This is a genomic window from Streptomyces mirabilis (assembly GCF_039503195.1).
Lineage (GTDB): Bacteria > Actinomycetota > Actinomycetes > Streptomycetales > Streptomycetaceae > Streptomyces > Streptomyces mirabilis_D.
This window is the reverse complement of the sequence record NZ_JBCJKP010000001.1, coordinates 3,710,223-3,767,606: the sequence shown is the minus strand read 5'-3', so window position 1 is coordinate 3,767,606 and position 57,384 is coordinate 3,710,223. Positions and strand designations below refer to the sequence as shown.

Below are 57,384 nucleotides of genomic sequence, written 5' to 3'. Positions count from 1 at the left end.
GGGGATCGGCGGATCCGTTTCGGGAGCGGCTCCTTCGGGTCCCGTCTCCCTCAACACGGCCACCGTGGACCAGCTCGACACCCTGCCGGGCGTCGGCCCCGTTCTCGCGCGACACATCATCGACTACCGCACCCAGCATGGCGGCTTCCGTTCGGTCGACGAGCTCCGCGAGGTCAATGGCATCGGCGACCGCCGGTTCTCCGATCTGCAGAAACTCGTACGGCCGTGAGCGGGCCGGCCGGGCCCTCGGCGGCGTCCGCGACCTCGTCGCCCCCTGTGCCCCCTCCGCTCCCTTCACCTCCTTCACCTCCTCCACCCCACACGACCTCACCACCGGCGGATGCGCCGGGGAGCACCCGGCACTCCCGCAGCCGCCGAGCCGTGCACGCCGCCTCGGGAAAGCGGCTCGGTACCGCCCACCCGCGCGAGGAAGGGCCGACGGATCTGCGGCTCGTGCCGCCCGCGCTCGCGGTCTGGGTGACGGCGGCGTTGACGGTGGACGCACCGCCCGGACGGGTCACGGCCGTGGTGGTGGGCTGTCTGGGCCTGGCCGGTGCGTTGTTGGCGTGGGGGCGGGCCAAGGCGCGCAGGGTGAGGGAGTACGGCGCACGACCATCCCGTGCGTGGCCGCGGGTCTCCGTCGCTGCCTCGCTGCTCTGTGTCGCGGCGGCCGCCGCCTCCGCGGGGCTGCACGGGGCGGATGCGCGCCGCGGCCCGATCCCGGCCCTGGCACGGCAGTACGCCCATGTGACCGCCGAGGTGGAGATCACCTCCGATCCACGGCTCACCCGGCCTCGGATCAAGGGGGATCACGCGGCTCCCACGGCTGTGCTGCTCGACGCGGAGGTCCGGCGAGTGACGCGGGCGGGCGGAGACGGGGCCGTGGTGGTGACGCGTACGCCGGTGCTGGTGATCGTCGACGCGAGGTCGCCGAGAGGCTCGCCGCGGCTGCCCGGCGGGCGCTCGCCCTGGCTGTCACTGCTGCCGTCCACACGGTTGCGGGTGGCCGCGCGGCTCGCCCCCGCGCTGTCGGGCGGGGACCGGATCGCGGCCGTGCTGCGCGTGCGGGGAAGCGGGCAGCCGGAGGTGGTGGGGCAGCCGTCCGGGCCGCAGCGGTTCGCCGGCCGGTTGCGCGAGGGCCTGCGGCAGGCGACCGACGGGCTGGAGGCGGACGCGCGGGCGCTGCTGCCGGGGCTGGTCGTGGGGGACACCTCACGGGTCACACCGGAGCTGGACGAGGCGTTCAAGGCGACGGATCTCACACATTTGTTGGCGGTCAGCGGCGGCAACTTCACGATCTTGCTCGCCCTGTTCGTCGGACCACCGGGTCTCGCCCCGCGCGCCGAGCGGCGTGGCCTCGCACCGAGGCTCGGTATCCCGCTGAGGGCCACCGCCCTGCTCGGTGGCGCGGTCACGCTCGGCTTCGTGATCGTGTGCCGGCCGGACCCGAGCGTGCTGCGGGCCGCGGCCTGCGGATCGATCGCGCTGCTCGCCCTCGCGACCGGCCGCCGCAGATCGTTGATCCCCGCCCTGGCCACGGCGGTACTGCTGCTGGTGCTGTACGACCCGTGGCTGTCACGGAGTTACGGCTTCCTGCTCTCCGTGCTGGCGACCGGCGCCCTGCTCACGCTCGCCCCGCGGTGGAGCGCGGCGCTCCAGAGACGCCGGATGCCGCCGCGCCTGGCCGAGGCACTGGCCGCCGCGGGCGCCGCACAGGCCCTGTGCGCGCCGGTCGTCGCGGTTCTGTCGGCCCGGGTGAGCCTGGTGGCGGTGCCGTGCAACCTGCTCGCGGAGTTCGCTGTGGCGCCGGCCACGGTGCTGGGGTTCGCGACGCTGGCGACGGCACCGGTGGTGCTGCCCGTGGCCAAGGGGCTCGCATGGTGCGCGAGTTGGCCGGCCCGGTGGATCGCCGACATCGCGCGGACCGGAGTCGCGCTGCCCGGCGGGGGAGTGGACTGGCCCGCGAGCTGGCCGGGGGCGCTGCTGCTCGCCCTGGTCACGGCGGTCGTCGTGTTCGCCGGGCGACGGCTCCTGAAGCACCCTTGGCTGAGCGGTGCCTGTGTCGTGGTGTTCCTGCTGGTCGTGGTGCAGCCGGCGCCGCTCACCAGGGTGATCACGGGATGGCCGCCGCCCGGCTGGCGGTTCGCGATGTGCGACGTGGGGCAGGGCGACGCGACGGTGCTCGCGGCGGGCGACGGCACCGCGGTGGTGGTGGACGCGGGCCCCGAGCCAGCGCTGGTCGACCACTGTCTGACCACGCTCGGCATCACCCGGATCCCGCTCGTCGTGCTGACGCATTTCCACGCCGACCATGTGGCGGGGCTGCCGGGGGTGCTGCGCGGGCGTGCGGTGGGGGCGATCGAGACGACGGGCTTCGCGGAGCCGCCCGATCAGGCCGAGTTCGTACGGAGGGAGGCGGCCGCTCGCCATATCTCGGTGACGTCGGCCGTGGCGGGTGAACGGCGGCGCATCGGCAGTCTCGACTGGCAGGTGCTGTGGCCGCCACCGAGCCCGGCGCCCACCCCGGACGGGCCGAACGACGCCAGCGTCGCCCTCGTCGTACGGTCGGCGGGGCTGCGGCTGCTGTTGCTCGGCGACCTCGAACCGCCGGCGCAGCAGGCGCTGCTGCGATCACCGGCGGCCGGGGAGCTGACGGCCGTGGACGTGCTCAAGGTCGCCCATCACGGCTCGGCCTACCAGAACCCGGAGCTCATACGGAGGGTGGCCCCGCGACTGGCCCTGATCTCGTGCGGCAGGGACAACCCGTACGGGCATCCCGCGCCCAGCACGGTCGCGGCGCTGCGTGCCGGGGGTGCCGTGGTGCTGCGGACGGACAAGGACGGGGCGCTGGCCGTCGTCGGTGCGGGCGGAGGGCTGAGCGTGGCGAGAGACTGAGGGCATGAATTCCGCACAGGCCGATGCCTACCTCCGCCGGATCGGCGCCCATCACCCCGCGTGGCCCACTTCAGGTGTGCTGCGCGACCTGCACCTGCGTCATCTGAAGGCGGTGCCGTTCGAGAACCTGTCGATCCATCTGGGTGAGGAGATCGTGCTGGAGGAGAAGCGACTGCTGGACAAGGTGGTGGGCGGGCGCAGGGGTGGCTTCTGCTACGAACTGAACGGGGCGTTCGGGGCGTTGCTCGGGGCGCTGGGCTTCGACGTCACGCTGCTCGCGGGGCGGGCGTACGGGGAGGAGGGGCGGCTCGGTATCCCGTACGACCATCTCGCGCTGCGGGTGCGGACGGTGGACGGGGGCGACTGGCTGGCGGACGTCGGGTTCGGGGCGCACAGTCACTATCCGCTGGCCTTCGGGGCGCGGACCGAACAGGTGGACCCGGGCGGCACGTTCAGGGTGCTCGAGGCGGGACCGGACGCGGCGGGAGTGCGGGGCGTCGGCGGACGGCGGGAGGCCGAGGACCTGGACGTCATCCGGGACGGCAACCCGCAGTACCGCCTGGAGGTGCGACCGCGGGTGCTGGGGGACTTCGCCGCCGGGGCCTGGTGGCACAGCACTTCGCCGAAGTCGCATTTCACGCGGTCGCTGGTCTGTTCGCGGGTGACGGAGGACGGAGGGCGGATCACGCTCAGCGGTCGGAACCTGACGGCGACGGCGCCGGACGGGACGAAGGAGGTGTCGGAACTGGCAACGGACGAGGAGGTGCTGGCGCTCTACCGGGAGCGCTTCGGGATCGAGCTGGACCGGGTGCCGGAAGTGCGGCAGGTCTGATTCCAGCGTTCAGAAGCGACGACCCCGGCGTCGGTCGTGTCCGGCCTGGCGGAAAATGTTCTCGTGAGCGATGTGAGACATGTGCTGGTGCTGCCCGACCGCGATGCCGCGGAAGAGGCGGCGGAGGTGATCGGTGACCGGTTCGGGCTCGACGAGGAGCCGCAGCTCGTCAGGGACGCGCTGGCCGGTGAGGACGATGCCGAGGACGCGCAGTGGCTACTGGTCCTGACGGATCCCGGGGAGCGGCTCGATGCGAAGGAGCTGGACGAGTTCGCGGGGGAGTGGGACGGCTGGCGCGAGGAGCCGTAGGGCTCCGCCGGGGCTGCGCGTGCGGGTTCCCGTGCGGGGCGCGTTGTCAGTGGCGCGTGGGATGCTTTCGGTGATGGCCAAGAAGACCGCTCAAGACGACCCTCTCGCCCCCGTCACACTTGCCGTGGGCCAGGAGGACCTCCTGCTCGACCGTGCGGTGCAGGAGGTGGTGGCCGCCGCCAGGGCCGCCGACGCCGACACGGACGTACGGGACCTCACTCCGGACCAGCTGCAGCCCGGCACGCTGGCCGAGCTGACGAGTCCCTCGCTCTTCTCCGAGCGCAAGGTCGTGGTCGTGCGCAATGCGCAGGATCTGTCGGCCGACACGGTCAAGGACGTGAAGGCGTACCTGGACGCGCCGGCCGAGGAGATCACCCTCGTGCTGCTGCACGCCGGTGGGGCCAAGGGCAAGGGGCTCCTCGACGCCGCGCGCAAGGTGGGGGCGCGGGAGGTGGCGTGCCCCAAGATGACGAAGCCCGCGGACCGGCTGGCGTTCGTGCGGAGCGAGTTCCGGGCGCTCGGGAGATCGGCCACGCCCGAGGCGTGCCAGGCGCTGGTCGATTCGATCGGGAGTGATCTGCGGGAGCTGGCGTCCGCGGTGTCGCAGCTGACCGCGGATGTCGAGGGGACGATCGACGAGGCCATTGTCGGGCGGTACTACACAGGGCGGGCCGAGGCGTCGAGCTTCACCGTGGCCGACCGGGCCGTGGAGGGGCGGGCCGCGGAGGCGTTGGAGGCGTTGCGGTGGTCTTTGTCGACCGGGGTCGCGCCCGTCTTGATCACCAGTGCGTTGGCTCAGGGGGTGCGGGCGATCGGGAAGCTGTCCTCCGCGCGGGGCGGCCGGCCGGCCGATCTTGCCCGTGAGCTGGGGATGCCGCCGTGGAAGATCGATCGGGTGCGGCAGCAGATGCGGGGGTGGACGCCGGACGGGGTGGCGGTTGCCCTGCGGGCGGTCGCCGATGCCGATGCCGGGGTCAAGGGCGGGGGAGATGATCCCGAGTACGCGCTGGAGAAGGCGGTCGTGGCGATTGCTCGGGCGGCTCGGTCTCGGCGGGGTTAGCGTCCGGCTGGGCTGAGCCTGGGGTCTTCGCCCCCGCCGCCCCTACCCTCCCCCAAGCTCTCGGCTTCGCTCGAGCAGGGGGACCCCCATCACCCCGTACCTGAGGGCTTCGCTCTGGACCCCGGGTGGGGTTCGTCGGCTGCGGGTGGGTGGGGGTTGCTCGCGCAGTTCCCCGCGTCCCTCGGGCAGGGCTTCGCCCGGATTGCCTGTCTGCCCCTGGTGGGACCTATGCCAAAGGCCCCGTCCGTCTCCTGGGGAAGGAGGGGAACGGGGCCTTCGGATCACGATGGTGGATCCACGCCCGCGTGGCGAACGCAGGCCGCGCGTGGGTCCGGGGGTGCCGGTCAGGAGCGGAAGAGAGGGCCCGCTGGGTCCTTTCCGGCGGTCAAGTCAGGGGTTGAGCCCGATAGGGCTCAGCCGACTCAGCCCTTGAGGGAAGCGACCTTCGAAGCAAGCGCCGACTTCTTGTTGGCGGCCTGGTTCTTGTGGATGACGCCCTTCGAGACGGCCTTGTCGAGCTGGCGCGACGCAGCGCGCGTGTACTCGGTGGCCTTCTCGACGTCACCCGCGGCAGCAGCCTCGCGGGCCTTGCGGATCGCGGTCTTCAGGGAGGACTTGACCGACTTGTTGCGCAGTCGAGCCTTCTCGTTGGTCTTGATCCGCTTGATCTGGGACTTGATGTTCGCCACGAATGAGCCTTTACAGGTTCAGGCGCGCGAGACAGCACGTCTCACTCGCCGTTTGATTTCCTTGGGGTGTGCCTCCTGCAGAGAGGGCACGAGACACAGCCACCCAGGCTACCAGTAGCCGCACGACCGGCCCAAACCGGTCGCAGCTCCCCACCCGTGGGACCATGGAGCCTACGTATCGATCCGACCCGAGGCGACAGGCGCCTCAAGAGACAGGACCCTGCGTGCCCGCGACCCCTAACAATGTGCCCGAGCCGAGCCGTACCGCCCCGGCTCTGATCCGCAATTTCTGCATCATCGCGCACATCGACCACGGCAAGTCCACGCTCGCCGACCGCATGCTCCAGCTGACCGGGGTGGTCGAGCAGCGGCAGATGCGTGCTCAGTACCTCGACCGCATGGACATCGAGCGCGAGCGCGGCATCACGATCAAGTCCCAGGCGGTCCGGCTGCCCTGGGCCCCGACGGAGGATCCGGGCAACACCCACATCCTCAACATGATCGACACCCCCGGGCACGTGGACTTCACGTACGAGGTGTCCCGGTCGCTGGCCGCCTGCGAGGGGACCGTTCTCCTCGTCGACGCCGCCCAGGGCATCGAGGCGCAGACCCTCGCCAACCTCTACCTGGCGATGGAGAACGACCTCAAGATCATCCCCGTACTCAACAAGATCGACCTGCCGGCCGCCCAGCCGGAGAAGTTCTCGGAGGAGCTCGCCAACCTCATCGGCTGTGACCCCGATGACGTGCTGAAGGTCTCCGCCAAGACGGGGCTGGGTGTCGAGGCCCTGCTCGACAAGGTGGTCGCCGAGATCCCCGCCCCGATCGGCGTCCAGGATGCCCCCGCTCGCGCGATGATCTTCGACTCCGTCTACGACTCCTACCGCGGTGTCGTGACGTATGTGCGTGTCATCGACGGGCAGCTCAACAAGCGTGAGCGGATCCGGATGATGTCCACCGGAGCGACCCATGAGCTGTTGGAGATCGGCGTCTCGTCCCCCGAGATGACGCCGGCCGACGGGCTGGGCGTCGGTGAGGTGGGCTACATCATCACCGGTGTGAAGGACGTCCGGCAGTCCAAGGTCGGTGACACCATCACCACCCTCAACAAGGGGGCGACCGAGGCGCTCGGCGGGTACAAGGACCCCAAGCCCATGGTCTTCTCCGGGCTCTATCCGCTGGACGGGTCCGACTACCCCGAGCTGCGCGACGCGCTCGACAAGCTGCAGCTCAACGATGCCGCGCTCGTCTACGAGCCGGAGACCTCCGCCGCGCTCGGCTTCGGTTTCCGCGTCGGTTTCCTCGGGTTGCTGCACCTCGACGTGATCCGTGAGCGGCTCGAGCGCGAGTTCGGGCTCGACCTGATCGCGACCGCGCCGAACGTGGTCTACCGGGTCGTCATGGAGGACCGCAGCGAGCACATCGTCACCAACCCTAGCGAGTTCCCCGAGGGCAAGATCGACGAGGTGTACGAGCCCGTCGTGCGCGCCACGATCCTCGCGCCCTCCGAGTTCATCGGCTCGATCATGGAGCTGTGCCAGACCCGGCGCGGCACCCTGCTCGGCATGGACTACCTGTCCGAGGACCGGGTCGAGATCCGGTACACGCTGCCGCTCGCCGAGATCGTCTTCGACTTCTTCGACCAGTTGAAGTCGAAGACCCGGGGTTACGCCTCGCTCGACTACGAGCCCACCGGTGAGCAGACCTCCAGCCTGGTCAAGGTCGACATCCTGCTGCACGGCGACAAGGTGGACGCCTTCTCGGCGATCACCCACAAGGACGCGGCGTACGCGTACGGGGTGCGGCTCGTCGCGAAGCTGCGTGAGCTGATTCCGAGGCAGGCCTTCGAGGTGCCCATCCAGGCCGCCATCGGGTCGCGCGTCATCGCGCGCGAGACCATCCGTGCCATCCGCAAGGACGTCCTCGCCAAGTGCTACGGCGGTGACATCTCCCGTAAGCGGAAGCTGCTGGAGAAGCAGAAGGAAGGCAAGAAGCGGATGAAGATGGTGGGCTCTGTGGAGGTTCCGCAAGAGGCCTTCATCGCCGTGCTGTCCAGCGACGACAGCGGCGGTTCAGCGAAGGGCAAGAAGTAGCCACCTGTTACCCCCGGAAACTCGGGCACAATGCGGGCTCGTCGCGCCTCGGCGCGGCGAGCCCGTACGCGTGCGTAGGGTCGCTCTCTGTAGGAAGTGACAGGCCGCCGCCCCTTACGCACTGGCCGGACGCGCCTTACTCTGATCTCTGCTCGATGGTTACTCGCGAGTTAAACAACAGCCGAACCAGCCAGCCGCACAGCAACAGTCAGCAGTCGGTCGAGCCAGACGCACGCACTGTCGCGGGCCCCGGAGGATGTCGTGAGCGACACACAGACCCTGATCGAGAACCGTCCGCCGTCCGTGGCGGCCCTCTTCCTGGAGCGCGTGGCAGCCACGCCCAACGCCGAGGCCTACCGCTACCCGGTCCCCCCTGCCTCAGGTGAGGGCCCGGACGAGTGGAAGTCGCTGAGCTGGGCGCAGGCCGCCGAGCGGGTCTACGCCATCGCGGCCGGACTGATCGAACTGGGCGTACGGCCGGAGCAGCGCGTCGCGCTCGCCTCCTCCACCCGGGTCGAGTGGATCCTCGCCGACCTCGGCATCCTGTGCGCGGGCGCGGCCACGACGACGATCTACCCGCAGACGAACGCCGAGGAGTCGGCGTTCATCCTCTCCGACTCCGACAGCAAGGTCCTGATCGCGGAGAACGCGGCCCAGCTCGCCAAGGCCCGGGAGAAGCGCGCCGAGCTGCCCGAACTCGGCCACATCGTCGTCATCGACGCGGCGGGCGTCGAGACCGGCGACGGGGTGCTCACCCTCGCCGAACTGGAGACGCGCGGTGCCGCGTACCTGGAGAAGAACCCCGAGCTGATCAAGGAGCGCGTCGGCGTGATCACCGCCGACCAGCTCGCCACCCTCATCTACACCTCCGGTACCACCGGCCGTCCCAAGGGCGTGCGCCTCCCGCACGACAACTGGTCGTACATGGCGAAGGCCATCGCCTCGACCGGGCTGCTCGGCCCCGACGACGTGCAGTACCTGTGGCTGCCGCTCGCCCACGTCTTCGGCAAGGTGCTCACCTCCGGCCAGATCGAGGTCGGGCACGTCACCGCCGTCGACGGCCGCGTCGACAAGATCATCGAGAATCTGCCGATCGTGCAGCCGACGTACATGGCGGCCGTCCCGCGCATCTTCGAGAAGGTCTACAACGGGGTCGCGGCCAAGGCACGGGCCGGCGGCGGCGCCAAGTACAAGATCTTCCAGTGGGCCGCCGAGGTCTCCCGCGAGTACGCGAAGGCCAGCCAGGACAACTTCCGCCGCACCGGCACCGCCGCCGTGCCCTTCGGGCTGGGCGCCAAGCACAAGGTCGCGGACGCGCTCGTCTTCGCCAAGATCCGCGAGGCCTTCGGCGGCCGGCTGCGCGCCTGCGTCTCCGGCTCCGCCGCGCTCGCCCCCGAGATCGGCTACTTCTTCGCGGGCGCCGGCATCCACATCCTCGAGGGGTACGGCCTCACGGAGTCCTCCGCCGCCTCCTTCGTGAACCCCGGCGAGGCGTACCGCACCGGCACGGTAGGCAAGCCGCTTCCCGGCACGGAGGTGCGCATCGCGGACGACGGCGAGATCCTGCTGCGCAGCCCCGGCATCATGGAGGGCTACCACGGGCTGCCCGAGAAGACCGCCGAGGTCCTCGAGTCCGACGGCTGGTTCCACACCGGCGACATCGGCGAGCTGTCGCCCGACGGGTACCTCCGGATCACCGACCGCAAGAAGGACCTCATCAAGACCTCGGGCGGCAAGTACATCGCGCCCGCCGAGGTCGAGGGCCAGTTCAAGGCCGTCTGTCCGTACGTCTCCAACATCCTGGTGCACGGCGCCGACCGGAACTTCTGCACCGCCCTCATCGCCCTGGACGAACCGTCCATCCTGGAGTGGGCGAAGGAGAACGGGCTGGAGGGCAAGTCGTACGCCGAGGTCGTCGCGGCTCCTGCCACGGTCGCCCTCGTCGAGGGGTACGTCAAGGAACTCAACGAGGGGCTCCAGCGGTGGCAGACCATCAAGAAGTTCCGGTTGCTGCCGCGGGATCTTGACGTGGAGCACGGGGAGATCACGCCGAGTCTGAAGTTGAAGCGGCCGGTGGTGGAGCGGGAGTACAAGGGGCTGATCGAGGAGATGTACGCCGGTTCCAGGGAAGCGTGAGCCTCCGGCGGTCGGGCGGGTGTTCGGCTGCGGGTTCGTTGTGGCTGATCGCGCCCACGCGGCGGAGCCGCATATGTCAGGGCCCCGCGCCCCTACGGGGCGCGGGTGCCGGCCGCCCTGGCTATCAGGTGCTGTAGCTCTGCGACCTGCCTGCGGAGGTCCGGCACATTCGGAGGATCCTCTGTCGCCAACTGCTTCTCCAGAGCCGCCAGCCGTGTGCTGATCTGGGCCGCGTGGGTGTGTTCCTGGGTCAGTAGGCGTTCCAGCTGCTGGTTCTTGCGGTGGAGGTCCAGGAAGACCGTGACCTTGGCGCGCAGGACCCAGGGGTCGAAAGGCTTGGTCAGGTAGTCGGCGGCGCCGGTGGCGTAGCCGCGGAAGGCGTAGCCGGCGTCGGCGTCGGTGCCGGTCAGGAAGATGATCGGGACGTCCTTGGTCTGGTCGAGCCGTTTGATGTTGGCGGCTGTCTCGAAGCCGTCCATGCCGGGCATGCGGATGTCGAGGAGGACGACGGCGAAGCGTTGCCTGAGCAGCGCCTTCATCGCCTCCTCGCCCGAACGCGCACGTACGAGCGGCTCGTTGAGGGACCCCAGGACGGCCTCCAGCGCGATCAGGTTGTCCTCCATGTCGTCGACCAGGAGGATGCTGGCGCGCTCGTAGGTCGGTTCCTCAGCGCTCATGGTGACTGTCCTCATTCGGTCGTCGGCGGGGCCGCGGCCTCCTCGGACGATGCGCTCGGCCCCGGAACAACGGATTCTTCGGAGTCGTCCTGCTCCGCGTCGTGCGCGCTCTCCGGGTCGAGGAGGGCGCAGACGACCGTGAGCAGCTGATCGACGTCCACCGGTTTGGGTACGTAGTCGTGGGCACCGCGCGCGATGGACTTCTCGCGGTCTCCCGGCATCGCCTTCGCGGTGAGCGCGACGATCGGCAGGCCCGTCCAGCGGGGGGTGCGGCGGATGGCGGAGATCGTCTCGTAGCCGTCCATCTCCGGCATCATGATGTCCATCAGGACGAGTTCCACGTCGGGGTTGCGCTCCAGGGTCTCGATGCCCTCGCGGCCGTTCTCCGCGTACAGGACGGGCATGCCGACGCGGCCCAGGACATGGGTGAGCGCGAAGACGTTGCGGATGTCGTCGTCCACGATCAGCACCCGTCGTCCCGGCAGGACCTGACCCGCCCGGCCGGCCTTCCACGCCTCCAGTTTGGTGGGGGTGGGCCAGGAGTCGTCGGTGTCGTGGGAGGTGTACGGCTCGGTGGACAGCTGCTCGGGCACGAGCGGCCGGAGGTCCTCCGGGGCGGCGCCGGTCGCCGTGTGGCCGGGGCTGATGACAGGGACGTACAGCGTGAAGGTGGAGCCCTTGCCGGGGGCGCTCTCCGCGATGATGCGACCGCCGAGCAGTCCGGCGATCTCCCGGCTGATGGACAGGCCGAGGCCGGTGCCGCCGTACTTGCGGTTGGTGGTGCCGTCGGCCTGCTGGAACGCCTCGAAGATCACCGGGAGCTTCTCCGCGGCGATCCCGATGCCGGTGTCGGAGACGGCGAAGGCGATCACGTCGTCGCTGTTCTCCCGGGTGAAGGCGTGGTCGGGGTCCTGGAGGCGGTTGACGCGCAGTTCGACCCGGCCGGTCGCGGTGAACTTGATCGCGTTGGAGAGCAGGTTGCGCAGGATCTGCTGGAGCCGCTGCTCGTCCGAGTACATCTCCCGCGGTACGTCCTCCCCGACCGTCACCTCGAAGGCGAGACCCCGGTCGAGGGTGAGCGGACGGAACGTGGCGTGGACGTAGTCGAGGAGTTTGATCAGTGGGAGCTTCTTCGGGCGTACGTCCATACGGCCCGCCTCGATCTTCGACAGGTCGAGGATGTCGTTGATGAGCTGGAGGAGGTCCGATCCCGAGCGGTGGATCGTCGTCGCGAACTGCACCTCCTGGTCGGAGAGATGGCCGTCCGGGTTGTCCGACAGCAGCCGGGCCAGGATGAGCAGCGAGTTCAGCGGGGTGCGCAGCTCGTGCGACATGTTCGCCAGGAACTCCGACTTGTACTGCGAGCTCGTCGCCAAGAGCGCCGCCTTTTCCTCCAGTTCGGCGTTCGAGCGCTGCAGCTCCGCCTGCTGCGACTGGAGTTCGTCCGAGCGGTCCTGGAGCTGGATGGCGAGGCGCTGGGACTCGCCGAGCAGGGACTCCGTACGGGAGTTGGCGATGATCGTGTTGATGGCCACGCCGATGGTGTTCACGAACTGGTCGAAGAAGGCCAGATGGACGTCGGAGAAGCGGGAGAAGGAGGCGAGCTCGATCACACCGAGGAGCTTGTCCTCGAAGAGGATCGGGATGATGACGACGCTGGCGGGGGCGGCTTCCCCAGACCGCTGTTGATCTTGATGTAGTCCGGCGGGGCCTCCTCGACGAGGATCCGCTTCTTCTCGCGGGCCGCCTGCCGGACCAGGCCGTGCACCGGCATGCCGCCCGTGTCGACCGTGGCGCCCTGCGCCGAGCCGTATCCGGCGATGAAGGCGAGTCCCTTGGCGGGGACGGCGGTGTGGAGGGAGGCCCCGTCCTCCTCCGGGTCGGCCAGGAAGAAGGCGCCGTACTGCGCGTTCACCAGCGGGGTGAGCTCGCGCAGGATCAGGTCGGCGACCTCCATCAGGTCGCGGTGGCCCTGCATCAGCGCGGCGAGGCGGGCGAGGTTCGACTCCAGCCAGTCCTTCGCGCGGGTCGTCTCGCGGAGGTTGGCCACCATCAGGTTGATGTTGTCCTTCAGCTCGGCGACCTCGCCCTGCGTTTCCACGGTGATGGAGCGGGACATGTCGCCCTGTGCCACCGCGGAGGCCACCTCGGCGATCGCGCGGACCTGGGTGGTGAGGTTGGAGGCGAGTTCGTTGACGTTGGTCGTGAGGCGCTTCCAGGTGCCGTACACGCCCTCGACCCGTGCTTGACCGCCGAGTTGGCCCTCCGAACCCACCTCGCGGGCCACCCGGGTCACCTCGGAGGAGAAGGAGGAGAGCGTGTCGACCATCGTGTTGATGGTCGTCTTCAGCTCGAGGATCTCGCCGCGGGCGTCCACGTCGATCTTCTTCGACAGGTCGCCCTGCGCCACGGCCGTCGCGACCTGCGCGATGTTCCGCACCTGCGAAGTGAGGTTGTCGGCCATGTAGTTGACGTTGTCGGTCAGATCCCGCCAGACGCCGGAGACGCCGAGAACCTGGGCCCGTCCGCCGAGTCGCCCGTCGGTGCCGACCTCGCGGGCCACCCGGGTCACCTCGTCGGCGAAGGCGCGCAGCTGCTCCACCATCGTGTTGACGGTGTCCTTCAGCTCCAGGATCTCGCCACGGGCGTCGACGGTGATCTTCTTCGACAGGTCGCCGTTCGCGACGGCCGTCGTCACCTGGGCGATGTTGCGGACCTGGGAGGTCAGGTTCAGGGCCATGAAGTTGACGTTGTCGGTGAGGTCCTTCCAGACGCCCGAGACGCCCCTGACCTGGGCCTGGCCGCCGAGGTTGCCTTCGGTGCCGACCTCGCGGGCGACGCGCGTGACCTCGTCGGCGAAGGCGGAGAGCTGGTCGACCATGGTGTTGATGGTCGACTTGAGTTCGAGGATCTCGCCCTTCGCCTCGACCGTGATCTTCTTGCCGAGGTCGCCCTGCGCGACGGCCGTGGAGACGAGGGCGATGTTGCGGACCTGGGACGTCAGGTTGTCCGCCATGAAGTTGACGTTGTCGGTGAGGTCCTTCCAGACGCCGGAGACGCCTCTGACCTGGGCCCGCCCGCCGAGGTTGCCTTCGGTGCCGACCTCGCGGGCGACGCGGGTGACCTCGTCGGCGAAGGCGGAGAGCTGGTCGACCATCGTGTTGATGGTCGACTTGAGTTCGAGGATCTCGCCCTTCGCGTCCACCGTGATCTTCTGGCTGAGGTCGCCGTTGGCCACGGCCGTCGTGACCTGGGCGATGTTGCGGACCTGGGACGTCAGGTTCGAGGCCATGAAGTTGACGTTGTCGGTGAGGTCCTTCCAGACCCCCGAGACGCCTCTGACCTGGGCGCGGCCACCCAGTTGCCCTTCGGTGCCGACCTCGCGGGCCACGCGCGTGACCTCGTCGGCGAAGGCGGACAGCTGGTCGACCATCGTGTTCACGGTGAGCTTCAGTTCGAGCAGTTCACCGGTCGCCTCGACCGTCACCGTACGGGTCAGGTCGCCGCGCGCCACCGCCGTGGTCACCAGGGCGATGTCACGGACCTGGGCCGTCAGCCGGGACGCCATCGTGTTGACCGCCTCGGTCACATCGCGCCAACTGCCCGACAGACCCTGCACCTTGGCCCGCCCGCCGAGACGGCCTTCGGTGCCGACCTCGCGCGCGACCCGGGTCACCTCGCCCGTGAAGAGGGAGAGCTGATCGACCATCTTGTTGACGGCCCGCCCCAACCTCCGGAGATCACCCCTGAGTTGACGGTTGCCGTCGTGCAGGTCGACCCGCTGCGTGAGGTCGCCGCCGGCCACCGCGTCCAGGACGCGCGTCGCGTTCGCGGCGGGCGCCACCAGGGCGTCGAGCAACTGGTTCACGTCATTGACGCGGGTCGTCCAACTGCCCTGGCCCGGGCTCGCCGACAGCCGCTCGTCGAGCCGTCCGTGCCGGACCAGCTCCCGTCGTACCCGCTGCACTTCCGTGTTGAAGTGGGTGCTGCGGTCGATGATCTGGTTGAACGCCGCGCTCAGGTCGGCCACCAGGCCGTACCCCGTCTCCGGCACCTTGGAGAAGTCACCGTCCCGCGCGGCGGTCATCGCGGCGAGCAGCGGACGCAGATCGGAGGCCGGGATCCGGCCGTCGTCGAATGCCCGAATCTGTCCGTCTTCGAGCACACGCGTAGCACTGTTCTCACTCATGGCGGCCCACTTCGGTAACTCGGTGCTTATGGGCGTGGCCAGTCTGTCACTCTGTCCGTGTCGCCTGAGGCGTATTCGTCCGAACTGCTCAGGGAGCCGCACAGTGGGGGCCATTCCGACGCAACGGGAGTCGCAACCGGACTCCATGGCGCTCGCCCCTGGTACGCCCGCGCACTACCGCGTGGGTCAGGAAGCCATGGCGCGCGCCGCGCTGCCGGGCACCCCGCTCGCGCCCGGCGCCGCCCGCCGCATGGTGCGCGAGACGCTCGCCGACTGGGGGAACTGGCCCTGCCCGGCGCCGAGATCGTCCGCGAGCGCCTCGCCGAGGACGCCGTCCTGGTCGTCAGCGAACTCGTCACCAACGCCGTCGTGCACGCGGGCACCGACGTCGACCTGCTGTGCCGGCTGGAGATCACCGACGGCGGTGCGGTGGGTGCGGTGGTCGTCGAGGTCTCCGACCACCATCCCTCGCGGGCGGTACGCGAGGAGTCGGCCGAACGGGCTTACGGCACACCGGAGTACGGGCGGGGGCTGCGGTTGGTCGCCTCCCTGTCGGAGGCGTGGGGGATCACGTATCGGACCGGGGTCAAGACCGTGTGGGCGCGGCTGCCCGTGGACGGGGGGCTGGGTGTCGAGGAGGGGCTGGGCGCTCAGGGTGGGTTGGGTGTCGAGGGTGAGTTGGGTGTTGAAGGTGGGCTGAGTGTTGAAGGTGGGTTGGGCGTTGAGCGCGGGCTGAGCGTGGGTGGCGGGTTGGGCGTTGAGCGCGGGCTGAGCGTGGGTGGTGGGTTCGGTGCCGATGGGGGGTCGGGTGTCGGGCCGGGAATGACGGACGCCATGGGACTGTCCGCCGGTTCGGGGTTGGTCGACGGAGTCGGACTGCCGGGCGGAATGGGACTGCCGGGGGGAATCGGACTGCCGGGCGGGACGGGAGTGGCCGGAGAGACGGGACCGGTCGGAGAGGCGGGGCCGGTCGGCGGGACGTTCGCTGCCGGACCGCGGCAACGGCCGCGACAGGACGGCGACTGGCTCAACCGCGGCGCTCTCTCCTTTCTCGCCGAGGCCTCCGACCTGCTCGCCGGGCAGCTCGACGAGGACCTCGTCGCAGCGCTCGCCGGGCAGCTCCTCGTGCCGCGGCTCGCCGACTGGTGTGCCGTATGGCTGGAGGACGAGGCCACCGACCGGGCGGGTGGGCTCGGGCTGGCCCTGGGACCCCGGCTCGCCCGCGTCTGGCACGGCAGTGAGAACCGGATCGAGGAGCTGCGGCGGGCCCTGGAGAAGGATCCGCCGCGGTTGCCGGACGCGGTGCGGTCCCGGGCGGTGCCGGTGCCCTGGCCGGGGGAGGCGTTAGAGCCGGGGGAGGCGTTAGGTACGGGGCAGGGGCAGGGGCAGGGGCAGGGGCAGGCGAGTGGCGTGGGCGGGGTGAGCGGGGCGGCGCTCGCGTACCGGCTGATCGCCGGCGGCCGGCCGCTCGGCACCCTCGTCATCGGCCGGGCCGGACTGACCGCCTTCCCCGACGAGATCACCGGGCTCGTCGAGGACCTCAGCCGGCGGATCGCCCTCGCCATCGGCGCGGCCCGCCAGTACGCGCGCCAGGCGACCATCAGCCGGGTCCTCCAGCGTGGCCTGCTGCCCGGCGCGGTCGCCGAGATCCCCGGGGTGCGCAGCGCCCTCGTGTACGAGCCGCTCGACAAGGGCGGACCCAGCGGTGACTTCTACGACCTGTTCCCCGCGGGCGACGGACGCTGGTGCTTCGTCCTCGGCGACGTCCAGGGCAAGGGCCCCGAGGCCGCCGTCGTGATCGGCCTCGCCCGGCCCTGGGTGCGACTGCTGGCCCGCGAGGGCTACCACGTCGCGGACGTCCTCGACCGCCTCAACCAGCTCCTCCTCGACGACGCGACGGAGGCGGCGGACGCGGCGGCCCGTGCGCTGGTGGCGGCGGGCGGGCCGGGTCTCGGCCCCGACGAGGGTCCGCAGACCCGTTTCCTCTCCATGCTGTACGGCGAGCTGGTGCCCTTCGAGGGCGGCGTACGCTGCACCCTCGCCTCCGCCGGGCATCCGCTGCCGCTGATCCTCGGCCCGGACGGCGACGTACGCGAAGTGGCCGAGCCGCAGACCCTCCTCGGGGTCTTCGAGGACGCGACCTACGTCTCCGAGACCTTCGACCTGTACCCCGGTGACACCGTCCTGTGTGTCACCGACGGGGTGACGGAGCGCCGCAGCGGGCCCCGCCAGTTCGATGACGACGAAGGGCTCGCGGAGGCCCTCGCGGGCTGTACGGGGCTGAGCGCGGAGCTCGTCGCGGAACGGATCCGGCGGCTCGTGCACGAGTTCGGCAGCAAGCCGCCGGAGGACGACCTGGCGTTGTTGGTGCTGCAGGCGGAGTGGACGGAGTAGGGCGGAGTCGGGAGAGCGGGAGGAGCGGGGAGAGAGAAACTGCAGGTGAGTGGCTGGAACGGGGTAGGCGGCCGGGTACGGGACAATGGAAGGCATGCCTTCCGCACTTCCCGACGGTGAGCCCGTCCCCGACGACGGGGCGCTGCCCGCGCACGCGCTGGCCGGAGCCGCCGAGCGACCCCTCGGTTTCTACCTTCACGTGCCGTACTGCGCGACCCGCTGCGGCTACTGCGACTTCAACACCTACACGGCGACCGAGCTGCGGGGCACCGGGGGCGTGCTCGCCTCCCGCGACAACTACGCGGACACGCTGATCGACGAGGTCCGGCTCGCCCGCAAGGTCCTCGGCGACGACCCGCGACCCGTCCGTACCGTGTTCGTCGGCGGCGGTACGCCCACGCTGCTGGCCGCCGACGACCTGGTACGGATGCTGGGGGCGATCCGGGACGAGTTCGGGCTCGCGGACGACGCGGAGATCACGACCGAGGCGAACCCGGAGTCGGTTGATCCGCGGTATCTGGAGACGCTCAGGGCCGGAGGGTTCAACCGGATCTCCTTCGGCATGCAGAGCGCCCGGCAGCACGTCCTCAAGGTGCTCGACCGTACGCACACCCCCGGCCGGCCCGAGGCGTGTGTCGCCGAGGCGCGAGCGGTCGGGTTCGAGCATGTGAACCTCGACCTGATCTACGGCACGCCCGGTGAGTCCGACGACGACTGGCGGGCCTCGCTCGACGCCGCGCTCGGTGCCGGGCCCGACCATGTCTCCGCGTACGCGCTGATCGTCGAGGAGGGGACGCAGCTCGCCCGCCGTATCCGGCGGGGCGAGGTGCCGATGACGGACGACGATGTGCATGCGGACCGGTATCTGATCGCCGACGAGGTGCTCTCCGGGGCGGGGTTCGACTGGTACGAGGTGTCCAACTGGGCCACTTCCGCCGCCGGGCGGTGCCTTCACAACGAGCTGTACTGGCGGGGTGCCGACTGGTGGGGAGCCGGGCCCGGGGCCCACAGCCATGTGGGCGGGGTGCGGTGGTGGAACGTGAAGCATCCCGGGGCGTATGCGGGGGCGTTGGCCGCGGGGCGGTCTCCTGGGGCGGGGCGTGAGCTGCTCTCGGAGGAGGACCGGCGGGTGGAGCGGATTCTGCTGGAGCTGCGGCTTCGGGAGGGGTGTCCGTTGTCGCTGCTGCGGGCGGAGGGGCTTGCGGCGGCGGGGCGCGCGTGGTCGGAGGGGTTGCTCGAATCAGGGCCGTACGGCGAGGGGCGGGCGGTTCTTACGTTGCGGGGGCGGTTGCTGGCGGACGCGGTCGTACGCGACCTGGTGGACTGAGGGGGCTGCGCCCCCACGCCCCGGCCGTGTTCTTCGGCCGCGGGTGGGTGGGGGCCGCCCGCGCAGTTCCCCGTGCCCCTGGAGGGTCGGGGCTGCGCCCCGGACCCCGGCCGCCCGTTGTTCTTCGGCCGTGGGCCGGTGGGGGTTGTTCGCGCAGTTCCCCGCGCCCCTGAAAGCCTTCAGCCCGTCCGGCGTTTGAGGACGAGGCCGTTCAGGGCGATGCGCGGGGCCAGGGGGCGTAGCGCCCCTGGAGGGGGGCTGGGGAGCCTGTTGTCAGTGTGGGGCTGTGACGAAGTCGATGAGTTCTTCCACTCGGCCCAGGAGTTCCGGCTGCAGGTCCTTGTAGGAGTGGACGCGGGACAGGATGTGCTGCCAGGCGGCGCCGGTGTTCTCGGGCCAGCCGAGGGCGCGGCAGACGCCGGTTTTCCAGTCCTGGCCGTGGGGGACCCGGGGCCAGGACGGGATGCCTACGGACGACGGCTTCACGGCTTCCCAGATGTCGATGTAGGGGTGGCCGAGGACCAGGGCGTGATCGCTCGTGACCGACGCCGCGATACGGGACTCCTTGCTGCCGGGCACCAGGTGGTCGACGAGGACCCCGAGGCGGGCGTCGGGGCCGGGTGAGAAGTCCGCCACGATCGCGGGCAGGTCGTCGACGCCCTCCAGGTACTCGACCACGACGCCCTCGATGCGCAGATCGTCGCCCCAGACCCGTTCGACCAGCTCGGCGTCGTGGCGGCCCTCCACGTAGATCCGGCCGGCACGGGCGACCCGGGCCCGCGCGCCGGGGACGGCCACCGAACCGGAGGCCGTGCGGGTGGGACGGGTGGTGGCGGAGGAGGGGCGGGTGAGGGTGACCACCTGGCCCTCCAGGAGGAAACCGCGCGGTTCCAGAGGGAACACGCGGTGCTTGCCGAAGCGGTCCTCCAGCGTCACCGTGCCCGCCTCGCAGCGGATCACCGCACCGCAGAAACCGGTACCCGGCTCCTCGACCACCAGGCCCGGCTCCGCCGGAACCTCCGGCACGGGCTTGGGCTTCTTCCACGGCGGAGTCAGGTCCGGAGAGTACTGGCGCATTCGGATGACGATAGGAGAAGCTCGGCGGCGCTCAACGCGACACGCCGAAATCCGATCCGTCGAAACCCGGCGTGGCGAGACCCGGCTCGCCGAAACCCGACACGCCGAAACGCGCGGCCAGCGCGTCCCGCTGGGACCGTACGAACCCGGCGTCCACGACCGCCCCGTGACCGGGCACGTACAACGCGTCCTCGCCCCCGAGTTCGAGCAACCTGTCGAGGGCCCCGGGCCAGCGTGACGGTACGGCATCGGGGCCCGCCTGGGGTTCGCCGGACTCCTCGACCAGGTCGCCGCAGAACACCACCGTCGGGTCGCCCGGCACCACGACCACGAGGTCGTGGGCGGTGTGGCCCTCGCCCGTCCGCACCAGCAGGACCTCGACGCCGCCGGTCAGCTCGAGACGCCGGGTGCCCCACACGTAGTGCCGGGGTCGCACCAGGGTGTCCGCCGCGTCCTCCGCCGCCCGCGCGTCCAGCCCGCCCCGTACCGCGTCCGTGTACAGCTCCTCGCGCCCGTGCTCGTACACCTCGGCCGAGCCGCCCGCGACGAGGACCTCCGCGCCCGCGAACGCCGCCGCGCCGAGGACATGGTCGAAGTGGGGGTGGGTGAGCGCGAGGAAGTTCACACGGCGGCCGGCGAGCGCCTGCGCCTCCCCGCGCAACCGCGCGCCCTCCGCGAGGCTCGACCCCGCGTCGACGATCAGCGCCCCACCCTCGCCCACGACCAGTCCGACCGTGCAGTCCCAGACCGGAAGCCGCCGCCGCCCCACCCGCGGTGTCAGCTGCTCCCACCCCGCCTCTTCCCAAGTCACCTTCATACGCCGACGCTAGCGGGAGGGCGTGGACGCGACGGCATTCGGGGGCAGGGACGGTGTGACATCGCGCGACACGTCGGTGTACGTCCGTGCACCTTGCACAAGATCGCGGGACCGCCCTTGCCGGGGCCGTACCCACCGGCCGTACACTGGGCCGGGGAATGCTGGCACTCGCACGCGCTGAGTGCCAAGCGAGGCGCCGAGGGTCGACAGCTGGAGGTGTGCGCGATGCTCAGTGAACGCAGGCTCGAGGTGCTGCGCGCCATCGTCCAGGACTATGTCGGCACCGACGAGCCGGTCGCGGTCGGGTCCAAGGCGCTGACCGAGCGGCACCGGCTGGGGGTCTCCCCGGCCACCGTCCGCAACGACATGGCGGCCCTGGAGGACGAGGGGTACATCGCCCAGCCGCACACCAGCGCCGGGCGGATCCCCACCGACAAGGGCTACCGGCTCTTCGTCGACAAGCTCGCCGGCGTCAAGCCGATGACCGCGCCCGAGCGGCGGGCCATTCAGAACTTCCTGGACGGCGCGGTCGACCTGGACGACGTCGTCGGGCGGACGGTGCGGCTGCTCGCGCAGCTCACCCGGCAGGTCGCCGTCGTGCAGTATCCGTCGCTGACGAGATCGACCGTGCGGCACGTGGAGCTGCTGTCGCTCGCGCCTGCCCGTGTGATGCTCGTGCTGATCACGGACACCGGGCGGGTCGAGCAGCGCATGATCGACTGCCCGGTCCCGTTCGGAGAAACGTCGCTCGCGGATCTGCGGGCCCGGCTCAACAGCAGGGTCGCGGGCCGTCGCTTCGCGGACGTCCCGCAGCTCGTGCAGGACCTCCCGGACGCGTTCGAGGCGGAGGACCGGGGTACGGTCGCGACGGTGCTCTCCACTCTTCTGGAGACGCTCGTCGAGGAGACCGAGGAGCGGCTGATGATCGGCGGGACCGCCAATCTGACGCGCTTCGGACATGACTTCCCTCTCACCATCCGGCCGGTGCTCGAAGCGCTGGAGGAGCAGGTCGTGCTTCTCAAGTTGCTTGGTGAGGCCGGGGATTCGAGCATGACCGTGCGAATCGGGCACGAGAACGCGTATGAGGGACTCAACTCCACGTCCGTCGTCTCGGTCGGCTACGGTTCGGGCGACGAGGCAGTAGCGAAACTCGGCGTGGTCGGACCGACCCGCATGGATTACCCCGGCACGATGGGAGCGGTACGAGCGGTGGCACGGTACGTCGGACAGATCCTGGCGGAGTCTTAAGTGGCCACGGACTACTACGCCGTACTCGGCGTGCGCCGCGACGCGTCCCAGGACGAGATCAAGAAGGCCTTCCGGCGGCTCGCACGCGAGCTGCACCCGGACGTCAATCCCGATCCGAAGACGCAGGAGCGGTTCAAGGAGATCAACGCCGCGTACGAGGTGTTGTCGGACCCGCAGAAGAAGCAGGTCTACGACCTCGGCGGCGACCCGCTGTCCCAGTCGGGCGGCGGCGGTGCGGGCGGCTTCGGCGCCGGCGGGTTCGGGAACTTCTCGGACATCATGGACGCCTTCTTCGGTACGGCGTCGCAGCGCGGTCCGCGATCGCGTACGCGGCGTGGCCAGGACGCCATGATCCGGCTCGAGATCGAGCTGGACGAGGCGGCCTTCGGCACCACGAAGGACATCCAGGTCGACACGGCCGTCGTCTGCGCCACCTGCAACGGTGAGGGCGCGGCGCCGGGTACCTCGGCCCAGACCTGTGACATGTGTCGCGGGCGGGGTGAGGTGTCCCAGGTCACGCGGTCCTTCCTCGGGCAGGTCATGACCTCCCGGCCGTGTCCGCAGTGCCAGGGCTTCGGGACCGTCGTCCCGACTCCCTGCCCCGAGTGCGCCGGTGACGGGCGCGTCCGGTCGCGTCGCACGCTGACCGTCAAGATCCCCGCCGGTGTCGACAACGGCACGCGGATCCAGCTCGCGGGCGAGGGCGAGGTCGGGCCCGGTGGCGGTCCCGCCGGTGACCTCTACGTCGAGATCCACGAGCTGCCGCACTCCACGTTCCAGCGGCGCGGGGACGATCTGCACTGCACGGTGACCATTCCGATGACCGCGGCCTCGCTCGGCACCAAGGTGCCGCTGGAGACCCTTGACGGTCTCGAGGAGGTCGACATCCGTCCGGGCACGCAGTCCGGGCAGTCGATTCCGCTGCACGGGCGGGGTGTCACGCATCTGCGGGGCGGTGGCCGCGGTGACCTCATCGTGCACGTCGAGGTGACCACGCCCACGAAGCTCGATCCCGAGCAGGAGCGGTTGCTGCGGGAGCTGGCGCTGCTGCGCGGGGAGGAGCGGCCCACCGGGCAGTTCCAGCCCGGGCAGCAGGGGCTGTTCTCGCGCCTGAAGGACGCGTTCAACGGTCGCTGACGGGGGTTCCTGGGGGCTCCGCCCCCAGGTGCTCGAGCGTCCATCCCGGTGGCCTATGCCAGGCGGAAGGCCCGATTCGGACTTGTTCGGAGGACGTGACAACATGCCGTCATGTCCACCGCACTGACCGATCTCCTCCCCCACCCGATCGTGCAGGCCCCCATGGCGGGCGGCGTCTCCGTCCCGCATCTCGCGGCCGCCGTGTCCGAGGCCGGCGGGCTCGGGTTCCTTGCCGCCGGGTACAAGACCGCCGACGGCATGTACCAGGAGATCAAGCAATTGCGCGGGCTCACGGGCTGCCCCTTCGGGGTCAATCTGTTCATGCCGCAGCCCGAGTACGCGGACCCCGCGGCGGTCGAGGTCTACGCCCACCAGCTCGCGGGCGAGTCCTCCTGGTACGAGACCGAACTCGGTGAACCCGACAGCGGCCGTGACGACGGCTACGACGCCAAGCTCGCCGTCCTCCTCGACAACCCGGTGCCGGTGGTCTCGTTCCACTTCGGCGTCCCGAGCACCGACGTCCTGGAGTCCCTGCGCCGCGCCGGCACCCTCACCGTGATCACCGCGACCACGGCCGAGGAGGCCCTCGCCGTCCAGCGGGCCGGCGCCGACGCGGTCATCGCGCAGGGCGTGGAGGCGGGCGGCCACCAGGGCACCCACCGCGACAACCCGGAGACGGACGGCACGGGTATCGGGCTGCTGTCGCTGATCGCGCAGGTCCGCGAGGCCGTGGACATCCCGATCATCGCCGCCGGCGGCATCATGCGCGGCAGCCAGATCGCCGCGGTGCTGGCCGCGGGCGCGAACGCCGCGCAGCTCGGCACCGCGTTCCTCGCCACCCCGGAGTCCGGCGCCAACGCCGTGCACAAGCAGGCGCTGACCAACCCGCTGTTCGTACGGACGGAGCTGACGCGCGCGTTCTCCGGGCGGCCGGCGCGCGGCCTGGTGAACCGGTTCATGCGCGAGCACGGCCCGTACGCGCCCGCCGCGTACCCCGAGGTCCACCACCTCACCTCCCCGCTGCGCAAGGCGGCGGCCAAGGCGGGCGACGCACAGGGCATGGCGCTGTGGGCCGGGCAGGGGCACCGCATGGCGCGCGAGCTGCCCGCCGGGCAGCTGGTGGAGGTGCTGAGCGCGGAGCTCGAGGAGGCCAGGACAGCGTTGTCGGCCGCCGGGGAAGCGGGGGGTGAGGTCCGATGACGGCACCGGTGTTCGTCGTCGAGCACTTCGAGGCGGGCAGCGGCGGACGGTACGTGCTCGACGGCCCGGAGGGGCGCCACGCCGTCTCCGTGAAGCGGCTGAACCCTGGTGAGGACGTCGTCCTCACGGACGGGGCCGGGCGGTGGGCCGAGTGCGTGGTCGTCGCCACCGAGGGCAAGGACCGGCTGATCGTCCAGATGGACTCGTACAGCGAGGAGCCCCCGGAGGAGCCCCGCATCACCGTCGTCCAGGCGCTCCCCAAGGGCGACCGGGGCGAGGTGGCCGTGGAGACGATGACCGAGACCGGCGTCGACGCGATCGTTCCCTGGGCCGCGTCCCGCTGCATCACGCAGTGGAAGGGCGAGCGGGGTCTGAAGGCGCTCGCCAAGTGGCGGGCCACGGCCAGGGAGGCCGGCAAGCAGTCGCGCCGGGTGCGCTTCCCGGAGGTCGCGGACGCGGCGACGACCAAGCAGGTTGCCGCACTTTTGGCCAGTGCCGACTTCGCGGCGGTGCTGCACGAGGACACGGAGGTCGGCACCGAGCCGTTCGTGACGGCCGAACTCCCCACCTCGGGCGAGATCGTGCTGGTGGTCGGCCCCGAGGGCGGGATCTCCCCCGAGGAGATCGAGCTGTTCACCGGGGCGGGCGCGAAGACGTGCCACCTGGGGCGTACCGTGCTGCGTACATCGACCGCCGGGACGGTGGCGACCGCGCTGCTGATGGCGCGCACCGGCCGCTGGTCCTGACCTCGCGCACGCACGGGGGACACCTTGGAACTCGCCCAAGTACGGCTGCTCGTCTCGGACTTCCCGGTCTGCTACCACTTCTACGCCGAGGTCCTCGGCCTCAAGCCCCAGTCGGGCGCGACCGAAGGACCGTACGAGAAGTTCAGCCCCACCGTCGGTTCGGCGGGCATCGCGCTCCAGGACCGCGCGATGATGGCCCGGATACTCGGTGAACTGGGCGACTCGGCGACCGGCCACCGCTCCCTGGTGGTCCTGCGCGTCGACGACCTCGACTCCTACTGCGCGGCCATCACCTCGCGCGGCGCCGTCCTCGTGCACGGCCCGGACTTCATGACGGACCGGATGCGGGTCGCCCACCTCAAGGACCCCGAGGGCAACCTGGTGGAACTTCAGGAGTGGCTCCTCCTGCGGACCTGACAGAGTTTCACGCATATGCGTTCGACGGGGGCGCACGCGGGTGTGTAGTGGCCGTATGGGGTCTACCGCGACGCCCGGGACAGTGGCACTCTGCCGTCTATGGGGGCATTGATGCGTTTTCGACGAGTGGTGAAGCGACTGGTGACGGGTCGTCGGGGACCGATGGTCGCCGGGCTCGCCGTGGTGAGCGCCTTCGGGGTGGCCGCGTGCGAACCGGTCGGCGGGCTGAGCGCCTCCGCGGTGGCGTACACGACCGACCGGGCCGGGACCGCGGAGCTGCAGCGGCAGCACGTCGACGTGCAGTACCTGAGCTGCACCGGGTCCTACGGCGGCGGGAACAAGGCCTACACCCCGGGGCACACACCGTCGGCCTCGAGTTCCACGCCCTCCGTGGTGGAGGTGGACTGCCGGGGGCAGACCAAGGACCGGCGGCAGATCACCATCACCGGGAAGGTCACCCGCGAGGTCGAGGGCAAGTGCGTCCGCGGGGACCTGACGGCCAAGGTCGGCGGCAAGCAGTGGTTCCACGTGAACGTACTGGGCAACTGCAACGCCCCGAGCACGCCCTCGTACACACCCCCCACCTACGGTGCGCCCACCTACCACCGTCCGGGCCCCACCACCACCGTCACCGTGACGAAGACCATGTGGTGCAAGGGCGATCCCACCTGCTGGCCCTCCCAGGGCAAGTGATCCGAACCCCTGTCGGGCCGAGCTGTCCCTGCATAGGGTGATCGGGTGACTCAGTCTGCATCGTCCGCGTCGTCGGTATCGCCCGCGTATCTCCGGTTTCCGCATCTGCACGGCGAGCTGGTCGCCTTCACCGCCGAGGACGACGTCTGGGTCGCCCCCCTCGACGGCGGCGGTCGCGCCTGGCGGGTCAGCGCCGACAACATGCCGGTGAACCACCCCCGCATCTCCCCGGACGGTACGACCGTCGCCTGGACGTCGACCCGCGACGGAGCGCCCGAGGTGCACGCCGCGCCCCTGGAGGGCGGACCGTCCACGCGGCTGACGTACTGGGGGAGTTCGAAGACCCAGGTGCGCGGCTGGACCCCGGACGGGCGCGTGCTCGCGCTCAGCACCCAGGGCCAGGCCAGCCTGCGCCGCAGCTGGGCCCGGGCCGTCCCGCTCGACGGGGGCCCCGCGACCACCCTCCCGTACGGGCCGGTCGGCGACGTGGTCCACGGCGATCCGGGGGTGCTGCTGCTGTCGGCTCCCATGGGGCGCGAGGCCGCCTGGTGGAAGCGGTACCGGGGCGGCACGGCGGGCAAGCTGTGGATCGACAGGGCCGGCGGCGACGGGGCGGGGGCCGGCGAGTTCGTACGGCTGCACGAGGACCTGGACGGGAACCTCGAATACCCCCTGTGGGTGGGGGAGCGCGTCGCCTTCCTGTCCGACCACGAGGGTGTCGGAGCGCTCTACTCCTCCCTCGCCGACGGATCCGATCTGCGCCGCCACACGCCGATCGACGGCTTCTACGCCCGGCACGCGGCGACCGACGGCGCCCGGGTCGTGTACGCGTCCGCCGGTGAACTGTGGCTCCTCGACGACCTGGACGGCGCCGAGCCGCGCCGGCTCGACCTGCGGCTCGGCGGACAGCGCGTCGACCAGCAGCCGCACCTCGTGAGCGCCTCCCGCTGGTTCTCGGCCGCCGCCCCCGACCACACCGGACGCGGCAGCGCGGTCTCCGTGCGCGGCGCCGTCCACTGGGTCACCCACCGCTCCGGACCGGCCCGCGCGCTCGCCGCCCGGCCCGGTGTGCGCGCCCGGCTGCCCCGCGCCTTCCGGGTGGAGGGCGAGGAGTACGTGGTGTGGGTCACGGACGCGGCCGGTGACGACGCGCTGGAGTTCGCCCCGGCGACCGGTCTCGCGCCCGGGGCCACCCCGCGCCGGCTCGCCGCCGGACAGCTGGGGCGGGTCCTCGGGCTCGCCATGGCACCCGACGGCAGCCGCGCCGCCGTCGCCTCGCACGACGGACGGGTGCTGCTCGTCGAGCGGGAGACCGGCGAGGTACGGGAGGTCGACCGGGGCGAGGACGGCGAGGTCTCCGGGCTCGTCTTCTCGCCGGACTCCACCTGGCTCGCCTGGTCGCACCCCGGCCCGCGCCCGCTGCGCCAGCTCAAGCTGGCCAACACCGCCGACCTGTCGGTGACCGAGGCGACCCCGCTGCGCTTCCGCGACTACGCACCCGCGTTCACCCTCGACGGCAAGCACCTCGCCTTCCTCTCGGCCCGCTCCTTCGACCCCGTCTACGACGAACACGTCTTCGACCTCGCGTTCGTCGGGGGCTCCCGGCCGCATCTGATCACCCTGGCCGCGACCACCCCGTCCCCCTTCGGACCGCAGCGCCACGGCCGCCCCTTCGAGGCATCCGACAAGGACGAGACGCCCGACAGCGAGGGCGCCCCCACCACCCGTATCGACCTCGACGGACTCGCCGACCGGATCGTCCCGTTCCCCGTGGAGGCGGCCCGCTACTCGACCCTGCGCGCCGCCAAGGACGGGTTGCTGTGGCTGCGCCACCCGGTCGTCGGAGTCCTCGGCGCCTCCCGCGCCACCCCGGACGACCCGGACCCGAAGACCGAACTGGAGCGGTACGACCTCGCCCAGCAGCGCGTCGAGCACCTCGCCGCGGACGCCGACCACTTCGCCGTCAGCGGCGACGGCAAACGCGTCCTGCTGTGGACCGACGGCAAGCTCAAGGTCGTTCCCAGCGACCGCCGCGCCTCGAACGACGACGAGAGCGACACGAACATCACCGTCGACCTCTCCCGGGTCCGCCAGACCGTCGACCCGGCCGCCGAGTGGCGGCAGATGTACGACGAGACCGGCCGCCTCATGCGCGACAACTTCTGGCGGCCCGACCTGGGCGGGGTCGACTGGGAAGGCGTACTGGAGAGGTACCGGCCGGTGCTCGAACGGGTCGCCACGCACGACGACCTCGTCGACCTGCTGTGGGAGGTGCAGGGCGAACTCGGCACCTCGCACGCGTACGTGACCCCGCGCGGCGGCTGGGGCGGCGGCGACCGGGCGCAGGGACTGCTCGGGGCGGACATCTCCCGTCATGAGGACGGCAGTTGGCGCATCGACCGGATCCTCCCCTCGGAGACGTCCGACCCGCACGCGCGGGCGCCGCTCGCCGCGCCCGGCGTCGCGGTGCGCGCCGGGGACGCGATCGTCGCGGTCGCCGGGCAGCCGGTGGACCCGGTGGCCGGACCCGGGCCGCTGCTCGTCGGCACCGCGGGCAAGCCGGTCGAGCTGACCGTCTCCCCGTCGGGCGGCGGCGATCCGCGGCACGCCGTGGTCGTCCCGCTCGCCGACGAGGAGCCGCTGCGCTACCACGCCTGGGTCGCGGACCGGCGTGCCTATGTCCACGAGAAGTCGGGCGGACGGCTCGGCTATCTCCATGTGCCCGACATGCAGGCGCCCGGCTGGGCCCAGATCCACCGCGACCTGCGCGTTGAGGTGGCCCGGGAGGGGCTGGTCGTGGACGTCCGGGAGAACCGCGGCGGCCACACCTCCCAGTTGGTCGTGGAGAAGCTCGCGCGGCGGATCGTGGGCTGGGACCTGCCGCGGGGGATGCGGCCGTACAGCTATCCGGAGGACGCGCCGCGCGGACCGGTCGTCGCCGTCGCCAACGAGTTCTCCGGCTCGGACGGCGACATCGTCAACGCGGCGATCAAGGCGCTGGGCATCGGGCCGGTCGTCGGGACGCGGACGTGGGGCGGGGTCGTCGGCATCGACAGCCGGTACCGGCTCGTCGACGGCACCCTCGTCACCCAGCCCAAGTACGCGTTCTGGCTGGACGGTTACGGGTGGGGCGTGGAGAACCACGGTGTCGACCCGGACGTCGAGGTCGTCCAGACGCCGCAGGACCACGCGGCCGGGCGCGACGCGCAGCTCGACGAGGCGATCCGGATTGCGCTGGCCGCGCTCGCGGAGAACCCGGCGAAGGCGGCACCGACGCTGCCGGAGCTCTGATCCGGGCACCCACCCGTACCTACTGAGGCCGATACGATGCACGACGTAATGATCAGACGGCGTGAGGAGGCACACGCATGACGGGAGAACCGCAGGACGACTGTCTGTTCTGCAAGATCGTCGCGGGGCACGTTCCCGCGAACGTCGTCCGGGAGACCGACACGACCGTCGCCTTCCGCGACATAAACCCCCAGGCGCCCACGCACATCCTGGTCATCCCCAAGGTGCACCACCCGGACGCGGCCTCCCTCGCCGCCGCCGAGCCCGCCATCGCCGCGGACCTGCTGCGCGAGGCGGGCGAGGTGGCGTCCGAGGAGAAGCTGGAGAGCTACCGCATCGTGTTCAACACGGGCGGCGGCGCGGGCCAGACCGTCTTCCACGCGCACGCCCACCTCCTGGGCGGCCGTGGCATGCAGTGGCCGCCGGGGTAACCGACCTTGTCCGTACGTGAACTGGTGGTCCTCGGCACCGCCAGCCAGGTCCCCACCCGGCACCGTAACCACAACGGCTATCTGCTGCGCTGGGACGGGGAGGGCCTGCTCTTCGACCCGGGTGAGGGCACCCAGCGGCAGATGCTGCGGGCCGGGGCCGCCGCGCACGACCTGCACCGGATCTGCGTCACCCACTTCCACGGCGACCACTCCCTCGGCCTCGCCGGGGTGATCCAGCGCATCAACCTCGACCGTGTCCCGCACGAGGTGACCGCGCACTACCCGCGCTCCGGGCAGCGCTTCTTCGACCGGTTGCGGTACGCGACGGCCTACCGCGAGACCGTCGAGCTGACCGAGGCACCGGTCGAGGCGGACGGCGTGCTCGCGACCACCCCCTCGTACACCCTGGAGGCCCGCAGGCTCTCCCACCCCGTGGAGTCCTTCGGCTACCGGCTGGTCGAGCCGGACGGTCGGCGGATGCTGCCCGCACTGCTCGCGGAGCACGGGATCAAGGGGCCGGACGTGGGGCGGATCCAGCGCGAGGGCGCGCTCGGCGGGGTCTCGCTCGACGACGTGAGCGAGGTGCGGCGCGGGCAGCGGTTCGCGTTCGTCATGGACACGCGGCTGTGTGAGGGTGTGGACGCCCTCGCCGAGGGCTGCGACCTCCTCGTCATCGAGTCGACGTTCCTGGACGGCGATCACCAACTCGCCGTCGACCACGGCCACCTGACGGCCGGCCAGGCGGGACGGGTGGCGCGGGACGCGGGCGTACGGCATCTCGTGCTCACGCACTTCAGCCAGCGGTATTCCGAACCTGGGGGCACCTCCCGGGCGGAGTCCGGGGAGAATTCGAGCGGCAGGCCCGGGCCGCCGGGTTCGAGGGGGAGCTGACCGTGGCGCACGATCTGGTGCGGGTGCCGGTGCCGAAGCGGCGATGAGCCGTCGTCGTACGAGTCGACGAGGCGTCATCGCACGAGATCGTCGGTACACACCCGTACGATATTTCGATGCCCCTCCCCAAAGCAGAACTGCACCTCCACATCGAAGGCACCCTCGAACCCGAGCTGGCCTTCGAACTCGCCGCCCGCAACGGCGTCACGCTCCCCTACGCGGACACCGAGGAGCTGCGCAAGGCGTATCTCTTCGACGACCTCCAGTCGTTCCTGAACCTGTACTACGAGCTCATGGCCGTCCTGCGGACCGAGCAGGACTTCGCCGACCTCGCCGACGCCTACCTCGCACGGGCCGCCGCGCAGGGCGTGAGGCACGCGGAGATCTTCTTCGACCCGCAGGCCCACATCGCCCGGGGCATCGGCATGGGGACGGTCGTCGAGGGGCTGCACCGGGCGTTCTCCCGCAGCGAGGAGACGCACGGCGTCTCCACCCAGCTGATCATGTGCTTCCTGCGCGACGAGTCCGCGGAGTCGGCGCTCGCGACCCTGGAGGCCGCGAAGCCCTACCTCGACCGGATCGTCGGCATCGGCCTCGACTCCGCCGAGGTCGGGCACCCGCCGGTCAAGTTCCGCGAGGTCTACGAGGCCGCCGCCGCGCTCGGGCTGCGGCGCGTCGCCCACGCGGGCGAGGAGGGGCCGCCGGAGTACATCACCGAGGCGCTGGACGTGCTCGGCGTCGAGCGCATCGACCACGGGCTGCGCTGCATGGAGGACCCCGAGCTGGTCGAGCGGCTCGTACGGGACCGGGTGCCGCTGACGCTCTGCCCGCTGTCGAACGTACGGCTGCGCGCCGTGGACGTCCTGGAGGACCACCCGCTGCCCGCGATGCTGGACGCCGGGCTGCTGTGCACGGTCAACTCCGACGACCCCGCGTACTTCGGCGGGTACATCGGCGACACCTTCCACGCCGTGCACGGGGCGCTGGGGCTGGACCGGGAGCGGATGCGGGAACTGGCGCGCAACTCGTTCGTGGCGTCCTTCCTCGAGCACGACGAGGAGCGGCGGGCGCGCTACCTCGCCGAGGTCGAGGCGTACGAGTTCGGATAGACCGAGACGGGACTACCTGCTTCCGGGCCCCGGCCCGGCCGCCGCACCCGCGGTCGCCTGCCGGGGCCCTGCCGTGTCGTACGCCGTTCGGGGTGCCGGGACGGCGTCCAGCGGGATTTCCACGACCGGGATCTCCACGACGGGGATCTCCACGACCGGGTACTCCACGACGGGGTGCTCCTGCGGGAGCGGCGCGGCGCGCCGGGTGCGCAGGGCCACGGCCGTCATCGGGACGGTGATCAGGAGCAGGCCGAGGGCCAGGATCACGCCCATCCCCGGGTATCCGACCCGCGCGGAGAGCAGACTGCCCGCGAGCGGGCCGCACGCCGTGCCGAGCGAGGAGGCGGAGCCGACGAGGACCGCCCATCGGCCGCGCCGGTCCAGGGACGCGGCGAGGCCGATGACGTAGGAGAGCACGACCGGGTAGACCGTGTTCCAGGCGATCTCGCCCGTCGCGAAGGACGTCAGGTCGGTGGCCGCCGCGCTGAGCGCGATGCATCCGGCGATCAGGGCCGTGCCCGCGCCGATGGGCAGCGCCCGGCCCAGGCGCCGGCCGAGCGTGCCCGCGCCGATCACCCCGAGCAGCCCCGCGCCGAGCGCCACCGCGAAGACCGCGCCGACGGTCACCTCCGTCAGCCCCGCCTGCCGCAGACCGATCCGGCCGCTGACACCCCAGAGTGAATTCTGGGCGAGGGACCAGCAGAGCATCGAGGCGGCCAGGACGAGACCGGCGCGGCGGTGGGGGAGCGGAGTGGTGGTGGCGCGGAGGGTGCGGGCGGCGGGGGTGTGGGGGGTCTCGGGGGCGCCGGCGGCGGGGAGGCGGCGGGTCACGGGCAGCACGAGCAGCGCGGTGACGGCGATCGCGGCGAGGGGGTGGCCGTGGCCCGGACCCAGGTGGGGGATCGTCAGATACAGCGTGCCCGCGAGGGCGGAGACACCCAGCAGGCCCAGGGTGGTGGTGCGGTGGGGGTCGCGCTGGCCGGCGATCCCGGTGGCGGCGACGCTGGTGATCGTGCCGGAACCGAGGCCGCCGACGATCGCACCGAGGACGACCAGGGGGATGGTCGTCGTGAGGGCGGCGGTGCCGTAGCCGGCGGCGGCCAGGAGCAGGCCGCCGCGGGCGAGCCCGCGGGGGCCGAAGCGGTCCACCCGGGACGCGAGCAGGAAGCCCGCCGTCGCCGAACTCAGCAGCAGGGCGCTGCCGATGGAACCGGCCTCGGTGGCGGAGAGGGGGAGACCCGCGCTCAGCCGGCCGACGGTGGTCGGGAGCAGGTACGGGGCGAGGTACCCGGCCGTGAAAAGGGCGACGAGGGGCCAGGGCGTGGTGGTGCGGGCGGACACGGGCGTTCCCAGGGCATGCGAAAGAGCGGCTCGATGAGGGGGGTGGGCGGCTGTCGACGGACAGGAACGCGCGGGCAATTTGTATCAAGCGGGTGGGGGTGCGACGTAGGCGGGGAGGTGTGATCCAGGTCACGTTCCGTTTGTGGGGGGAAGGGTGGGGTAGGCGCACGATTTTTACCCGGCTGTTCATCGGTCCGTTCCGGCCTCGACCGGCGCCGTACCGTGTGCCGTTTGGTGCACACTGGCCTGAATCCGCACCACCTCAGGGAGCGCACCGTGATCGAGACCAACGGAGAGCGACCGTACTGTCACGCTCACGTCGACCCGCTCGCCGGTCTGCGCACCCCTCAGGACCCGCCCTGGGACGTCTACCTCACCGGCACCGTCTTCCTCGACATCATCTTCACCGGGCTCGACACCGCCCCGGTGCGTGGCACCGAGTCCTGGGCGCGCGGGATGGGGTCGAGCCCCGGCGGCGTCGCCAACATGGCGACCGCGCTCGCCCGCCTCGGCCTCAAGACCTCCCTGGCGGCGGCCTTCGGGGACGACCACTACGGGGAGTACTGCTGGGACGCCCTGGAACAGGGCGAGGGCATCGACCTCGCCCCGTCGCGCACCGTGCCCGACTGGCACTCGCCGGTCACCGTGTCGATGGCGTACGAGGGCGAGCGGACGATGGTCAGCCACGGGCACGAGCCGCCCCCGGAGGAGCCGGCGCCGGAACACGCCCCCCGTGCGCGTGCCGCCGTCGCCTCGCTGACGCCCGGCACGCGCGCGCACTGGATCGCCGAGTCCGCGCGTGCGGGCACCCGGATCTTCGCGGACGTCGGCTGGGACGACACCGGGCGCTGGGACCTGGCCGGGCTCGCGGACCTGGAGCACTGCGAGGCGTTCCTGCCGAACGCGGACGAGGCGATGCGGTACACCGGCGCGGACTGTCCGCGGGCCGCCGCGCACGCGCTGACCGAGTACGTGCCACTGGCCGTCGTCACCCTCGGTGCCGAGGGCGCGTACGCCGTGGACGGCCGTACCGGGGAGACCGCCGAGGTCCCCGCGATCGCCGTGGAGGCCCTCGACCCCACCGGTGCCGGGGACGTCTTCGTCGCCGGGTTCGTGATGGGCACCCTCGCCGACTGGCCGCTCGCCGACCGGCTCGCCTTCGCCGGGCTGACCGCCGCGCTCTCCGTCCAGGAGTTCGGCGGCTCCCTCTCGGCGCCCGGCTGGGCCGAGATCGCGGCGTGGTGGCGCCGGGTCCAGTCCGTCGACGACCAGGAACCGGCCGCGCTGCGCCGGTACGCCTTCCTGGAGAGCCTCCTCCCGGAGGTGACCCGTCCGTGGCCGCTGCGACGGGCGGTCCCGACCATCGGCTTCCGCCGGTCGGCCTGACGCTCCCCGCCCCGCACGACCGGTTCCGCCTGCCCCTGGGAGCGGGGCTCCTCCCCGCCCCGGCCCCCGAACCCGCGCCGAAAAGCCCTACGGCACTGTCACCCCACCGTCGTACCCTTGGAACCGCAAGGCTGCCCCCGTGGCAAGCGTGCCGATCAAGGAGGAAAAGCAGGCCTACAGAGCCGGCCCATGACTCAGACACCCACAGCTCACAGCCCCGCTTCGGGGCAGGCACGAGCGCATTTCACCGTCCCGGCCATGCACCCCATGGTGACCGTGCTGGGTTCCGGAGACGCGCTGCTTCGCGTGATCGAGAAGGCCTTCCCGGCGGCCGACATCCACGTCCGGGGCAATGAGATCAGTGCGGTCGGCGACGCCGGTGAAGTCGCTCTCGTCCAGCGCCTGTTCGACGAGATGATGCTGGTGCTCCGCACGGGGCAGCCGATGACGGAGGACGCAGTGGAACGCTCGATCGCCATGCTCAGGGCGAGCGAGAACGGGGAGGGCGACGGTCAGGAAACCCCTGCCGAAGTGCTCACGCAGAACATCCTGTCCTCGCGCGGCCGCACCATCCGACCCAAGACGCTCAACCAGAAGCGGTACGTCGACGCCATCGACAAGCACACCATCGTCTTCGGCATCGGCCCCGCCGGCACCGGCAAGACGTACCTCGCGATGGCGAAGGCCGTACAGGCGCTCCAGTCCAAGCAGGTCAACCGGATCATCCTCACCCGCCCCGCGGTGGAGGCGGGCGAGCGGCTCGGCTTCCTGCCCGGCACGCTCTACGAGAAGATCGACCCCTACCTGCGGCCCCTCTACGACGCGCTGCACGACATGCTCGACCCCGATTCCATCCCGCGGCTCATGGCGGCGGGGACCATCGAGGTCGCGCCGCTCGCCTACATGCGCGGTCGCACCCTGAACGACGCCTTCATCATCCTGGACGAGGCCCAGAACACGAGCGCCGAGCAGATGAAGATGTTCCTCACCCGCCTCGGCTTCGAGTCGAAGATCGTCGTCACGGGCGACGTGACACAGGTCGACCTCCCGAACGGGACGAAGTCGGGCCTGCGCCAGGTCCAGGACATCCTGGAGGGCCTCGACGACGTCCACTTCTCGCGGCTCACGTCCCACGATGTCGTACGGCACAAGCTGGTCGGCCGTATCGTCGACGCGTACGAGAAGTACGACAGCGAGAACGGCACCGAGAACGGCTCCCACAAGAGCCGCGGCAAAGCCGGCCACAAGGGGAAGTAGACAAGCGAGCACCATGTCGATCGACGTCAACAACGAGTCCGGAACCGAGGTCGACGAGCAGGCGATCCTCGACATCGCCCGCTACGCACTCGCGCGGATGCGCATCCACCCGCTCTCCGAACTCTCGGTGATCGTCGTGGACGCCGACGCCATGGAGCAGCTCCACATCCAGTGGATGGACCTTCCGGGGCCCACCGACGTGATGTCGTTCCCCATGGACGAGCTGCGGCCGCCGTCCAAGGACGACGACGAGCCCCCGCAGGGACTCCTCGGTGACATCGTCCTGTGCCCGGAGGTCGCCGAGCGGCAGGGCAAGGATGCTTCCACACAGCACTCCATGGACGAGGAACTGCACCTCCTCACCGTCCATGGAGTGCTGCACCTGCTCGGCTACGACCACGAGGAGGCGGACGAGAAGGCCGAGATGTTCGGTCTGCAGGCCGCCATCGTGGACGGCTGGCGCGCGGAGAAGGGCATGACGGGCCCCTCGCCGGCCCCGACCGTTTCATGAGTCCTCAGCTCGTCATCGGCGCCATCGCACTGGTCGTGGTCGCCTGGCTCGCCGCCTGCGCGGAGGCGGGCCTCGCGCGTGTCTCCAGCTTCCGCGCGGAGGAGGCGGTACGGTCCGGGCGGCGCGGCAGCGCCAAGCTCGCCCAGGTCGCCGCCGACCCGACCCGCTATCTGAACGTGGCACTGCTGGTGCGCGTGGCCTGCGAGATGGCCGCCGCCGCGCTCGTCACGTACGCCTGCCTGAAGGAGTTCGACGAGACCTGGGAGGCCCTCGTCGTCGCCATCGGGGTCATGGTCCTCGTGTCGTACGTCGCCGTGGGCGTCTCGCCGCGCACCATCGGCCGCCAGCACCCGCTGAACACGGCGACGGCGGCCTCGTACGTCCTGCTGCCGCTGGCCAGGATCATGGGCCCGATCCCGCCTCTCCTCATCCTCATCGGCAACGCGCTGACGCCCGGCAAGGGCTTTAGGCGCGGTCCGTTCGCCTCCGAGGCCGAGCTGCGCGCGCTGGTCGACCTCGCCGAGAAGGAGTCCCTGATCGAGGACGAGGAGCGCCGCATGGTGCACTCCGTCTTCGAGCTGGGCGACACCCTCGTACGAGAGGTGATGGTGCCGAGGACCGACCTCGTCGTCATCGAGCGGTACAAGACCATCCGCCAGGCCCTCACCCTGGCGCTGAGGTCCGGCTTCTCGCGCATCCCCGTCACGGGGGAGAGCGAGGACGACGTCGTCGGGATCGTGTACCTGAAGGACCTGGCCCGCAAGACGCACATCAGCCGTGAGGCCGAGTCCGAACTCGTGTCCACGGCCATGCGGCCCGCGACCTTCGTGCCCGACACCAAGAACGCGGGCGACCTGCTGCGCGAGATGCAGCAGGAGCGCAACCACGTCGCCGTCGTCATCGACGAGTACGGCGGCACGGCCGGCATCGTCACCATCGAGGACATCCTCGAGGAGATCGTCGGGGAGATCACCGACGAGTACGACCGTGAGTTGCCGCCCGTACAGGAACTCGGCGACGACAGCTACCGGGTGACCGCCCGTCTCGACATCGGCGACCTGGGCGAGCTGTACGGCTTCGAGGCGTACGACGACGAGGACGTGGAGACGGTCGGCGGACTGCTGGCGAAGGCACTCGGGCGGGTTCCGATCGCCGGTGCCTCCTCGGTGGTCGAGCTGCCCGACGGACGCGAGCTGCGGCTGACGGCGGAGGCCGCGGCCGGGCGCCGGAACAAGATCGTCACGGTGCTCGTCGAGCCGGTCGGCCCGGTGGACCCGGAGCCGTCCGAGGAGGAGAAGAAGCCGGAGTGATGCCGTCGGAGAAGGCGACGTGGGCGAAGGAGACGCGGGAGTGAAACCTCAGCAGCTGCGTGCGTTCTGTCTGTCCTTCAACGCGACCGTCGAGGACTTCCCCTTCGCCCCGGACATCTCCGTCTTCAAGGTGCTGGGCAAGCTCTTCGCGCTGACACGACTGGACGCGCGCCCGCTCACGGTCAACCTCAAGTGCGACCCGGAGGACGCGGTCCGGCTGCGCGGCGAGCACCCGGGCCTGATCGTCCCGGGCTACCACATGAACAAGCGGCACTGGAACACGGTGACGGTCGACGGCGAACTCCCGGACCGTCTGGTCCGGGAGCTCATCGAGGACTCCTACGATCTCGTCGTCGCCGGTCTACCGAAGGCCGAGCGCCTCCGCCTCGACCGGGCGTGAGCGGTCGCGGCCCAGCCCGGTCGCCACCAGCGCCGCCGCCGCCAGGACGATCACCGCGTCCAGGGCGAGGACCGTGTGGACACCGGCCAGCAGGTCGCTCGACGTCGTCGCCAGGACACCCAGCAGCGGGATGCCGATCGTGAGGCCGACCTGCTGGGTGGAGGTCACCAGGCCTGTGGCCAGTCCCTGCTCCTCGTCGGGAACGCCCGAGGTCACCGTCAGGCCGTACGAGATGATCGCGCCCAGGTGGCACATGCTGGCCAGCGAGACCGCGGCGGTGGCGAGCCAGACCGACCAGGTGTGGGCGTTCAGCAGCACCAGCCCCGCCACGAACAGGCCCTGACCGGCGAGCGAGCCGACCAGCGTACGGCGGGCGCCGAAGCGGCCGATGACCTTCGGGGCGTACACCCCGGCGACGGCGGACATGACGCCCTGGACCCCGAAGACCAGCCCCGTCTCGAACGCGGACAGACCGAGGGTCTCCTGCAGATACAGCGTCAGCGCGAAGACGACCGTCGACATCATCGAGAAGGTGACCAGACCGCCCAGGTTGCCCCACGCCACCGTGCGGCGGCGCAGCATGGGGAGGCTGACGAGCGGGGCGTGGGCACGGGACTCGATGTACACGAAGGCGGCGAGCAGGAGCACGCCCGCGGCGAGGGTCACGATGACGTCGATGCCGCCGAAGCCGCGCTCGGCGGCCGTGGACAGGGCGTAGATCAGGGCGAGCAGACCGCCGGTGACGGTGACCGCGCCGGGAACGTCCAGGCGCGGGCGGTCGGGGGTGCGGGACTCGGGCAGCAGGCCCGGGGCCAGCGGCAGCACGATCAGTGCGAAGACCGACAGCAGGCCCATCGTCGAGCGCCAGCTCAGTACGTCGGTCAGGACGCCGCCGGCCACCATGCCGACCGTGAAGCCGAGGGAGAGGAGTGTGCCGGAGATGCCGAGCGCACGGTCGCGCGCCGGGCCCTCGGGGAACGTCGTCGTCAGCAGCGACATGCCCGTCGGCACGATCGCCGCCGCGCCGAGGCCCTGCAACGCCCGGCCCGTCAGGAACGACGCCGGGTCCCAGGCGAAGGTCGCCAGCAGCGAGGCCGTACCGAAGAGGGCGAGGCCGGTCAGGAAGAGCCTGCGACGGCCGTACAGGTCACCGATGCGGCCGAAGAGGAGCAGGAAGCCGCCGGACGGCAGGGCGAAGGCGGTGACCGCCCACTGCAGCGCGGACTGGCTCATGCCCAGGTCCTTGCCGAGCACGGGCAGCGCCACGTTCAGTACGGAGAAGTCGAGCGCGACCATGAACTGCGCGGCGCACAGCACGAAGAGAACGAGTTTGTCGCGGGTCGACAGCCGGGTGCCGAGCGGGGAGTGGACAGTTGGGGAAGCGGATGTGGTTGCGGTGGTGTCGATCGCCATGACAAGAGCGTGCGGCCGTCGGAATATCCGTGGGGAGCGGGAACTTATGCTGGTGGTCGCACCACCAGTCACCAACAGGGGGATTCACACGTGACGGAGGACGCGCTCAGGACCCACCGACGGCGTGAGCTGCGGGACTTCCTGATGAGCCGTCGGGCGAGGGTGTCCCCGGCGGAGGCCGGTCTGCCGGACGGCGGGGCCCGCCGCCGCACGCCGGGGCTGCGCCGCGAGGAGGTGGCCGTGCTCGCGGGCGTCGGCGCGTCCTGGTACCAGTGGCTGGAGCAGGGGCGGGACATCTCGGTCTCGCCCCAGGTACTCGACGCGGTCGCCCGCGTCCTGCGGCTCAGCAACGCCGAACGACGCCATCTGTACCTGCTCGCCGGGCTGAACCCGCCCGCGCCGGAGGTCGCGCCCGAGGTCCGGGACATGTGCGACGGGCTGCGGCGGCTGATCGACACGTGGATGCCGTATCCGGCGCACATCATGGACCCCTACTACAACTGCGTCATGTACAACGACGCCGCCGGGATGGTCCTCGGGATGCGGCCCGACAACACGCAGAACTGCGTCATCGACTTCTTCACCGACCCGCTGTACCGGGGGCAGTCCCGGACCTGGGAGAAGAACGCGCGCACGGTCGTCGCCCAGTTCCGCGCGTCGTGCGCGGCGGCGCCGGACGACGAGGGGTACCAGGAGGTGCTGGATCAACTCCGGGACGCCTCACCGGAGTTCGCCGCGCTGTGGGAGGAGCGGGACATCGAGGACGCCGGGCAGATCCGCAAGGAGCTCGACCACCCGCTCGTCGGGCTGCTCGCCGTCGAGTCCACCGCGATGAAGGTGCCGGCGCGGCCCGACCTCACGATCGTGCTGCACACGCCGCTGCCGGAGGCGAACACGGCGGCGAAGCTGGAGTGGCTGGCCTCGCCGGAGGGGCGACGGGGCTCGATGTATCCCGTGGCGGGCTAGGTCGGTGCGTGCGGCTTCCGATCCCTTCGTATGCTCTGAACATGACCGACAGCAGCGCGCTTGACCCCGAGGACCGCAAGATCGTCACCCTGGCCCGTTCCGCGCGGGCGCGCAACGGGGTGCCGGAGGGGGCGGCCGTACGTGATGAGACGGGCCGTACGTATGTCGCGGGGACGGTGGATCTTCCCTCCCTGCGGTTGAGCGCGTTGCGTACCGCGGTCGCGATGGCGGTGGCGTCCGGGGCGACGTCTCTTGAGGCGGCGGCGGTGGTGTCCGAGGCGGAGGAGGTCTCTTCGGAGGACCGGGCGGCGGTCCGGGACCTCGGTGGGTCGGCGACGCCGGTACTGCTGGCGGGCACCGACGGCACCGTCCACCTGACGACGCCCGCAGGCTGAGTCCGCTTCTTCGCCCCCGCCGCCCCTACCCGACCCATCCTCGACCTGGGGCTCCGCCCCAGACCCCGGCCCTGTCCGTCGGCTGCGGGCCCGGTGGGGGTTGGGCGCGCAGTTCCCCGTGCCCCTAGGGCCGGGGCTTTGCCTCGGATCTCCCGTCCGCCCGGATTCGTTTGGGCGCGGGCCGGTGGGGGCTGGGCGCGCAGTTCCTCGTGCCCCTGAAGGGGCGCTGCGCGCACCCTTCAGCCCGTCCGGCGTTCGAGGACGAGGCCGTTCGGGCCGGTAGGGGGTCTGGGGGCGTAGGCCCCAGGGATGGGTCGGGTAGGGGCGGCGGGGGCGAGGAAGGTTCAGAAGCCGAGTTTGCGGAGTTGGCGCGGGTCCCGTTGCCAGTCCTTCGCGACCTTCACATGGAGGTCGAGGAAGACCGGCGTACCCAGCAGCGCCTCGATCTGCTTGCGGGACTTGATGCCGACCTCCTTCAGGCGCTTGCCCTTGGGGCCGATGATGATGCCCTTCTGGCTGGGGCGCTCGATGTAGACGAAGGCGTGGATGTCGAGGAGGGGCTTGTCGGCGGGGCGGTCCTCGCGGGGAAGCATCTCCTCGACGACGACGGCGATGGAGTGGGGGAGCTCGTCGCGCACACCCTCCAGTGCCGCCTCGCGGATCAGCTCCGCGATCATGACCTGCTCGGGTTCGTCGGTGAGGTCACCCTCCGGGTAGAGCGCCGGGCCCTCGGGAAGGAGCGGGACGATCAGGTCGGCCAGCAGGTCCACCTGCTTGTCCCCGACCGCCGACACCGGCACGATCTCCGCCCACTCGAACCCCAGCTCCCGCCCGAGCTGATCGATCGCGATGAGCTGCTCGGCGAGCGTCTTGCTGTCGACGAGGTCGGTCTTCGTGACGATCGCGATCTTCGGCGTCTTCTTGATGGACGCCAGTTCCTTCGCGATGAAACGGTCACCCGGACCGAGCTTCTCGTTCGCGGGCAGGCAGAAGCCGATGACATCCACCTCGGCCCACGTCGTGCGCACGATGTCGTTCAGACGCTCACCCAGCAGCGTGCGCGGCTTGTGCAGACCAGGGGTGTCGACCAGGATCAGCTGGGCGTCGGGGCGGTGCACGATGCCCCGTACCGTGTGCCGCGTGGTCTGCGGCTGGTTCGCGGTGATCGCCACCTTCTGGCCGACCAGAGCATTCGTGAGGGTGGACTTGCCCGCGTTGGGGCGGCCCACGAAGCAGGCGAAGCCGGCGCGGTGGGGTGCCTCGGACGGCTCGGATGACTGGGTACGAACGCTCATGGCGCCCATTGTCCCTGATCCACAGGCCCGCGCCGTACGCCCTATGCCTTTGACCGCTCCCACGCGGCTCCGTGAGGTTTCGGAAACCCCCACGCAATACGAAACACGCCGGAAACGCACACGTGCACAACCGGAAACGCGAGCCCGTGACTCTCTGACGACGCCCCCGCACCCAGGAGAACCGAGGAGAGCCGTCCGTGGAGTTCGTGCAGAGCGTGGAGACCCTGGACACCGTCAACCTGGCCGCCGCACCCCACCTCGACACCGGCGACACCGCCTGGCTGCTCGCCGCCACCGCCCTCGTTCTCCTGATGACACCGGGCCTGGCCCTCTTCTACGGCGGCATGGTCCGCACGAAGAGCGTCCTCAACATGCTGATGATGAGTTTTGTGTCGATCGCCCTGGTCACCGTCGTATGGCTGGTGGGCGGTTACTCGCTCGCCTTCGGAGACGACGCCTTCGGGGGGCTCATCGGCGGGCTGCGGCACGCCGGCATGAGCGGTATCGGGCCGGACAGTGTGCACGGGACCGTCCCCACCCTGCTCTTCGCCACCTTCCAGCTCACCTTCGCGATCATCACCGCCGCGCTGATCAGCGGGGCGATCGCCGACCGCGCGAAGTTCGCGGCGTGGCTGGTGTTCGTGCCGGTCTGGGCGCTGCTCGTATACGTTCCCGTCGCGCACTGGGTGTGGGGTCCGGGGGGCTGGGTCCTGGCGAAGCTGGGGGCGCTGGACTTCGCGGGCGGGCTGCCGGTCGAGATCACCTCCGGCGCCTCCGGCCTGGCTCTCTGTCTCGTCCTCGGCCCCCGTCTCGGCTTCAAGAAGGACGCCATGCGGCCGCACAACCTGCCGATGGTGATGCTGGGCGCGGGGTTGTTGTGGTTCGGCTGGTTCGGCTTCAACGCCGGGTCCGCGCTGGGCGCCAACGGACTCGCCGCCGCCGCCTTCCTCAACACCCTCGCCGCCGGCTGCACCGGTCTGCTCGGCTGGCTCTTCGTCGAGCAGAGGCGCGACGGCCACCCCACCACCCTCGGCGCCGCCTCGGGCGCGGTCGCGGGTCTGGTGGCCATCACCCCGTCCTGCGGGTCCGTGTCGCTGCTGGGCGCGCTGGCCGTCGGTCTCGCCGCCGGTGTCGTCTGCTCGTACGCCGTGGGCTGGAAGTTCAGGCTGAACTACGACGACTCGCTGGACGTGGTCGGCGTTCACCTGGTCGGCGGCATCATCGGCACGGTTCTCATCGGTGTCTTCGCCGACGCGACGATGACCGGTGGCGCCGAGGGGCTGCTGTACGGCGGTGGGTTCGGACAGCTCGGCAAGCAGCTGGTGGCGGTCGTGGCCGTTGGGGCGTACGCCTTCACCGTCACGTACGGCATCGGGAAGGTGCTCGACAAGGTCGTGGGGCTGCGGGCGGACGAGGAGCACGAGCACACCGGCCTGGACCTTACGGTGCACGCCGAGACCGCTTACGATCACGGGGTCCTGGGCCACGGCGCCCCGGTCTCGTCATCCCTCCCCACCGCTCAGAAGGCCAAGGCCCAGGCATGAAGCTCATCACCGCCATCGTCAAGCCGTACCGCCTCGACGAGGTCAAGACCGCTCTCCAGGAGCTCGGCGTGCACGGGCTCACCGTCACCGAGGCCAGCGGGTACGGGCGCCAGCGCGGCCACACGGAGGTCTACCGCGGCGCCGAGTACCAGGTCGACCTGGTCCCCAAGGTCCGCATCGAGGTCGTCGTGGAGGACGCGGACGCGGAGGCCGCGATCGACGCGATCGTCAAGGCCGCGCAGACGGGGAAGATCGGCGACGGGAAGGTGTGGTCCGTACCGGTCGAGACGGTCGTACGGGTACGGACGGGCGAGCGCGGCCCCGACGCACTCTGAGCCACCACGGGCGGGTACCGCTCCTGCGCGCTCCGAGCGGCCACGGGCGGGTACCGCCCCTGCGCGCCCTGATCACCACCACGCCGGCGGCGATCCCCGCGCCCGCCAGCACCGCCATCAGCCACGGCAGCGCGACGAACGCCGTGCTCGCCGACTCCCGGGTGCCGGGCGCGCTGGCCGTCAACGTCACGTGGCCCCAGTCGAGTTGGGGCGCACCGTGCCACGGCTCGGTCAGTCGGACCCGTTGCCCCGGCAGCAGCTCCGAGGGGATCTTCGTGAGCTCCCGGGACAGCAACGTACGCCCGAAGAGGCCTTCGGCCCTGAGCCGCACCTTCGGGTTCAGGGTGACGTTCCCGGTGTTGTGGAGGGTGTACGAGACGGTGGCGCCGCTCTCGCCGAGGCCGGGGACCAGTGGCTGGCGGTGGCTGATGCGGACCTTCTCGACGGCGAGGGCGGGCACGGTGGGTCCGCCGACCCGGAGGTAGATCCGGGCGCCGACCGCCCGTTGCACCGCCACCGAGGAGGTCGCCGCGTCCCCGGACTCGAGGCGCTCGTCGAGTGCGACCAGTGCGCCCGGGTGGTCGCCGGGTTCGGCCTTCTCGGGCACCCGGAGGGTGAACGGCACGGTCACCGAACCGTGCGCGGGCACCGTCACCCGGGAGCGGGCGGGGTGCGCCCACGCGCCGACCCCGAGCTGCCGCTCCTTCACCGTCCGCACCGCGAACCCGCCGTCGCGCGCGGTGTTGTACGCGTCGGCGGCGTACAGCCGGAAGGTCAGCGGGACGCCGGTCTTGTTGGCGACGGTGACCTTGTCCCGGAGGGTCTGGCCGGGGTCTGCGGAGAGGTAGAAGTACGGGCGGGCCGCGATCTGCGTGGAGACGGGGTAGACGGACCAGCTGCCGTTGTCGGCGGCGTACGAGGCGGGCGTGGTGAGCGCGAGAAGGAACACGGACAGGACGAGGACGTACAGCTTGCGCATGGGTGCGGACCCCCGCGGACGTGGGTGGACAGGCCCTGGGTGGACGGGCGGGTGCGCGCCCGGCCACCGGGGTGCGGAGGGGTGGATCAGGTGAGCGTCAGCGTGAGCACGCCGGAGTAGGAACCCGGCGGGGTGAACGCCGGTACGTCCAGTGACAGCCCGGCGTCGACGGTGAACTCACCACCGGTGAGCGCCCCGTTGGGGGTGGACGCCAGGGTCGCTCCCGCACCGCCCACCGCGCCGGACGAACCGGCCTGGCAGGTACTCGGGCTGCCCGCCTTGGTCGCGCAGGCGGGGGTCCAGCTCAGCTTCCCGGCGTCGATCTTGGCGCCGGGACCGGTGAAGTCGGTGACCTTGCCGGTCAGGGACCAGCCCGCGGGCCCGCCACGGAAGTCCTTGACGGTCACCGTCCGCAGGGCACCGGTCGAGGACCCGCCCTTGCCGAAGTCCACCGCCGACAGCTGGACGGCGTCCCCGGCCTGGGACATCGACAGGGTTCCCGCCTTCACCGTGGTGGTGAGTTTCTGGGAGCCCGCGGGGATCGGGGTGTCGTCGACGACCACGTACGCCGCCGGCCCCGCGCCCTTGGTGTCGCTCCAGCTCGCGCCCTCGTACGCCACCACACCGGTCGTCGTCTTGTCGTTGACGGCCAGCGTGCCGTTGATCGAGCCCTGTGCGTCGGCGGTCGTGGTGGCGGTGTCGGCGGTCTGGGTGGCCCCCGACCGTCCGGCGAGGGTCACGCTCGCGCCCGGGGTGAAGTTTCTGCCGGTGACGGTCACGCTGTCACCGGGCTTCCCGGAGGCCGAACCGAGCGAGATGGCACGGTTGTTGGTCTGGGTTCCGTCCGTCGCGGTGATCGTCCCGGAGACCGGGGCGGGCGGGTTGGTGACCGTGCAGGGAGTGTCCAGCTCCAGGACGTAGCTGGTGTGGATGTTGTAGTCGCCGGGCGCGAGGGTGATGGCGCCCGGACTGGTGACGGTGAAGGTGCCCGTCATGCTGAACCCCGGGAAGGGCGCGTTGCCCGCCACCGGGTCGTTCTTCCTGGGGCCCGCGACCGTGACGTCTCCCGTCTGCGCGCCGCCGAGGGCGACCTTGCCGGTGGGCGTCATGATGTCGGCGGGCAGGGCGAGGGCGGTCGGGTTGTTCGCGGCGGGCGTGACCACCTTGTACGTCACGGTGACGGTGTCACCGACCTTGGGACTGGGGTTGTCCACCGTGATGATCGCGGTGGTGGTGCCGTCGATCGGCGGGATGCCCGCGATCGCCGGCGGGATGCAGTGCGTGGCGAAGTCCACGTTCTGGGAGGCCGCGGCCGCGGCGCCCGCCGGGGCCGCGAGCGCGCCTCCCGCGGTGACCGCCAGCGCGGTCACCCCGAGCAGTGCCGCCCAGCGGCGTCTTCGGGCGTGCGAACCCATGGTTCCCCTGTGCGTTGCCATGTGCCCCCTCCTGAGGGATGCGGGCGCAGCGGCTCGTCTGCGCCGACAGGGGGCCATTGATGTGCGGGTTGTGTGAAAAGTCAATGGAGGGCCAAGGCGGTGACTGATGGGCCATCAGATCGTGTCAACATCGTCAACTGGTCACCCCCGTCGGCCAGTTGACCGTCATCAGGCAGTATGAGGACCGGTGCCGCCGCGCACCGGCGACACCGGTCTTCACGTAGGTGCTGTGGCGGGGCTCAGCTGAAGACGAACGGGCCCGGTGCCTGCGCCGCGCTCGCGGTGCAGGTGATGGTGATGCCGAAGACGACCATCTTCAGCGACCCCCCGTACGCGTCGAGGCTGTCGCCGGAGGCGACGGTGCCGCTGAGCGGGCCCACCGTGACCCCGCCGCCCAGCGGAATGGCGGGGTTCTTCGTGCCGGTGAACGCGACGGTGCCGCCGCCGGACTTCGCCATGGTCAGGGTGGAGGCGATGGAGTCCTGCGCCAGCGCGATCGGCGCGGTGATCGAGGTGGAGCTGAGGGTGATGGTCGCGGCCGTGCCGGTCTGGGTGGCGGTGAGGGTGGCCGCACCACCGCCGCCGATCGTGCAGGTCGCGTTGATGGTCGCGGTGAGGGGGGTGACGGCCGCGGCGGTCGGCGCGAGGGCCAGTCCGGTCGCGGCGAGGGTGCCGGCGGCTAACGCCGCGGCGATTCCGAGTTGCTTGCGTCTCATCGGGTTCCCTTCCCTTGTACGGGAATTGCCATGTGGGGATGGAGGGACGGAACCGTCTGCTCAGAGGCCGGGGCCGGACCGGGCACACGGACGCGTCACCGGTGAACGCCGGTGCGGGTGCGGAGAGATGTGTACACGGACCGTCCGCGAGCGGGGTGCGGGACGCCAGCGGAGGCGTTTCTGACGGTCCGTCGGAACTAGCGGTTCCATTGATGCGCGAGCGGCTTGGGATTGCAAGGCGTGCCGGGCGGTTTCTTCAGGGGTTGTCGAAAGTGGCCGAAGTTCGTCCCCGCCCCCTGATCGGCCCGCTACTCGTGATCGGCCCGCTACTCGGCGAGTTCCGCGATCAGCGCCGTCGCCACCGTACGGAACCCCAGGCGGCCGTACATCCGCGCCACGTCCTCGTCCCCGGCCGACAGGAACAGCGTCTCGACGCCCCGCTCCCGCGCGTCGGCGACGAGGGCGGCCGTGACGCCGTACGCCAGCCCGCGGCGCCGTTCGGCGGGCAGGGTGCCGACGCCCGCGATCTCGCTCACGCTGCCGACGGGCAGGTGCATCCCGGAGCAGACCACGGCGCCGTTCTCGACCGCCGCGGCCAGTACGGTGCGGCCCACGCGGATGCGGTCCGCGGCGGCGGGTACCTCGGCGGCGCGGGCGGTGATCTCGGTGGCCAGTTCGCCGGTTCCGGCCTCCCCCACCGCCGTGCCCGGCGCCGCGAACGCCACATGCGGCACCGCCAACGCGCCCGCCAGGAAGGGGTCTTCGGGACCCAGGACGCGGACCAGGGGATGCGGGTCGGGCAGCGGAACGTCCTCGTCGCGGATCATCAGGGGATGCGCGTGTACCCGTAGCCCCGTCGCCTCGACCACCTCCCGCAGGCCCGGTGTCACCTCCGCCACCCACTCGAAGGCCTCCGGCACACACAGCTCCCGCTGCCGTGCCCGCACCCGTTCGACGTCCTCGGCGGTGGCCGCCGGGCCCGTCCAGTCCAGGGTGGGTCGCGCGTAGTAGGGCCAGCCCGTGGCCTCCCGTACGAAGAGGGTCAGCGGGCCGAAGTCCTCGGCCCGCGCCGCGGCGCGCGGTACCGAGTCGTAGTAGCGCTCAAGACGGTCGAGGGGTGTGTCGTTCACCGTGGTCATGGCGCCATCCAAGACGAAGAGACCTGGCGAGGGCACCTGAATTCGGGCCAGTGACTTCAGCGGGATTCTTATGGGGAACCCCGGGCGTTGACGCCTGGGAGGAACCGCGTCCTGATCTCGGCGATGCGGAGCACCGCAGCTTCTTCAGGAGCGGAGCGCCGGGAGTGCTCGGGACGGCTCTGGGGAAGATCGCGGTGTTCGAGTGCGAGGCTTGCGGGTGGCCGGATAGCGTCGCGGGTGCGAAGCTCGTGGTGCAGGTGAAGCTGCTGCCGACGCCCTTGCAGGCGGCGGCACTTGAGGCGACCCTGCGCGCCTGCAACGAGGCCGCTTCATGGGCGAGCGTGGTGGCCTTCGAAAAGGATGTGAAGAGGAACTTCGCGCTGCGGGAGCACACCTACGGCGAGGTGGAGGCGCGGTGGGGTCTGGGTGCGCAGGCCGCCCAGCACGTGATCAAAAAGACGTGCGACGCGTACGCCCCGCTGAAGGCGAACCTGAAGGCCGGGAATCTTGGTGGACCGGGCTCGAAGCGCTGTCGTCAAGGCCGTGGAGAAGCCGATCGGCTTTCGCCCGGAAGGAGCGCAGCCGTACGACGACCGGATGCTGTCGTGGCAGATCGACCGGCGGCGTATCTCGCAAGCCCGGCGCTTTAGCGCGGGCACTTTACTCCACGCCCCTGATCCGCCCCACCAGCAGTGCCCCCGCCAGGCCGATCACCGCCGCCACCAGGTACAGCACCCGGTAGCCGCCCAGATACGTCACGATCGGGGCCGCCAGGGCGGGGGCGGCGACCTGGGGGAGGGCGTTGGCGACGTTGATGACGCCGAGGTCCTTGCCGCGGTCCATGGCCTTGGGCAGGACGTCCGCCATCAGCGCGAAGTCCACGGACGTGAAGACGCCGAAGCCGATGCCGAGGACCGCCGCCGCGACGATCGCGCCCGGCCAGGTCTGCCACCCGGAGAGGACCGCCGTCGCCACCGCCATGAGGACGCCCGACCAGATCACGAACGGCTTGCGGCGGCCCACCCGGTCCGACCACACCCCGCCGACCACGACCGTGGCGAGGAGGGTGACGCCGTTGACCGCCGTGAGGATCAGTACGCCGTTCTCGGGGTCGTCGTAGTGGAGCCGGTCGCGGAGGTAGTACAGGAGGTAGAGCAGGACCAGGGCGTTGCTCAGGTTGATCAGGAAGCGGGTCAGCCAGGCCCAGGCCAGGTCCGGGTGGCGGCGCGGACTCAGCCAGAAGGAGGCCGCGAACGTGCGCCAGGACCAGGCGGGCCGGGCCGAGGCCGGCAGCCGCAGGTCCTGGTGGCGCAGCACGTACGGCAGCACACCCACCAGCGTGAACACCGCGCACGCCGCGTATCCGCCGCCCACACCCCCCGCCGCCGTCGCGAGGCCCGTTCCGCCCACCACGCCCAGGATCTGTGCCGCACCCAGCCAGCCGCCCACGGAACCCCGCTGAAGCCGGGGCACCCGGTCGGGAACCGCCGCGGTGATCGCGGCGAAGGCGGCGTTCAGGGTGAGCTGGACCAGGCACCAGCCGGCCGCCATCGTCCAGACCCCGCCCGCTCCCGCCAGGAGCAGCAGGGAGAGGGCGCCGCCCGCCGAACCCGCCACGATCCACGGCGTACGGCGTCCCCACCGCGCCGTCGTCCGGTCGGACAGCGCGCCGAAGAGCGGGTTGGCGACCAGCGACACCACGGCGCCCGCGCCCGTGACCCACGCCAGCATCGTCTCCTTCGACATGCCGGTGCCGGGCGCGAAGTCCTCCGCCTGGGAGGCCAGCAGGATCTGCAGCGGGCCGTACCAGCCCACCCAGATCGCCCCGTTGGCGAGCGAGAGCGCCGAGGTCCAGACCCGGCCGACCCGCTCGACCGGCTCGGCGAGCGCCCCCACGGACACGACGGGGTCCGTCGCCGTCATCCCCGCGCCCGCAGCGCGTCGCGCAGCCAGGTGTACGACGCCTTCGGGGTTCGCTTCAGCGTGTCGTAGTCGACGTGGACCAGGCCGAAGCGCCGCGCGTACCCCTCGGCCCACTCGAAGTTGTCCAGCAACGACCACACGAAATACCCGCGAACGTCCACGCCCTGTTCCAACGCCCGGTGCAGCGCCCGGACATGGCCGTCGAGGAACGTGATCCGCTCCTGGTCGTCGATGCCCTCGTAACTGCAGCCGTTCTCGGTGATGACGACCGGCGGGAGGCGGTCCCCGTAGCGCTCGCGGAAGCCCACGAGCAGCTCGGTCAGCGCCTCGGGGACCACCGGCCAGCCGAAGTCGGTGACCGGGTAGCCCTCCAGTTCCCGTACCGAGAAGGGGAGTTCGGCGGGCAGGGTCAGTCCGCTGAACTCGATCTCCGCGCCCTCGGGGGCGCCCACCTCGGTCGGCTGGTAGTAGTTGATCCCGTACCAGTCGATCGGCTCCGCGATGGCCTTCAGATCCGCCTCGACATCGCCCGGCATCAACTCCCCGATGCCGTCCGGGTATCGGCCGAGCAGCAGCGGGTCCGCGAACAGGCGGTTGAGGAGGAGATCGTAGAAGTCGGCGGCCTCCACGTCCTCGGGCCGCTCGGAGGCCGCCCAGGTCGGGCCGTGCGAGTTGGCGATGCCGATGTCCGTGACGCCGACCGCGCGCAGCGACCGGACAGCGAGGCCGTGAGCCAGGAGTTGGTGGTGGGCGACCGGCAGCGAGTCGAACAGGAGCTGTTTGCCCGGGGCATGGGCGCCGAGAGCGTGGCCGAGCAGGGTGTGTTCGGCGGGTTCGTTGAGGGTGATCCACTTCTTGACGCGGTCGCCGAGGCGGGCGGCGACGACACCGGCGTACTCGGCGAAGCGCTCGGCCGTGTCGCGGTTCAGCCAGCCCCCTGTCTCCTCCAGCTTCAGCGGGAGGTCCCAGTGGAAGAGGGTGGGTACGGGGCGGATGCCCGCCGCGACCAGGGCGTCCACCAGGCGGTCGTAGAAGTCGAGGCCGCCGGGGGAGTTCACGCGGGGCCAGGAGATCGAGAAGCGGTACGCGTCCACGCCGAGGTCGGCGAGGAGGGCCACGTCCTCGGGGTAGCGGTGGTAGTGGTCGCAGGCCACGTCCGCCGTCGAGCCGTCCTTGATGTGGCCGGGCTCGGCCGTGAACGCGTCCCATACCGACGGGTCGCGTTCGGCCGCGGCTCCCTCGATCTGGTGGGCCGAGGTGGACACGCCCCAGAGGAAGCCGGGCGGGAACTGCGGTAGGGGGTTCGTCGCCATGCGCGCGATCATCCGTACCGGCAGTAAGGGAAGTCAACGGGTTGGTGTGAACTGGGAGTTACGGCTTCTTGGGAAGCCAGGGGAGGGGTGCTGCGGAGTGTTTCGCGGCTGCGGCCCGGTGGGGGCTTGTCGCGCCCAGGCGGCGGAGCCGCCTATGTCACAGCCCCGCGCCCCTGAAGGGCGCCTCCCGCAAGGCCGCTTTAGGCGCCCTCCTTCAGGACCCTTGAAATCAGACTTCGCTGCTCCTCCGTCAGTCTCGGATCGGCGGCGTAGACCGTCTTCCCGTTCACCGTGATCTCGTAGCTGAAGCCGTCGGGGACCCCGGCGGGGCGCGTGCCCTGGCCGGAGGCGATCGCCTGCTCGGCCAGGGCGTGCCACTCGGGAGCGTCGGAGCGCCCCGAGGTGTCCACCTCGGCATGGCGCTCGATGCCCGCGAATCCGCCCGTGCGCCTTACCTGAATACGCATGGGTCCTGTCTAGTACGAGTCGGGCGCCGAAGCTACGACGTCGCCACCCCGACCTGTTCCCAGGCCTTCGTGACGGACTGGAGCTCCTCGCCCTCGCCGTACCGGCTCCTGGCCTGGGCGACCGTCAGCTTGGCGAAGTCGGAGAAGCTCGCCTGGGACTGGAGCTCGCCGCCGGTGAGGACGTCGTACCAGATCTGCCCGGCGCGTTCCCAGGCGTGTCCGCCGAGGGACTGGGCGACCAGGTAGAAGGCGTGGTTGGGGATGCCGGAGTTGATGTGGACACCGCCGTTGTCCCGGCCGGTCTTCACATAGCCGTCCATCGTCGCGGGCTGCGGGTCCTTGCCGAGCACGTCGTCGTCGTAGGCCGTGCCGGGTTCCTTCATGGAGCGCAGCGCCTTGCCGGTGACGCGCGGGGCGAGCAGGCCCGCGCCGATCAGCCAGTCGGCGTCGGCGGTGGTCTGGCCGAGCGTGTACTGCTTGATCAGCGAGCCGAAGACGTCCGACATGGACTCGTTCAGGGCGCCCGGCTGGCCGAAGTAGGTGAGGTTCGCCGTGTACTGGGTGACGCCGTGGGTCAGCTCGTGGCCGATGACGTCGACCGGGATGGTGAAGTCGAGGAAGATCTCGCCGTCGCCGTCGCCGAACACCATCTGCTCGCCGTTCCAGAAGGCGTTGTTGTAGTCGACGTCGAAGTGGACGCTCGCGGTGAGGGGCAGGCCCTCGCCGTTGATCGAGTTGCGGGCGTAGGCGTTCAGGTAGAGGTCGAAGGTGGCGCCGAGTCCGGCGTAGGCGCGGTTGACCGTGGCGTCCTTGCCGGGCTTGTCGGCCTCGCCGCGGACCTTCTTGCCCGGCAGGTCCTGGTGGTGCCGGGCGTCGTAGATGGTGCGCTGCGGCTTGTCCGCGGGCGCGCCCTGGGGCGGGGCCACGGTGGGCGCGCCGATGACCGTGGTCAGCCGGCGGTGGGTGCGCTCGAAGGCGTCGCGCTCCAGGGTGCGGCGCGCGGGTCCGGCGAGCGCGGGGTCCTCGTGCTGGGCCAGCGTGTCGAGGACGTGGGGCGGCACGATGGTGCAGAAGACAGGCTCGAAGCCTGCCGGGTTCGCGGTCATGCCCGGCACCATTGCACTGAGTTACTCCACTGTCACTACCGGCGACCAAGATTGTGTGAAATGCGGCGATAAGGAGCCCATCGGTCCGCTCTCCAGTGGTATGAGGACTCACTCTGAGTGGTGCGCCACACTTTTTGTCCGTTTTCTTCCTTATGTGGTCACGATCCCGCATACTGATACAGCCCTCCGGAGAGAGTGAGGCTCGGCTAGGCTGCGGAGCATCATGCGTATCGGGCTGCTTCTCCTTAGCTGCCGCGGCGAGGGCCTGTAGTCGAGGCCGACCCCCTCCCCGCGGAGTTCGGCGTTGCGCCGTCGGCCGTCCTTCCGGACACCCTCTGAGGAGCCCACGCATCATGCCGAACTTCCAGCAGTCCACCGCCATGCCGGTCCACAAGTACGGCAAGTACGAGCAGGTGGACATTCCTGACCGCACCTGGCCGGACAAGCGTGTCACCGTCGCCCCCCGCTGGCTGTCGACGGACCTGCGGGACGGCAACCAGGCGCTGATCGACCCGATGTCCCCGGCCCGCAAGCGCGAGATGTTCGACCTGCTCGTGAAGATGGGCTACAAGGAGATCGAGGTCGGTTTCCCGGCCTCGGGGCAGACCGACTTCGACTTCGTCCGTTCGATCATCGAGGACGAGACCGCGATCCCGGACGACGTCACGATCTCCGTACTGACCCAGGCCCGCGAGGACCTGATCGAGCGCACGGTGGAGTCCCTGGTCGGCGCCAAGCGCGCCACGGTCCACCTGTACAACGCGACGGCCCCGGTCTTCCGCCGGGTCGTCTTCCGCGGCTCCAAGGACCAGATCAAGCAGATCGCCGTCGACGGCACGCGGCTGGTCATGGAGTACGCCGAGAAGCTGCTCGACGAGCGGACGGCGTTCGGCTACCAGTACAGCCCCGAGATCTTCACCGACACCGAGCTGGACTTCGCCCTGGAGGTCTGCGAGGCCGTCATGGACGTCTGGCAGCCCGGCCCCGGCCGCGAGATCATCCTCAACCTGCCCGCCACGGTGGAGCGTTCGACGCCGTCCACGCACGCGGACCGCTTCGAGTGGATGTCGCGCAACCTGTCCCGCCGCGAGTTCGTCTGCCTGTCCGTGCACCCGCACAACGACCGGGGTACGGCCGTCGCCGCCGCCGAGCTGGCCCTGATGGCCGGCGCCGACCGCATCGAGGGCTGTCTGTTCGGCCAGGGCGAGCGCACCGGCAACGTCGACCTGGTCACCCTGGGCATGAACCTGTTCTCGCAGGGCGTCGACCCGCAGATCGACTTCTCGAACATCGACGAGGTCCGCCGCACCGCCGAGTACTGCAACCAGATGGAGGTCCACGCCCGTCACCCGTACGTCGGCGACCTCGTCTACACCTCCTTCTCCGGCTCCCACCAGGACGCCATCAAGAAGGGCTTCGACGCCATGGAGGCGGACGCCGCCGCGAAGGGCGTCACCGTCGACGACATCGAGTGGGCCGTCCCGTACCTGCCGATCGACCCGAAGGACGTCGGCCGTTCGTACGAGGCCGTGATCCGCGTCAACTCGCAGTCCGGCAAGGGTGGGATCGCCTACGTCCTGAAGAACGACCACAAGCTGGACCTGCCGCGCCGGATGCAGATCGAGTTCTCGAAGATCATCCAGGCGAAGACGGACGCCGAGGGCGGCGAGGTCACCCCGAAGGACATCTGGGCGATCTTCCAGGACGAGTACCTGCCGAACCCCGACAACGCGTGGGGCCGTATCCAGGTCAAGGCCGGCCAGACCACGACCGACCGCGACGGCATCGACTCGCTGACCGTCGAGGCCTCGGTGGACGGCACCGACACGGTCCTGACCGGTACCGGCAACGGTCCGATCTCCGCGTTCTTCGACGCCCTGCAGTCCGTCGGCATCGACGCACGCCTCCTGGACTACCAGGAGCACACGATGAGCGAGGGCGCCTCCGCGCAGGCCGCCTCGTACATCGAGTGCGCGATCGACGACAAGGTCCTGTGGGGAATCGGCATCGACGCGAATACGACACGCGCGTCGTTGAAGGCCGTGGTCTCCGCGGTCAACCGCGCGGCCCGCTGAGGACTTTGACCGGCACTTTCGGGGCCCCGTCCGCCTTTCGAGGCGGGCGGGGCCCCGTCGTATACCGGCCAATCGCCGTGGAGATCACGGAAAGGTCTCGTCCAAGGTACTGACTCTGCCTCAACAATGTGGCTAACATCACGCCAGCGCGGCGATGTTGCCGCGGCGTTACGGAGGTGTGCGAGCGTGCTGCCAGGATGGGGACGAAACGGTCGTGCAGTGCAGATTTCCCGCATCCTAGGCACCCGTACCGCGTGGACCACCATGGGGGACGGCGAGTTCTTCTGTCCGGGCTGCGGGGGCGACCGCAACTACCAGCGGCTGGCCGGCCGGCGCCGCTTCACCCTCCTCGGCGTCCCGGTCCTGCCGCGCGGTGACACGGGACCCGTCGTCGAGTGCGCCGCCTGTGGCCGCCACTACGGCGCGGACGTCCTCGACCACCCGACCACCACCCGCTTCTCGGCGATGCTCCGCGACGCCGTCCACACCGTCGCGCTCGCCGTGCTCGCCGCCGGCGGCGCCTGCTCCCGTACGTCCCTGGAGACCGCGGCGACCGCGGTGCGCTCGGCCGGCTTCGACGACTGCACGGAGGACCAGCTCGGCGCCCTCGTCGAGGCGCTCGCCGCGGACACGGGCCGGATCTTCGGGGAGCCGTGCGGAGCGGGCCTCGCCATAGAGCTGCACGAGGCCCTGGATCCGCTGGCGCCGCACCTCGCCGCGACGGGACGCGAGTCGATCCTGCTCCAGGGCGCCCGGATCGCCCTGGCGGACGGGCCGTACACCCCCGCCGAACGGGACGTCCTCGCCACCGTGGGCGCGGCGCTGACGATCTGCGCGGACGACGTGACGCGACTGCTGGCGGCGGCGCGCACGCCCTCGTAGCGAGGGGGCGGGAGTGACGGTCGGTGACTCAGGGTACGGTCCGGGCGACACACCGTAACCGGACCCTCGTGTTGCGCGGGGGAGAGCGGGGACCATCCTGAGCCGCAGTCTCGCCGCCGCCCTGGCCGTCGGCCTCCTCGCCACCGGCGCCGGCGTCGCGTCCGCCGCCGCCCCCGGCCCTCGTACCGACTGCGCCTCCTCCGTGCCGTACGCCGCGGGAGAGGGCGGCTACGACACCTACCGCATCCCGGCGGTCGTCACCACCCGCGCGGGCACGGTGCTCGCCTTCGCCGAGGGGCGGCGCGACGGCGCGGGCGACAGCGGCCACATCGACGTCGTCCTCAGACGCTCCTTCGACGGGGGCTGTACGTGGGGTTCGCTGCGGGTCGTCGCGGCGGGGGCCGGGGACACCCGGGGCAACCCGGCGCCCGTCGTGGACCCGCGCACCGGCCGGATCGTCCTGGTCACCTCCTACAACAGCGGCGCGGTGACCGAGGCGCGGATCATGCGGGGCGAGGTCACGGCGCGCCAGGGCCGCCGCGTCTTCGTCCAGACGAGCCGCGACGACGGCGTGCGCTTCTCCGCCCCCCGGGACATCACGGCCGAGGTGAAGCCGCCGGGCTGGCGCTGGTACGCCACGGGCCCCGGCCATGCGATCGCCCTCCGCCACGGCCCGCACGCCGGCCGTCTGGTCGTCCCCGCCAACCACTCCGCCGCCCCGCCCGCGGGCTCGACCGACACCGGCCGGGAGGCCAAGTACTACGGGGCGCACGCGATCTACTCCGACGACGGCGGCCGTACCTGGCGCCTGGGCTTCACCGACCGCACCCATGACGGCCGGGTCGACGCCAACGAGAGCGGCGCGGCCGAACTCCCCGACGGACGCCTGTACTTCAGCGCCCGCGACCAGGGCGGCACCACCCCCGGCAACCGCCTGGACACCTACTCCAGCGACGGCGGCGAGACCCTGGACCGCCCCTACGCGATCCAGCCCACCCTGGACGACGTCCCCGCCGTCCAGGGCAGCGTCCTGCAGCTCCAGGGCGCCCACGCCCCCTTGCTCTTCTCGGCCCCCTCCGTACCCACCGCCCGCCGTGCGATGACCCTCTGGCGCAGCACGGACGACGGCACCACCTTCACCCGGGCGACGACCCTCTCCTCCGCGCCCGCCGCCTACTCGGACCTGGTGGACCTCGGGCACGACCGGGTCGGGATCCTGTACGAGACGGGCTCGACACGGCCGTACGACAGGATCGAGTTCCGGCGTCTGCGCCGGCCGGGACCGCCCGTCAGGTGAACGCGGGCAGGACCTCGCGCTCGAGCAGGCGCATGCGATGCCGGTGACGGAGCGGAAGGGGGCGGCGAGGTCGTCCTGGGCCCGCCAGGCACCGTAGGCGTTCGTCTCGTGGAGGAAGAAGGGCGCCATCTGCTCCCACCCCTTGTCGGGGTCCTCGGCGAGCGCCACGACCTGGTTCCTGCCGATCGGGCTCCTGCTCTAGAGCAGGCCCGCCCCCGCCAGGTACTTCCCCACCCGCTC

General features: G+C 70.9%; 47 protein-coding genes and 3 pseudogenes (2 of these 50 running past the window's edge). 32 read left to right on the top strand and 18 right to left on the bottom strand.

Features of this window, described 5'->3' with window-relative positions:
* The 5 genes from AAFF41_RS17685 to holA form a co-directional block, all read left to right on the top strand.
* Positions 1-229, top strand: partial view of a ComEA family DNA-binding protein gene (locus AAFF41_RS17685; protein WP_343324203.1) — the final stretch only. Its footprint begins 1,019 nt before the window's first position; only the last 229 of its 1,248 coding nucleotides appear in the window; its start codon lies beyond the left edge, outside the window; the stop codon is at positions 227-229.
* Between the two features lie 152 nt (positions 230-381).
* On the top strand, positions 382-2,895 hold the full coding sequence (locus AAFF41_RS17680; protein WP_319744215.1) for a ComEC/Rec2 family competence protein: 2,514 nt from the start codon (positions 382-384) through the stop codon (positions 2,893-2,895).
* Between the two features lie 4 nt (positions 2,896-2,899).
* Positions 2,900-3,727, top strand: coding sequence for an arylamine N-acetyltransferase family protein (locus AAFF41_RS17675; RefSeq protein ID WP_319744213.1), 828 nt, complete (start codon positions 2,900-2,902; stop codon positions 3,725-3,727).
* 63 nt (positions 3,728-3,790) lie between these two features.
* Entirely contained in the window at positions 3,791-4,036 is a 246-nt protein-coding gene (locus AAFF41_RS17670) for a hypothetical protein (RefSeq protein ID WP_319744211.1), read from the top strand.
* A gap of 73 nt (positions 4,037-4,109) precedes the next feature.
* Positions 4,110-5,096, top strand: a complete 987-nt coding sequence (holA, locus tag AAFF41_RS17665; protein ID WP_179858166.1) for a DNA polymerase III subunit delta — start codon at positions 4,110-4,112, stop codon at positions 5,094-5,096.
* 422 nt (positions 5,097-5,518) lie between these two features.
* Here the strand turns inward: holA and rpsT are convergent, their stop codons facing one another.
* Positions 5,519-5,785: a 30S ribosomal protein S20 gene (gene rpsT / locus AAFF41_RS17660; protein ID WP_075032712.1), complete on the bottom strand. Its 267-nt coding sequence runs from the start codon at positions 5,783-5,785 to the stop codon at positions 5,519-5,521.
* 224 nt (positions 5,786-6,009) lie between these two features.
* Between rpsT and lepA the strand changes: the two genes are divergently transcribed.
* On the top strand, positions 6,010-7,878 hold the full coding sequence (gene lepA / locus AAFF41_RS17655; protein WP_054231952.1) for a translation elongation factor 4: 1,869 nt from the start codon (positions 6,010-6,012) through the stop codon (positions 7,876-7,878).
* A 261-nt stretch (positions 7,879-8,139) separates the two neighbouring features.
* A complete protein-coding gene (locus AAFF41_RS17650) occupies positions 8,140-10,014 on the top strand; it encodes an AMP-dependent synthetase/ligase (protein WP_319744209.1) in 1,875 nt (624 codons plus the stop codon).
* A 92-nt stretch (positions 10,015-10,106) separates the two neighbouring features.
* Here the strand turns inward: AAFF41_RS17650 and AAFF41_RS17645 are convergent, their stop codons facing one another.
* The 3 genes and pseudogenes from AAFF41_RS17645 to AAFF41_RS17635 form a co-directional block, all read right to left on the bottom strand.
* Complete coding sequence (locus tag AAFF41_RS17645; protein WP_319744207.1) at positions 10,107-10,691, bottom strand: response regulator; 585 nt, start codon at positions 10,689-10,691, stop codon at positions 10,107-10,109.
* Between the two features lie 11 nt (positions 10,692-10,702).
* Positions 10,703-14,778: pseudogene (locus AAFF41_RS17640) on the bottom strand (HAMP domain-containing protein).
* Between the two features lie 288 nt (positions 14,779-15,066).
* On the bottom strand, positions 15,067-15,255 hold the full coding sequence (locus AAFF41_RS17635; RefSeq protein WP_343326497.1) for a hypothetical protein: 189 nt from the start codon (positions 15,253-15,255) through the stop codon (positions 15,067-15,069).
* Between AAFF41_RS17635 and AAFF41_RS17630 the strand changes: the two genes are divergently transcribed.
* A complete protein-coding gene (locus AAFF41_RS17630) occupies positions 15,169-17,274 on the top strand; it encodes a SpoIIE family protein phosphatase (RefSeq protein ID WP_343326306.1) in 2,106 nt (701 codons plus the stop codon). The two genes, AAFF41_RS17635 and AAFF41_RS17630, sit on opposite strands and share 87 nt — an antisense overlap.
* Before the next feature lie 94 nt (positions 17,275-17,368).
* Positions 17,369-18,601, top strand: coding sequence for a radical SAM family heme chaperone HemW (gene hemW, locus AAFF41_RS17625; RefSeq protein WP_319744199.1), 1,233 nt, complete (start codon positions 17,369-17,371; stop codon positions 18,599-18,601).
* Positions 18,602-18,874: 273 nt separating this feature from the next.
* Here the strand turns inward: hemW and AAFF41_RS17620 are convergent, their stop codons facing one another.
* Both AAFF41_RS17620 and AAFF41_RS17615 read right to left on the bottom strand, forming a co-directional pair.
* Positions 18,875-19,678, bottom strand: a complete 804-nt coding sequence (locus tag AAFF41_RS17620; protein ID WP_319744197.1) for a DUF3097 domain-containing protein — start codon at positions 19,676-19,678, stop codon at positions 18,875-18,877.
* A gap of 31 nt (positions 19,679-19,709) precedes the next feature.
* Positions 19,710-20,495: an MBL fold metallo-hydrolase gene (locus tag AAFF41_RS17615; RefSeq protein ID WP_319744196.1), complete on the bottom strand. Its 786-nt coding sequence runs from the start codon at positions 20,493-20,495 to the stop codon at positions 19,710-19,712.
* Positions 20,496-20,720: 225 nt separating this feature from the next.
* Here AAFF41_RS17615 and hrcA point away from each other — a divergent pair, with 225 nt between their 5' ends.
* The 10 genes and pseudogenes from hrcA to AAFF41_RS17565 all read left to right on the top strand — a co-directional run bounded on the left by hrcA (position 20,721) and on the right by AAFF41_RS17565 (position 31,658).
* Positions 20,721-21,743, top strand: a complete 1,023-nt coding sequence (gene hrcA, locus AAFF41_RS17610; protein WP_054231958.1) for a heat-inducible transcriptional repressor HrcA — start codon at positions 20,721-20,723, stop codon at positions 21,741-21,743.
* Complete coding sequence (gene dnaJ, locus AAFF41_RS17605; RefSeq protein WP_054231959.1) at positions 21,744-22,880, top strand: molecular chaperone DnaJ; 1,137 nt, start codon at positions 21,744-21,746, stop codon at positions 22,878-22,880.
* A gap of 111 nt (positions 22,881-22,991) precedes the next feature.
* The gene (locus tag AAFF41_RS17600; RefSeq protein ID WP_060901964.1) at positions 22,992-24,080 is read left to right on the top strand and encodes a nitronate monooxygenase; all 1,089 of its coding nucleotides are present in this window, start codon (positions 22,992-22,994) and stop codon (positions 24,078-24,080) included.
* Positions 24,077-24,826 carry a 16S rRNA (uracil(1498)-N(3))-methyltransferase gene (locus tag AAFF41_RS17595; RefSeq protein ID WP_060901965.1) on the top strand — a complete coding sequence of 250 codons (750 nt, stop codon included), beginning with the start codon at positions 24,077-24,079 and terminating at the stop codon, positions 24,824-24,826. Before AAFF41_RS17600 ends, AAFF41_RS17595 begins: the two co-directional genes overlap by 4 nt.
* 24 nt (positions 24,827-24,850) lie before the next feature.
* On the top strand, positions 24,851-25,243 hold the full coding sequence (locus tag AAFF41_RS17590) for a VOC family protein (protein WP_319744194.1): 393 nt from the start codon (positions 24,851-24,853) through the stop codon (positions 25,241-25,243).
* A gap of 111 nt (positions 25,244-25,354) precedes the next feature.
* On the top strand, positions 25,355-25,936 hold the full coding sequence (locus AAFF41_RS17585; protein WP_319744192.1) for a hypothetical protein: 582 nt from the start codon (positions 25,355-25,357) through the stop codon (positions 25,934-25,936).
* Between the two features lie 45 nt (positions 25,937-25,981).
* Positions 25,982-29,227, top strand: a complete 3,246-nt coding sequence (locus AAFF41_RS17580; protein ID WP_319744190.1) for a S41 family peptidase — start codon at positions 25,982-25,984, stop codon at positions 29,225-29,227.
* Between the two features lie 77 nt (positions 29,228-29,304).
* Positions 29,305-29,658 carry a histidine triad nucleotide-binding protein gene (locus AAFF41_RS17575; RefSeq protein WP_319744188.1) on the top strand — a complete coding sequence of 118 codons (354 nt, stop codon included), beginning with the start codon at positions 29,305-29,307 and terminating at the stop codon, positions 29,656-29,658.
* Between the two features lie 6 nt (positions 29,659-29,664).
* Positions 29,665-30,596 (top strand): annotated as a pseudogene (locus AAFF41_RS17570) (ribonuclease Z).
* A gap of 69 nt (positions 30,597-30,665) precedes the next feature.
* The gene (locus AAFF41_RS17565) at positions 30,666-31,658 is read left to right on the top strand and encodes an adenosine deaminase (protein WP_319744183.1); all 993 of its coding nucleotides are present in this window, start codon (positions 30,666-30,668) and stop codon (positions 31,656-31,658) included.
* Between the two features lie 12 nt (positions 31,659-31,670).
* Here the strand turns inward: AAFF41_RS17565 and AAFF41_RS17560 are convergent, their stop codons facing one another.
* Positions 31,671-32,999, bottom strand: a complete 1,329-nt coding sequence (locus tag AAFF41_RS17560; protein WP_319744181.1) for an MFS transporter — start codon at positions 32,997-32,999, stop codon at positions 31,671-31,673.
* Positions 33,000-33,275: 276 nt separating this feature from the next.
* Here AAFF41_RS17560 and AAFF41_RS17555 point away from each other — a divergent pair, with 276 nt between their 5' ends.
* The 5 genes from AAFF41_RS17555 (at position 33,276) to AAFF41_RS17535 (ending at position 37,863) form a co-directional block, all read left to right on the top strand.
* A complete protein-coding gene (locus AAFF41_RS17555) occupies positions 33,276-34,385 on the top strand; it encodes a carbohydrate kinase family protein (protein ID WP_054235446.1) in 1,110 nt (369 codons plus the stop codon).
* A gap of 189 nt (positions 34,386-34,574) precedes the next feature.
* Positions 34,575-35,642 (top strand): PhoH family protein, encoded by a 1,068-nt coding sequence (locus tag AAFF41_RS17550; RefSeq protein WP_343324202.1) that lies wholly within the window; start codon positions 34,575-34,577, stop codon positions 35,640-35,642.
* 13 nt (positions 35,643-35,655) lie between these two features.
* A complete protein-coding gene (gene ybeY, locus AAFF41_RS17545; protein ID WP_343324201.1) occupies positions 35,656-36,153 on the top strand; it encodes an rRNA maturation RNase YbeY in 498 nt (165 codons plus the stop codon).
* Complete coding sequence (locus tag AAFF41_RS17540; RefSeq protein ID WP_060896462.1) at positions 36,150-37,463, top strand: hemolysin family protein; 1,314 nt, start codon at positions 36,150-36,152, stop codon at positions 37,461-37,463. The genes ybeY and AAFF41_RS17540 overlap by 4 nt, the downstream gene beginning before the upstream one ends.
* Positions 37,464-37,503: 40 nt before the next feature.
* Positions 37,504-37,863, top strand: coding sequence for an MmcQ/YjbR family DNA-binding protein (locus AAFF41_RS17535; RefSeq protein ID WP_097284674.1), 360 nt, complete (start codon positions 37,504-37,506; stop codon positions 37,861-37,863).
* Here AAFF41_RS17535 and AAFF41_RS17530 read toward each other — a convergent pair.
* Positions 37,825-39,276 (bottom strand): MFS transporter, encoded by a 1,452-nt coding sequence (locus AAFF41_RS17530; protein WP_319744177.1) that lies wholly within the window; start codon positions 39,274-39,276, stop codon positions 37,825-37,827. The two genes, AAFF41_RS17535 and AAFF41_RS17530, sit on opposite strands and share 39 nt — an antisense overlap.
* A 144-nt stretch (positions 39,277-39,420) precedes the next feature.
* Between AAFF41_RS17530 and AAFF41_RS17525 the strand changes: the two genes are divergently transcribed.
* A complete protein-coding gene (locus AAFF41_RS17525; protein WP_388406006.1) occupies positions 39,421-40,242 on the top strand; it encodes a helix-turn-helix transcriptional regulator in 822 nt (273 codons plus the stop codon).
* Between the two features lie 41 nt (positions 40,243-40,283).
* On the top strand, positions 40,284-40,637 hold the full coding sequence (locus AAFF41_RS17520) for a cytidine deaminase (RefSeq protein ID WP_319744173.1): 354 nt from the start codon (positions 40,284-40,286) through the stop codon (positions 40,635-40,637).
* Between the two features lie 344 nt (positions 40,638-40,981).
* Here the strand turns inward: AAFF41_RS17520 and era are convergent, their stop codons facing one another.
* On the bottom strand, positions 40,982-41,941 hold the full coding sequence (gene era / locus AAFF41_RS17515; protein WP_179436579.1) for a GTPase Era: 960 nt from the start codon (positions 41,939-41,941) through the stop codon (positions 40,982-40,984).
* Positions 41,942-42,129: 188 nt separating this feature from the next.
* Between era and AAFF41_RS17510 the strand changes: the two genes are divergently transcribed.
* The gene (locus tag AAFF41_RS17510; RefSeq protein WP_388405226.1) at positions 42,130-43,476 is read left to right on the top strand and encodes an ammonium transporter; all 1,347 of its coding nucleotides are present in this window, start codon (positions 42,130-42,132) and stop codon (positions 43,474-43,476) included.
* Positions 43,473-43,811, top strand: a complete 339-nt coding sequence (locus AAFF41_RS17505; protein WP_067369901.1) for a P-II family nitrogen regulator — start codon at positions 43,473-43,475, stop codon at positions 43,809-43,811. The genes AAFF41_RS17510 and AAFF41_RS17505 overlap by 4 nt, the downstream gene beginning before the upstream one ends.
* Here the strand turns inward: AAFF41_RS17505 and AAFF41_RS17500 are convergent.
* From AAFF41_RS17500 to AAFF41_RS17485, 4 genes are all read right to left on the bottom strand, one after another.
* Positions 43,705-44,790, bottom strand: a complete 1,086-nt coding sequence (locus AAFF41_RS17500; protein WP_343324200.1) for a WxL protein peptidoglycan domain-containing protein — start codon at positions 44,788-44,790, stop codon at positions 43,705-43,707. The two genes, AAFF41_RS17505 and AAFF41_RS17500, sit on opposite strands and share 107 nt — an antisense overlap.
* Positions 44,791-44,876: 86 nt before the next feature.
* Complete coding sequence (locus AAFF41_RS17495) at positions 44,877-46,205, bottom strand: beta-xylosidase (protein WP_319744542.1); 1,329 nt, start codon at positions 46,203-46,205, stop codon at positions 44,877-44,879.
* Positions 46,206-46,465: 260 nt separating this feature from the next.
* Entirely contained in the window at positions 46,466-46,942 is a 477-nt protein-coding gene (locus AAFF41_RS17490) for a hypothetical protein (protein WP_075032686.1), read from the bottom strand.
* A 326-nt stretch (positions 46,943-47,268) separates the two neighbouring features.
* Entirely contained in the window at positions 47,269-48,081 is an 813-nt protein-coding gene (locus AAFF41_RS17485; RefSeq protein WP_343324199.1) for a GNAT family N-acetyltransferase, read from the bottom strand.
* A gap of 248 nt (positions 48,082-48,329) precedes the next feature.
* Here AAFF41_RS17485 and AAFF41_RS17480 point away from each other — a divergent pair.
* Positions 48,330-48,714 (top strand): annotated as a pseudogene (locus AAFF41_RS17480) (RNA-guided endonuclease TnpB family protein); the annotation flags it as partial.
* A 27-nt stretch (positions 48,715-48,741) separates the two neighbouring features.
* On the opposite strand, the gene AAFF41_RS17475 reads toward AAFF41_RS17480, so the two are convergent.
* The 4 genes from AAFF41_RS17475 to AAFF41_RS17460 all read right to left on the bottom strand — a co-directional run bounded on the left by AAFF41_RS17475 (position 48,742) and on the right by AAFF41_RS17460 (position 52,890).
* Positions 48,742-50,004, bottom strand: a complete 1,263-nt coding sequence (locus tag AAFF41_RS17475; RefSeq protein ID WP_343324198.1) for an MFS transporter — start codon at positions 50,002-50,004, stop codon at positions 48,742-48,744.
* Positions 50,001-51,329 (bottom strand): GH1 family beta-glucosidase, encoded by a 1,329-nt coding sequence (locus tag AAFF41_RS17470; RefSeq protein ID WP_319744164.1) that lies wholly within the window; start codon positions 51,327-51,329, stop codon positions 50,001-50,003. The genes AAFF41_RS17475 and AAFF41_RS17470 overlap by 4 nt, the downstream gene beginning before the upstream one ends.
* 188 nt (positions 51,330-51,517) lie before the next feature.
* Positions 51,518-51,784, bottom strand: a complete 267-nt coding sequence (locus tag AAFF41_RS17465) for a protealysin inhibitor emfourin (protein ID WP_060896474.1) — start codon at positions 51,782-51,784, stop codon at positions 51,518-51,520.
* Between the two features lie 32 nt (positions 51,785-51,816).
* Positions 51,817-52,890: a M4 family metallopeptidase gene (locus AAFF41_RS17460; protein WP_319744162.1), complete on the bottom strand. Its 1,074-nt coding sequence runs from the start codon at positions 52,888-52,890 to the stop codon at positions 51,817-51,819.
* A gap of 353 nt (positions 52,891-53,243) precedes the next feature.
* On the opposite strand from AAFF41_RS17460, the gene leuA reads away from it, so the two are divergent.
* From leuA to AAFF41_RS17445, 3 genes are all read left to right on the top strand, one after another.
* On the top strand, positions 53,244-54,965 hold the full coding sequence (gene leuA / locus AAFF41_RS17455) for a 2-isopropylmalate synthase (RefSeq protein ID WP_054235463.1): 1,722 nt from the start codon (positions 53,244-53,246) through the stop codon (positions 54,963-54,965).
* Positions 54,966-55,151: 186 nt separating this feature from the next.
* Positions 55,152-55,847, top strand: coding sequence for a tellurite resistance TerB family protein (locus tag AAFF41_RS17450; RefSeq protein WP_319744159.1), 696 nt, complete (start codon positions 55,152-55,154; stop codon positions 55,845-55,847).
* A 94-nt stretch (positions 55,848-55,941) separates the two neighbouring features.
* Positions 55,942-57,144 (top strand): sialidase family protein, encoded by a 1,203-nt coding sequence (locus AAFF41_RS17445; protein ID WP_415925821.1) that lies wholly within the window; start codon positions 55,942-55,944, stop codon positions 57,142-57,144.
* Between the two features lie 198 nt (positions 57,145-57,342).
* Here AAFF41_RS17445 and AAFF41_RS17440 read toward each other — a convergent pair whose 3' ends face one another.
* On the bottom strand, positions 57,343-57,384 hold the 3' end of the coding sequence (locus tag AAFF41_RS17440; protein WP_343324197.1) for a dihydrodipicolinate synthase family protein. The gene runs 894 nt beyond the window's last position; the window shows 42 of its 936 coding nt (coding positions 895-936); its start codon lies beyond the right edge, outside the window; the stop codon is at positions 57,343-57,345.

Excerpts from the sequence above, each read along its gene's own strand:
- AAFF41_RS17500 (WP_343324200.1), bottom strand. The coding sequence starts at position 44,790 with ATGCGCAAGCTGTACGTCCTCGTCCTGTCCGTGTTCCTTCTCGCGCTC.
- AAFF41_RS17525 (WP_388406006.1), top strand. The coding sequence starts at position 39,421 with ATGAGCCGTCGGGCGAGGGTGTCCCCGGCGGAGGCCGGTCTGCCGGAC.
- ybeY (WP_343324201.1), top strand. The coding sequence starts at position 35,656 with ATGTCGATCGACGTCAACAACGAGTCCGGAACCGAGGTCGACGAGCAG.
- hemW (WP_319744199.1), top strand. The coding sequence starts at position 17,369 with ATGCCTTCCGCACTTCCCGACGGTGAGCCCGTCCCCGACGACGGGGCG.
- AAFF41_RS17460 (WP_319744162.1), bottom strand. The coding sequence starts at position 52,890 with ATGACCGCGAACCCGGCAGGCTTCGAGCCTGTCTTCTGCACCATCGTG.
- AAFF41_RS17675 (WP_319744213.1), top strand. The coding sequence starts at position 2,900 with ATGAATTCCGCACAGGCCGATGCCTACCTCCGCCGGATCGGCGCCCAT.
- AAFF41_RS17540 (WP_060896462.1), top strand. The coding sequence starts at position 36,150 with ATGAGTCCTCAGCTCGTCATCGGCGCCATCGCACTGGTCGTGGTCGCC.
- AAFF41_RS17520 (WP_319744173.1), top strand. The coding sequence starts at position 40,284 with ATGACCGACAGCAGCGCGCTTGACCCCGAGGACCGCAAGATCGTCACC.
- AAFF41_RS17550 (WP_343324202.1), top strand. The coding sequence starts at position 34,575 with ATGACTCAGACACCCACAGCTCACAGCCCCGCTTCGGGGCAGGCACGA.
- AAFF41_RS17595 (WP_060901965.1), top strand. The coding sequence starts at position 24,077 with ATGACGGCACCGGTGTTCGTCGTCGAGCACTTCGAGGCGGGCAGCGGC.
- AAFF41_RS17565 (WP_319744183.1), top strand. The coding sequence starts at position 30,666 with ATGCCCCTCCCCAAAGCAGAACTGCACCTCCACATCGAAGGCACCCTC.
- AAFF41_RS17490 (WP_075032686.1), bottom strand. The coding sequence starts at position 46,942 with ATGAGACGCAAGCAACTCGGAATCGCCGCGGCGTTAGCCGCCGGCACC.
- holA (WP_179858166.1), top strand. The coding sequence starts at position 4,110 with ATGGCCAAGAAGACCGCTCAAGACGACCCTCTCGCCCCCGTCACACTT.
- AAFF41_RS17485 (WP_343324199.1), bottom strand. The coding sequence starts at position 48,081 with ATGACCACGGTGAACGACACACCCCTCGACCGTCTTGAGCGCTACTAC.
- leuA (WP_054235463.1), top strand. The coding sequence starts at position 53,244 with ATGCCGAACTTCCAGCAGTCCACCGCCATGCCGGTCCACAAGTACGGC.
- era (WP_179436579.1), bottom strand. The coding sequence starts at position 41,941 with ATGGGCGCCATGAGCGTTCGTACCCAGTCATCCGAGCCGTCCGAGGCA.
- AAFF41_RS17600 (WP_060901964.1), top strand. The coding sequence starts at position 22,992 with ATGTCCACCGCACTGACCGATCTCCTCCCCCACCCGATCGTGCAGGCC.
- AAFF41_RS17615 (WP_319744196.1), bottom strand. The coding sequence starts at position 20,495 with ATGAAGGTGACTTGGGAAGAGGCGGGGTGGGAGCAGCTGACACCGCGG.
- AAFF41_RS17470 (WP_319744164.1), bottom strand. The coding sequence starts at position 51,329 with ATGATCGCGCGCATGGCGACGAACCCCCTACCGCAGTTCCCGCCCGGC.
- AAFF41_RS17495 (WP_319744542.1), bottom strand. The coding sequence starts at position 46,205 with ATGGGTTCGCACGCCCGAAGACGCCGCTGGGCGGCACTGCTCGGGGTG.
- AAFF41_RS17645 (WP_319744207.1), bottom strand. The coding sequence starts at position 10,691 with ATGAGCGCTGAGGAACCGACCTACGAGCGCGCCAGCATCCTCCTGGTC.
- hrcA (WP_054231958.1), top strand. The coding sequence starts at position 20,721 with ATGCTCAGTGAACGCAGGCTCGAGGTGCTGCGCGCCATCGTCCAGGAC.
- AAFF41_RS17505 (WP_067369901.1), top strand. The coding sequence starts at position 43,473 with ATGAAGCTCATCACCGCCATCGTCAAGCCGTACCGCCTCGACGAGGTC.
- AAFF41_RS17530 (WP_319744177.1), bottom strand. The coding sequence starts at position 39,276 with ATGGCGATCGACACCACCGCAACCACATCCGCTTCCCCAACTGTCCAC.
- AAFF41_RS17585 (WP_319744192.1), top strand. The coding sequence starts at position 25,355 with ATGCGTTTTCGACGAGTGGTGAAGCGACTGGTGACGGGTCGTCGGGGA.
- AAFF41_RS17620 (WP_319744197.1), bottom strand. The coding sequence starts at position 19,678 with ATGCGCCAGTACTCTCCGGACCTGACTCCGCCGTGGAAGAAGCCCAAG.
- AAFF41_RS17475 (WP_343324198.1), bottom strand. The coding sequence starts at position 50,004 with ATGACGGCGACGGACCCCGTCGTGTCCGTGGGGGCGCTCGCCGAGCCG.
- AAFF41_RS17575 (WP_319744188.1), top strand. The coding sequence starts at position 29,305 with ATGACGGGAGAACCGCAGGACGACTGTCTGTTCTGCAAGATCGTCGCG.
- AAFF41_RS17465 (WP_060896474.1), bottom strand. The coding sequence starts at position 51,784 with ATGCGTATTCAGGTAAGGCGCACGGGCGGATTCGCGGGCATCGAGCGC.